Here is a 57137-nt window from a genome sequence, read left to right on the forward strand (position 1 = left end):
CCGGCCACGACGACGCACAGCCGGATCACGCCCGAGGCGCGTGCGGCAGCCGGGATTACCGAGGCGCTGCTTCGCGTGGCCGTAGGGCTCGAGGATGCGCGCGATATCTGCGCGGATTTGGGGCGGGGGTTGGAGGGGTAGACTTCGCCCTATTCGCTGCCGGGGTGGCTCCGGCAGCGAGCGCATCTGATTACTTCGAATCCTCTCGAATCGCCCGATTGAAAGTACCGAAAGATCCAGTAGGCAACGATATCTGCCATTTGGATCAGCCTCGACGCTTTCGAGTCGAGAAACAGTGGCACTTCCGCTAAATTCCTCAGCTTGCCGGTTTGATGCCCGCCTCGTTCAAGTGGACTTGCGCCGTTCTGCGCGTCTCAATGCACCCGTGCCGCGCGCCACTGGCCCGGCGCGATGCCGAAGCGGCGCGTGAAGGCATGCGTGAACGCGCTCTGATCGGCGAAGCCGACCGTCAACGCCACGTCGATCAGCGTGTGGCGTGCATCGCACAGCATCATCAGCGCCGTGTCGAGACGCAGCCGCTGCAGATAGCGGTAGGGTGCCGTGCCGAATGCTTCGTTGAACAACTGGTGGAAGCGTCGCTCGCCGAAGCCGCAGTGTGCCGCAAGATCGCCCACGCGCAGCGGCTCGGAAAGGTGCGCGCGCAACCATTTGTCGATGCGTGCGTAGTCGAGCCCCGCGGCCGGCGCTTGAACGCCGATGCTGTCGCCGAGCATCACGGCCAAGCGCGCCGCCGTTTCCCATGCCAAGCGGCGCGCCGGCAGCAACGAGCGGGCCGTGTGCTCCGTATCGTCGCCGGCGTCCGTGCGGTTGCCCGCATCGCCGCGATGCGCGCGCGATGCCCGATCGATGTGCGCCGCATGCGATGCGGCTTCACGTACCGCGCCGGCCAGCGCGCCGTTCATCGTCAACGGCATTGCCCGAGCGAAGAAGCGCTCGGGCAATGCCAGCGAAGCGCACGGCACGTCGAGCACGAGCTGACGGTTTTCGCCGATGCCCGCATACTCGTGACGCGCACCGGCTGGAATCAGCCAAGCACGGTGTGCGTCGATACGATGGCCGATGCCGTCCACAGCCATCTCCATCTCGCCGGCCACGCCGAGCACGATCTGATGGAACGGATGAACGTCGCATGCGCTGACGGCGCCGTAGCGCCGAAGCGATAGCGCCGGCGAGTCGATCGCGTGCTCGTGTGCGTGCATCGTCGCGCTCGATGAGGTCAGTTCCGTGCCGGCTTCGCTCAGGTTTCGAGCAGTTCGACCTCGAAGACGAGCGTCGCGTTCGGGGGGATCACGCCGCCCGCACCCCGCACGCCGTAGCCGAGTTGCGGCGGAATCGTCAGGCGCCGCACGCCGCCGACCTTCATGCCCTGCACGCCTTCGTCCCAACCCTTGATGACCATGCCGCCGCCGAGCACGAACGCAAACGGATCGTTTCGGTCCTTGCTCGAATCGAACTTCTGGCCGTCGGTGAGCCAGCCCGTATAGTGAACGGTGACCGTACGCCCCGCCGCAGCTTCCGCGCCCGTGCCTTCGGTCAAATCCTCGTACTTCAGCCCCGATTCGGTGGTCACGATCGTCATGATTCTTAAGCTCCAGTTTCAGAAGAAACCATCATTGTAGGCGCTGCGGTCCTCGAGGTGCCTATAATGTCCGTCTACTCTACGCACCTACGGCGTCACCCGGTCGTCGCGCGTGCGCGAGCGGCACTTGCATGGGCCCCGCTCGCCGCCGCGCCGTGGCCGGGACATCCAATTACCTTTCGAGAGGCCGATCGTGTCGACGTTTCTCAACGCCGCTGCCGCATCCGACGAACGTCTCGCTCATTTGCGGGCCGAAGTCGCGCTCTTCATGCGCGATCATGTCCTGTCCCTCGTATCCCACGATTTACGCAGTCCGCTCAACGCCATTCATAGCTGGGCGTACGTGCTCGAGCGCAAGCTCGATGCCGCCGATGCATCGGCCCAGCGCGCGCTGGCCGGCATTCGCTCGGGCGTCGAACAGCAAGTGAAGCTGCTGGAGGATGCCGTCGACAAAACGCGCGCCGAAACCAAATCGTTGCCCCTCGCGCGTGAATCGTTTGTCGCGCGCTCGGCCATCGAGCGCGCGCTCGAGGATGCGCGCCGAGCGCTCATCGAGGCGCGCGGCACGACCGTCGCACTCGAATCGTCGCTCGATGCCGAGCGTTGCGACGGTGACGGCGAGCGCCTTGCGCAAGCGCTCTGGACGATGCTCGTCTTTGCCGCGGAAGCGAGCCCGCCCGGCGCGGCAGTCACGCTGAAGTCGGCGTTGGAGGCCCCGTTCTGGCGTATCGAGATCGCCTTCACGACGAGCTTCGCCGCGTTGGCCGATGCCGAATTGCCGCATGCATTGGAGCCGTTCGCAAGGACGCAGGCGATGCAGCCGCGCGAGGCGGGGCGCATCGCCTGGGTGCTGGCGCTCGTGCAGCGCGTCGCGTCCGCTCACGGGGGCACGTTCGAGCAAGGTGCGACGAACGACGGCGAACCCACGATGCTCGTGCTGCGCATCCCCCTTGCCGCCATGTAGTCGAGTGTGGACTTCCCACGCCGCCGCGGTCGCCGCTAGCGTGTCTACGGCGATCGGTGGCGGCAAGCCCAATGCCATCGCCAACGCCGCCGCAGCGATGCCCCTGCTACTCGCGCGGCACGCCTTCCTCGACGAGCAGTGCCACCGGTAGCGCGCTCAGAGCGTCGCGCAAATAGAGCCTGCCCGTACCGTCGGCTTTGGGTGCGGCGGGGCTCATGCAGTCGAACAGCGCCCGCCCGGCCAGTGCGGGCGGCAATGCGATCGCCGTGTCTTCCCACACGGCCGGATCGGCGAGCGGCACGTCATTGGTCTCCCCCATCAACGACGATGCGAGCCGCGTGGCGATGACGATCGCATAGGCGTCGCCGTGCTGCCGGGCGAACGCGATCGCATGATGCGCGCGCGAGCCGGTCACCGTCAGCGGGACGTACGAGCCTTCGAGAAAGAGCGCGGGTGAGACGGCTCGCAACGTCAGTGCACGGTGCACGATGCCGAGCTTGACGCGGCCGTCGCGCCAATGGGTCAACTGCTCGCTTGGAGGCGTGCCGGCGAGCCACGCCTTTCGCTGATCGAAATCCACGGGCCGGCGATTGTCCGGGTCGACGAGGCTGAAATCCCAAAGCTCGGTGCCTTGATAGAGGTCCGGCACGCCCGGGCAAGTCGTCCGCAGCAGCGTCTGCGACAAACTATTGACGGCTCCGGCGCGCTCGATGCGTGCGACGAACGAAGAGAGCTCACGCAGAAAGCCGTCGCGCCGCTGCGGCGCAAGAATGTCGAAAAGAAACGCGCGCGCGGCGGTTTCGTACGCTTCGTCGGGCGCATGCCAACTCGTCTGCAGTTTGGCTTCGCGCGACGCTTTCAATTGCCACTGTGCAACGCGCTCCGCGAATGCATGCACGCCCTGCTCATCGGTAGGGTCGAGCCCATAAGGCCAAGCCCCCACCAACGTTTGATAAAGCATGGCCTCGGCGGCTGGTCCCGGTGCCCAGTTCGGTGCCGGGCCCAGGAGCGGGGTGCAGGCCATGGCCAGCCCGGCCTTTTCGTCGGGCGCGTCCTCCGATGCGAAGGCGCGGCGGTGCGGCGCGTTCAGTGTCGACCACGCGCGCAGCGTGGCCGTCCACTCGTCGGCGATTTCGCTCAAGACGGCGAGCCTCGCGCGGACGTCTTCGCCGCGCTTGTGATCGTGCGTGGCAGTCGCGATAAGCGCATAGGGGTAGCGCTGCGCACGTTCGAGATTGGCTGCATGAAAAGCATCGACGTCGAGCGCGAATTCGGCGGGATCCGCGCCGACTTCGTTGCGCGACAGTAATCGGCCATAGCGGTAGAAGGCCGTGTCTTCGAGCGCTTTTGCCGCCAGCGGCGCGGTGACCTGCGCGAAAAGCGTTGCCGCGGTGCGCCGCTCCCGGCTCGGCACCGCGCTCGTCGGCGAATGGGCCTCGCCGTCGCGGCCGTCGCCGCCGAGCGACGCCGCGACGTAGGCGAGCACCGTGTGATCGCCTCGGGCCATCGAGCGGCGTGCGCGTTCGAGTGCTTGATTGAAATACGCCTCATCGGCAGCGGTGCGCGCGCCGTTTTGCGGATACATCCGATAGACCGGAAAGTGCACGGCCACTTCGGCGAGCGCCCGGCGTATCGCCATGAACGTGAAATCGCGCGTCGTGGGCTGTTCGCGCGCGATTCGATGGATGCCGCGAGCGGCGCGGTCGAGCTCGGCCGACAGGTTTTCAGCCAGAATCTTGCGCCGTGCTTCGCAGGCGATGTCCGCGTACGGTTGCGGCGAGCCCGACAGCTCGCTCCAGGTCGCGGTCAGCGTCGCTTCGCCTCGTGGATCGTGCAGCAGGGCGCCTACGTCGTTCATGAAGTCGTAGCCCGTCGTGCCGTCGACCTTCCAGTCCTCGGGCAGCGCCTCGCCGCGGGCCAAGATCTTTTCGACGACGACATAGGCGCGAGGCCCGTCGAGCTGCGCCGGCCGCTCCGATTCCCTTTCGGCGAGTTTTTCCCGCAACCGCTGGCAATATTCGCGCGGGTCGACGAGCCCGTCGACGTGATCGATGCGCACGCCATCGATGACGCCTTGCGCGAACAGTCGCAAGACGAGCGCATGCACGGCATCGAACACTTCGATGCGCTCGGTGCGCACGGCCGCGAGTGTGCCGATGTCGAAGAACCGGCGCCAGTTGACTTCGTCCGCGGCCGTGCGCCACCAGGCGAGACGAAAGAACTGCCGCTCCAGCAGGCGGTGCAAACGCTCGCGCGATGCAGCGCTCGTCGGCGCATAGTCCGCCACCGCCGCGTCGAACGGCTTCGCGCCCCGCGTCTGCGCGAATTCACGCAGCGCTTCTTGCGCGGCCTGCGCACGCTGCCGCTGCTCGGGCTGCACCGTCACGCCCTCGAAGTGGTCGGCAAGCGCCGCGAGCTCCGGATGTTCGCCATGCGCCCCGCCGCGCAATATCGCCGGATAGTCGACGGGGCAAATGGGAAACCGATGTTCGCCGTAGCAAACGAAGAAGCGGCCTTGGCTTGCGTCGAACGAGAGGGCGATGCGGCCCGCGGCGAGTTCGTCGCCGTAAGGTGCCCCCAGGCACGGCGCAAGCACTTTGCCGCGCAGCGCGGGATCGGGCGAATGCCAGTCGATGTCGAAGTAGCGCGCATGCGTGCCGTGCCGGCCCCATTCGAGGATGTCGAGCCACCACGGGTTATGGCCGCCCGCAATCCCCATGTGATTGGGCACGATGTCGGCGATGAGCCCCATTTGCCGCGCATGCACGGCTTCGGCCAGGCGCAGGAGTCCTGCTTCGCCGCCGAGCTCGGGGTTCACGCAGGTGTAGTCGATCGTGTCGTAGCCGTGCAGCGAGCCCGGCATCGCCCTCGTGATCGGCGATAAATAAAGATGGCTCACGCCGAGCGCGGCGAAGTAGTCGACGTGAGCGAGCGCATCGTCGAACGTGAAGCCGTGATGGAGCTGCAGGCGCAGCGTGGAGCGCGGGACGGTCATGGTGTGCGGGAGGAATCAGGAAGCGGCCCAAGGCGTCTATGCAAGGCCGAGGCGCGTCTGCCCGATACGGCAAGCAGGCGGTCGCGCAACGGACCGCTTCCGAAAAGAACGTCGATCGGCGCCGTGAGACGCCGACGCCAGTTCGGATGCTCGTCGATGGAGCCCGGCAGGTTCGGTTGATCGGCCAGGCCCAACAGGTCCTCGAGCGGATACAGCGCGAGCGGGGCCGGTGTCGAAGCGACGAAGGCCAGTGCTTCGTCGATCGGCGCTTCCGTTTTCGGCGGCGCCCCGACCCCGTGCGCCGCGACGCCCGCGTGCTGGAACGCGCGCCATAGTGCGTGGCGGTCGGCCGCTCGTTCGGCGTTGGCTAGCGCGACGGGGTCGCGCCCGTCCGGGCGGGGGGCGGTTTGACCGATCCGATCGCGCCAGGCGATGTCGTGTCCGCTCCACCAGCCGGCAACGGTCGGCAGATCGTGCGTGGTCGTGGTGGCGAGCGAGGTGCGGCTGTATTGCGCAGGCGCCTTGAAGCTGCCGCCGTTTTCGCTGCGCTCGAACCAGAGCACGCTGATGCCGAGCAGGCCGTGGCGCGCGAGGCGTTCTCGGAATCCCTCCGGTACGGTACCGAGATCTTCGCCAACGACGATCGCGCGATGGCGCATCGATTCGAGCGCGATCAGCCGCAGCAGATCGGACATCGGGTAGCGCAGGTAGGCGCCATCGGCGGCGCTCGCACCTTCCGGCACGAGCCATAGCCGCTGTAGGCCGAGTACGTGGTCGATGCGCAAGCCCCCGCAGTGGGCGAACGTCGCGCGCAGCATGTCGATGAACGCACTGAAGCCTTGCATGCGCATGGCGCGCGGCGAGAACGTCGTGAGCCCCCAAGCCTGGCCAGCCTGATTGAACAGATCGGGCGGTGCGCCGACGGAGACCGCACGGAGCATATCGTCGGGATAGGACCAGGCGTGGCTGCCGGCACCGTCGCAGCCGACGGCGAGATCGGCGACGAGCCCGACGGCCATCCCCGCCTCGCGTGCCGCGCGCTGGGCCTGGCTCACGCCCTTTGCTGCTAGCCACTGCAGAAACAGATGGAAATCGACCTCGTGACGATGCTCGCGCGCGAATGCGTCGACGTCGGGGCTGCGCGGGTCCTGCAACGCGGCGGGCCAGTCGCGCCAATGGCCTCGTCCGTGCATCGCGCGCTCGAGCGCATCGATCGCTTCGAACCGGGCGTGGTCTTCGAGCGCCCGTCCCCCTGCCCGGCTGAACGCGTCGAATTCATGCGCGAGGGCCGTGGCGGCGGAGCGCTCGTGCGCGCAAAACCGTTCATAGAGCGCTCGCAGGACCGCGAGCCGCAGCGTGAGCGCAGCCGGCCAATCGATGAGCGGCGACGCTTCGAGCATGGCCCATCGCTCCCGCGACGTCGGCGGCCCGTCCGCCCGCACGGCATCGAGCGCCGCCTCGAACGCCTGCACGCCGAGCACGGCCGACGGATCGATATGGGCAGCGTTCAGAAACAGCCGCGACGACGGCGCGTAAGGGCTGAACTTGCGCGGCTCGGCGCTGAACATCGCATGCGTCGGGCTGATCGCCAGTGCATCGGCACCCGCCTGTGCGCTCTGGCTCGCGAGCATGGCGAGCGCCGTGAAATCGCCGATGCCGCCGTCGCCGGCACGGCGCAGTCCATAGAGCTGTGCGCCGATGCCCCAGATCGACGCGGCGCGCGGTGCGTCGGCGTTGCTGCGCCGCACGGCCTTGACGTCGGCAGCGGCCAATTGGCTGCGGCATGCATCCTCGATGGTGTAGCAGCGGGCCGGCGCGACCGCCAAGCACACGCGCTGATCCCCGACCTCGAGCGTGTGATATCCCGGCTCGGCGATGGGGGCGAGCAGCGTCGATTCCCCTTTCGGCACGCCCAGGCGTCCTTCCACGGTGCCGCCGCCTTCCAGCTCGATCCGGTAAGCGGTGCCCGTCGGGCTCGATGTCGCAGGCAGCGCCGTGGCACGATGGCATTCGGCCGTCACGAGCGGGGGCAGCGTCCGCGCGGTGCGTTCGGCATCGAGGCGTGCCAGCGTTTGCCGCGCCTCTTCGGATGTGCCGCATGGTAAGCCCAACGCCGCGAGCAGCGTGGCGAGCGTGTCGGACTTGACGCGGTGCATGCGCTTGTTCGCATCTTCCCAGTGCACTTCGAAGCCGGCGCGCGTGGCGATTCGCTCGATCGTCTCTCGACCGAGCGAGGGCGAGATCGATCCTGCTCCGCTCATTCGGCGCTCCCTCCCGGCATCGGCACGCGGGCGTCGTGATGCAGGGCGAACGCGTTCACGTCGCCCGTCAGCCAAGCGACGCAGGCGTAGCCGGGCAATTGGCCGGCATCGACGCTGTCGCGCGCGCGAGCCGGTGTTTCGAAGACGACCATGCCATCGGGCCGCGTGTCGAACGGGAGCGTGTCGGACGTCAAATTGAGCGCGATCGCCAGCGTTTCGTCATCGGCCAATCGCCAGGATGCGACGAGTGCATTGGCGTCGTGGCCCGATCGGGTGCGCAACGGCGTGACGCCGAGCGCGCGCGCGCCGCGAAGCCGCGGCGCAATCAGCTTCGCGCGCACGGCGAGGGCCGACCGGTAAAAGTGCAGCCACGCCTCGCGCTCGCCGCGCGCCGCGGGTTGCGCGGTGCCGGCGCCTTTGTCGCTGGTGCTGGTGCTGGTGCCGTCGCCGTTGTCATTGTCATTGGCATTGCCGTTCGGTTCTTCTTCGGTCGGCGGCGACGACAACGCGAACGTTTGGACTGCGTTCGGATCGGGGATGCGTGCGCGGCGTTCCGGGTCGGTGAACGCCGAGAACTTCGCGAACTCGCGGCGCCGGCCTTCGCGGACCGCTTCGGCAAGGTCGCCCGCATAGTCGGTGAAGTAGAGGAACGGCTGCGTGGAGCCGAATTCTTCCTCCATGAACAGCAGCGGAATTTGCGGCGAGAGCAGCAGCAGCGCCGTCGCCGCGAGTAAGGCTTGCGGGTCGCACAGCGTGCGCAGCCGTTCGCCGAACGCGCGATTGCCGATCTGATCGTGGTTCTGCAAGAACATGACGAAGGCCGTCGGCGGCAGTTGTGCGCTCGGCTCGCCGCGCGGGGCACCGTCGTGGATGGGAGACGGCTCGCCCTGATAAACGAATCCTTCCGACAGCACGCGCGCGAGCTTCGCGATGGGCCGCTCGGCATAGGCGCGGTAGTAGCCCTCGTGTTCGCCCGTGAGAAGCACGTGCAGCGTGTTGTGCGCATCGTCGTTCCATTGCGCGTCGAAGTGCGTTCGCAACAGGCTGGCCGTGTTGTGTTCGTTCTCGAGCACGAGATGGACATGTCGCCGCGGCTCGATCGAAGCGCGCACGCAGTCGGACAGTTCGCGTAGCCAGTCGTCGTCGCCGATCGCATGGACCGCGTCGAGGCGCAGACCGTCGAAGCGGTATTCGTTGAGCCAGTACAGCGCGTTTTGGCAGAAGAATTCACGCACTTGCTCGCGGCGGAAATCGATGGCGGGACCCCACGGCGTCGTGACGTCGTCGCGGAAGAACGCTCGCGCATACTGAGGCAGATAGTTGCCGTCAGCGCCGAAGTGGTTGTAGACGACGTCGAGCAGCACGGCGAGCCCCAGTTCGTGCGCGCGATCGATCAACGCCTTCAGTTCTTCGGGGCGGCCGTAGGCCGAATCGGGTGCGAACGGCAGCACGCCGTCATAGCCCCAATTGCGGCGTCCGGAAAAATCGTTGACCGGCATCAATTCGATCGCTGTTGCACCGAGTTGCGCGATGTGCGGCAAACGCCGCGCGACGTTCGCATAACCGCCGAGCGCGCCGACGTGCAATTCATAGATGACCATCTCCTCCCAAGGGCGGCCGAGCCACTCGGGGTGCTGCCAACGGTACGCGAGCGGATCGACGACTTCGGAAGGCCCGTGCACGTCCTCGGGCTGAAAGCGCGAGGCGAGGTCCGGCACGGCCAAGTCGCCATCGAGCCGGTAGCGATAGCGCGTGCCGGCACCGCATTCCGCGTGGGCTTCGAACCAGCCGTCGCCCGTCGGCGTCATCTCGGCGATGCCAGGCTTGCCTGCATACTCGAACTCCACGCGCGCCGCCGCGCGCGAGGGCGCCCACAACCGAAACCGCGTGTGCGGCGCGCCGGCGCCCGGCGTGCCGATCAGCTCGGCGCCGAACGCTAAGGGGTGCGCGCTGCGATCGTGCGGGGCGGATCGGTTTTCGGACATGTCGTCGGCTCCTTCGTCGAGAACGCGGGATGATCAATCAATCGGATCGCCGTCGCGCGGCGCCGGCTTCGCGGCGAGCAGAACGAAACCGTGCGCGCCGACTCGCAGCGTGTTGTCGTCGACTCGGTGCACGGGGGCGTCCGGGTTCGTGCTGTCGGCGAGCACGTTCCATTCCAGAGGCGGGGCGGGCGGGACGAACGAGAGCTCGACGTGGGAGCCGTTGTGCATCAGCAGCAGCACTTCCAACTGTCCGTCCGAGTCGGGCCCGGCTCGGCGCAGCGTGAGTGCGCGCGCCTGCGGGTCGTGCCACGCATCGCTCGTCAGCGGTTCGCCGCGCTCGTCGAACCAGCCGACGTCTTTGACGTCTGGCAAGACATCCTGCTCTCCGCGCAGAAAACGCGCGTCGCGCAGCAACGGGTGTTGCCGGCGCAATGCGATGAGCCGCGCGGTGAACGAGGCCAGCGCGCGCCCTTCTTTCGAATCGGCTGCCTGCCAGTCGAGCCACGACAGCTCATTGTCCTGACAATAGGCGTTGTTGTTGCCGTGCTGGCTGCGCCCGAATTCGTCGCCGGCGGCCAGCATCGGCGTCCCGAGCGAGGTGAACAAGGTCGCGAGCATAGAGCGCGCAACGAGCCCTCGCGTCGCTCGGATCGACTCGTCGTCGGTCGGCCCCTCGATGCCCCAGTTCGCACTGCAATTCTCGTTGTGACCGTCGGCATTGTTTTCGCCGTTCGCTTCGTTGTGCTTGTGCTCGTATGACACGACGTCGGCGAGCGTGAAGCCGTCGTGCGACGCGAGATAGTTCACAGAGGCCCAGGGGCGCCGGAAGCGATGATTGAACATTTCGGCGGAGCCCGCGATGCGCGCGGCCAGTTCGGCGCGCACGCCGGCGTCGCCGCGCCAGAAACGGCGCGCGCAGTCGCGAAATTTGTCGTTCCATTCGGCGAACCCGGGTGGATGGCGGCCGACTTGATAGCCGCCGGGGCCGACGTCCCACGGTTCGGAGATGAGCTTGCGCTTCGATAGCACCGGGTCTTGGCGGATGACGTCGAAAAAGCCCGAGCCCGGATCGAAGCCGTTGCCCTCGCGTCCCAGCGTCACGCCGAGATCGAAGCGGAATCCGTCGACGTGAAATGCTTCGACCCAATAGCGCAGCGAATCCATGACCATCTGAAGCACGCGCGGGTGCGACAGGTTGAGCGTGTTGCCGCAGCCCGTATCGTTGATGTAGTGCCGCTCGTCGCCGGGAATGAGCCGGTAGTAGCTTGCATTGTCGAGCCCGCGCCACGAGACGGTCGGGCCCAGTTCGTTGCCTTCGCACGTGTGGTTGTAGACGACGTCGAGGATGACTTCGATGCCGGCTGCATGTAATTGCCGCACGGCGATGCGTAGCTCGTTCAGCCGTCGCGTCGATAGATACGGCGCATGCGGCGCGAAGAAGGCGGCGGTGTTGTAGCCCCAGTAGTTCGTGAGACTGCGCTCGAGCAGGAAACGCTCGTCGAGAAATGCGTGAATCGGCAGCAATTCGAGCGCGGTGACGCCAAGGTCGCGTAGATGATCGATGAAGCGCGGCGAGGCGAGCGCCGCGAAGGTCCCGCGCTCGTGTTGGCGCACGTCGGGGTTCAGCATCGAGATTCCGCGCAGATGGGCTTCGTAGATGACGGTTTCGGGCCACGGCACGTCGGGCCGCACGTCGCGCGACCAATCGAAGGCTTCGTCGATCACGACGCATTTCGGCACGGCCGGCCCCGAGTCGCGTCTGTCATACGACAAGTCTTGCCTATTCGAGTGCACGCGGTAGCCGAACAGCGCATCGGTCCAGCGGAAAGGACCGGTCAGCTTCTTCGCGTAGGGATCGATCAGCAGCTTCGCCGAGTTGAAGCGGTGGCCGTACTGCGGCTGATAAGGGCCGTGTGCGCGAAAGCCGTAGACCGTGCCTGGATGCGCGCCGGGCAGATAGCCATGCCAGACCTCGTCGGTGCATTCGGGTAGCGGCAGGCGGGCGAGTTCCTTATGACCGGCCGGATCGAACAAGCACAGATCGATCCGGTGCGCGTTCGCCGAAAACACGGCGAAATTCACGCCCAGTCCGTCCCACGTCGCACCGAGCGGATACGATGTCCCAGGCTCGAGTCGATCGGGTAACGAATTCGCCATGCCGCGTCCTTGCCCTTGTGTCGATGGAGTGCGTCGTGATGCGCTTCGGCCCGAAGGGCGGCGCGTGCCCGCTTACTCGGCGCGCAGGACGATGGTGGCGAGCGGCGGCAGCGTCAACACCGCCGATTGCGGCTTGCCATGGCTCGGCACCTCCTCGGTGACGACGCCGCCGTTGTTACCGACGTTCGACCCGCCATATACGGCGGCATCCGTGTTCAACACCTCGGCCCACCAGCCCGCGCGCTGCATGCCGATGCGATAGCCGTGACGCGGGACCGGCGTGAAATTGCAGACAATCGTGACTTCACGGCCCGCGCCGTCGCAGCGCCGATAAGCGAACACGCTGTTGCCGCTGTCGTCGCCGACGAGCCATTCGAAGCCGCCCGGCTCCGAATCGAGCGCGTGCAGTGCGGGCTCCGCGGCATAGAAGCGATTCAAGTCGCGCACGAGCGTTTGCACGCCGTGGTGCATCGGGTCGTCGAGCAGATGCCAGTGCGGTGACGCATCGTGATCGAACTCGGCGTATTGCGCGAGCTCTCCGCCCATGAAGAGCAGTTTCTTGCCGGGGTGCGTCCACATGAAGCCGAAGTACGCGCGCAGATTCGCGAATTGCTGCCAGCGGTCGCCGGGCATCTTGCCGAGCAGCGAGCCTTTGCCGTGCACGACTTCGTCGTGCGAGAGCGGCAGCACGAAGCGCTCCGAGTACGCGTAGACCATCCCGAACGTCATGTTGTGATGGTGGTAGCGGCGGTAGACCGGGTCTTCGTGCATGTAATGCAACGTGTCGTGCATCCAGCCCATGTTCCACTTGAATTGAAAGCCGAGGCCCCCGTCCTCGGGGCGCGCCGTTACGCCGGGCCACGCCGTCGATTCCTCGGCGATCGTAATGGCGCCGGGCACGCCGGGCGCGTAGCCGACTTCATGATTGACGCGCTTGAGGAACGCGATGGCTTCGAGATTTTCGCGGCCGCCGTAGATGTTCGGCACCCACTGGCCTTCCGCGCGCGAGTAGTCGCGATAGAGCATGGAGGCGACCGCATCGACGCGCAGCCCGTCGACGTGATAGCGGAGCAGCCATGCGAGGGCGGAGGCCACCAGGAACGCGCTGACCTCGTTGCGGCCGAGGTTGTAGATCATCGTGTTCCAGTCTTGGTGGTATCCCTCGCGCGGATCGGCGTGTTCGTAGAGCGGGGTGCCGTCGAATTGAATGAGGCCGTGCGCGTCGTTCGGAAAATGCGCGCTGACCCAATCGAGGATCACGCCGAGCCCAGCCTCGTGCGCGCGATTGACGAAGTGCGCGAAGCCCTGCGGCGGGCCGAAGCGGGCCGACGGCGCGAACGGCGACAGCGGCTGGTACCCCCACGAGCCGCCGAACGGATGCTCGGCGATCGGCAAGAACTCGACGTGCGTGAAGCCCATGCCGAGCGCATACGGAATCAGCCGATCGGCCAACTCGTACCAATCGAGCCCGCGGCGGCCGTCCTCTTCGATGCGCAGCCACGATTCGGCATGCACCTCGTAGATGGCGATCGGCGATTGCGCGTTTTGCAGCGCGGCGCGATTGGCGATCCAAGCGCCGTCGGTCCAGGGGAATTGCTCGATCGAGGCCCAATCGGCGACGACCGATGCCGTGGCCGGCGTCCGTTCGGTTCGTAAGGCGCAAGGGTCGGCCTTCAGCTGCAGCGTGTGGCCTTCGCGCGTGACGATTTCATACTTGTAGGACGCGCCCGCTGCGAGCCGAGGCACGAACAGCTCCCAGACGCCGGCGATGTGCCGCAGCCGCATCGGATGCCGGCGGCCGTCCCATGTGTTGAAGTCGCCGACTACGGAAACGCGGCGCGCATTCGGCGCCCAGATGGCAAAGCGCACGCCGGCAATGCCTTCGAACGTGCAGGGGCGCGCGCCGAGGCAGTCGAGCACGGCATAGGGATCGGCGCGTGCGAGACGGGAGAGCGCTTCCTCCGAGAGCACGGGGCCGAACGAATACGTGTCCTCGATGTCCTGCTCGACGCTGTGCCAGTCGATGCGCAGGCGATAGGGCTCTTCGTGCTGCACGAGGCCCGCAAAGAGCCCGCTTGCATGGATCTGGCTCAGCTTGCCGATGCATTCGCCGCTCGCGCGCGAGATGACCGAGACTCCCGATGCGCCCGGCAGCAGCGTGCGAACGGCGTATCCGTCGGCCGTGCGGTGCGGGCCCAACTGCGAAAACGGATCGGGATGGCGGCCGTCGACGAGTGCCTCGATATCGACGGGATGCATGCCGGTAGTCGGATCGCGGTCGGCGATCTCGCGGATGCGTGAAGACCGTTCGTTCATGGAACCCATCTGGCAATCCTCACGTTTGGTCGGGTGCGGCCGCGCCGTCGCCATCGCCATCGCCATTGCGCGCTTCGCCGAGCAGACGCGATGCGAGCGCCGCAAGCCCGCGCAGGGGAAGTCCGAGCCAAGTGGGCCGGTTCGCGGCTTCGTAGCGTACTTCGTAGGCGGCCTTTTCGACGAGGAACAAGTCGAGCAGCACATCCTCTGCCTCGGGCGAAACGAGCGGATGCACGGCATGGCCGATGGCTTCGCGATAGCCGTCGAGGAAGCTTTGCTGCCCCTCCTCGCGGAATCGTTCGAACAGGGCGCGCTTGCGATCGGCGGTCAGCATCGGCGCGTTTTCGGAAATCGGCTGAGCGGCCGCGCTCGCATACGAGAGCGAGCGCAGCATGCCCGCGACGTCGACTAGCGGGCTGCGCTTCATGCGGCGTTCGTCGATGGGGCGGGCCGGCTCGCCCTCGAAGTCGATCAGATACACGTCGTTTTGCGCGATCAGGACCTGGCCCAAGTGGAAATCGCCGTGCACGCGGATGCGCAGCGCATCCACTTGATGCGGTACGTGATGCTCGAGCGCGTCGATGAGCGCGCGCCGGCGATCGACGAGCGCCTGCGCTAGCGCGCGCGTTTCATCGTCGATCGACGTGCCTTCCTTCGCCGCTTCCGCTGCCAGCACGTCGAGCGCATGTTCGAGCATGGAACGCGCGCCGTCCACCCATGCGCGGACGTCGGCGCGCGTGGCTTTTTCGGGCGCGAAGGCGGGATCGTCGCAGGGCGTGGCCAATGCGGCGTGCAATTCGCCGAGGCGCCGCCCGATCGTCCCCGTGAGCGCGCGATAGCCCTCGAATTTCTCGGCATCGGGCTCTTCGGTTTCGGGCGCGAGCGCGAGTTCGTCGATCACGCGGCGCAAGTAGTCGAGCGCCCAATTCCAGGCATCGCCCTGGTTTTCGATGAAGCCCTGCAAAAGGGCCAGCGTATGCGGCACGCCCTGAGGGTCGACGCGCACGACTTCGCCGTAAAGCGGCGCCGTGTTCGCATAGCCGATCTCGGTCAAATGGCGGCTCATCTCGGCTTCGGGGTGGATGCCGCCGATCAGGCGCCGCACGAGTTTGAGGACGGCTCGCTCGCCGATGACGAGCGAGCTGTTGCTCTGCTCGGCCGCGATCCAGCGGATTTCGGGCGTGTCGCCGAGCGCGTCGAGCTCGGCGAGCCGTGCCGTCGGGACGAAGCGGATTTCGCTCTTTTGCACGGTCGGCACGACGGCCTGCGCGCGCAGGTTGTGCAGCACCGCGTGCGCGAACAGCGGCAGCGAGAACGCATCGGTCAGATGCCCGATGTTGCGCCCGCGGCGCACGCGAGCAAGCGCGAGCTGCATGAACAGCGGCACCGTCGTGTCGGTGCCCCATGTGATGGCGAGCGGCAGTACGTAGCGTTCGGTGTGGCGTCCGACGTCGGCTTCGATCTCCGTGAAGGCGAAGCCTGCGTCGGGAATCGTGGTCAGGGCCGCGAGCCGCACGCCGTGAAGCTTTTGATCCTTGGACGCAAACCAGCGACGCCGGCTCAGATACGAGGGGAGCACCTCGGACTCGAGCAGCCGCACGTTCTCGGGCGTCGGCCCCGTTTGGCCCGCACGCAGCACCAGCGTGACGAATTCAGGCAACTGCTGGGAGCCGGGCTGCGCCCACGACGGACGATCCTCGCGATTGCACAGCAGGAACCAAAGGAAGCCGTAGGGCGGAAACGTCAGCAGATAAGTGAGCTGGCCGATCGCCGGAAACACGGAATCGGCCGTCATTTCCACGGGCACGCGGCCCGCGAATTCGGACAGATCCAGTTCGACCGCTTGCGGCGCGCGCGAAAGATTCGCGACGCAGAGAATCGGCGCCTCGCCTTCCATTTCGCGCAGATAGGCGAGGATTTTTCGGTTCGACGGACGCAGGAAGCGGATCGTGCCGCGGCCGAACGCGAGCTTGGAGCGGCGCGTGGCGAGCATGCGTCGCGTCCAATTGAGCAGCGAGTGCGGATCGCGCGTCTGTGCTTCGACGTTGACGGCATCGAAGCCGTACAGCGTGCCCATGACGGGCGGCAGGACGAGTTGCTCGGGGTCGGCTCGCGAAAAGCCGCCGTTTCGGTCTGACGACCATTGCATCGGCGTGCGCACGCCGTCGCGATCGCCGAGGTGAATGTTGTCGCCCATGCCGAGCTCGTCGCCGTAATAGATGACGGGCGTGCCCGGCATCGACAGCAGCAGCGAATTGATGAGCTCGATGCGGCGCCGGTCCCGCTCCATCAGCGGCGCGAGCCGGCGGCGAATGCCGAGATTGAGCCGCGCGCGGCGGTCGCTCGCGTAGGTATTCCACAGATAGTCGCGCTCGGAGTCGGTCACCATCTCGAGCGTCAACTCATCGTGATTGCGCAGGAAGATGGCCCACTGGCAAGTGGGCGGAAGCTCCGGCGTTTGCCGCATGATGTCGGTGATCGGGAAGCGGTCTTCGCTTGCGATCGCCATGTAAATGCGAGGCATCAGCGGGAAGTGAAACGCCATGTGGCATTCGTCTTCCTGGCCGAAGTATTCCTGTACGTCCTCCGGCCATTGATTCGCTTCGGCAAGCAGCATCCGGTTCGGATACTCGGCATCGATCGTCGCGCGAATGCGCTTGAGGATCGCGTGCGTTTCCGGCAGATTCTCGTTGCTCGTGCCCTCGCGCTCGACGAGATAGGGTACGGCGTCGAGCCGCAGGCCGTCGATTCCCATGTCGAGCCAGAAGCGCATGACCTGCAGCACCTCGCGCAGGACGGACGGATTATCGAAGTTCAGATCGGGCTGATGCGAATAGAACCGATGCCAGTAATAGGCCCCGGCCACGGGATCGTGCGTCCAGTTCGAAGGCTCGGTGTCGATGAAGATGATGCGCGTGCCTTCGTATCTCTTGTCCGTGTCGGACCATACGTAGTAGTTCCGATGATTGGACCCGGGCTTCGCGCGGCGTGCGCGCTGAAACCACGGGTGCTGATCCGACGTGTGATTGATGACGAGTTCGGTCACGATGCGCATGCCGCGCGCGTGCGCCCCTTGAATGAAGCGGCGCAGATCGACGAGCGTGCCGTAGTCGGGATGCACGTTGCGGTAGTCGGCGATGTCGTACCCGTCGTCGCGGCGCGGCGACGGATAGAACGGCAGGAGCCAGATCGTGTTGACGCCGAGCTCCGCGATGTAGTCGAGCTTGGCGATGAGGCCGGGGAAATCGCCCACGCCGTCGTTGTTCGCATCGAAGAACGACTTTACGTGCACTTGATAGATGATCGCGTCCTTGTACCAGAGCGGATCGTCGGACAGCGGCGATTTGGCCGCGCGCCGCGACGTGCGCGAGCGCTGACCCGCCTCGCTCTGCACGGGGGCCGATTCCAGAGGATGGTCTTCACGCTTCATGGTGAATCTCCGAGGGGCCGTGACCGCTGCCACCGGGTGGGCTGAGTTGGCCGACGCGCTCGAGCGAAGCGAGCGTCAGATCGTCGTGCGGGAAGCCCGCGGCGGGCGCGATGCGCCAGATGGCGAAGGGCCGTGTATCGGGTTCGATCCGAACGTGCTGGCGGCGGCCGCGCCATTCGGAGCGATTCCCCATGACGAGATCGGTAACGGTCAGCGCATCCCATTCCTGCATGTGCCAGTGCTCGTACAGATGCCAAGGCAGTTCGAGATCGGCTTCCTGCGGGGCGAACGGATCGAGGCTGATCGCGACGAGGATCACGTTCTCGCGTGAGCGCGTCGCCTTTTCGAAAAAAAGAATGCGATCGTTGTGGGCGGTCAGGAACGTCAGGCCGAGATGCGAATGCAGCGCCGGATTGGCGCGGCGGATGCGGTTGAGCATCGTGACGACGTCGACGATATTGCCCGGCCGATTCCAATCCCACGCGCGAATCTGATACTTCTCCGAATCGAGGTATTCCTCGCTGCCCGGCAAGGCCGCCGATTCGCAGAGCTCGAAGCCGCTGTATACGCCCCACAGGCCCGAGAGCGTCGCGGCGAGGGCCGCGCGAATCATGAAGCCGGCCCGACCCTGCGCTTGCAGATGGCGAGGATTGATGTCGGGCGTGTTCACGAAAAAGTTCGGCCGGAAGCATTCGCGCACGTTCGTTTGCGTGAGCTCGGTCAAGTACTCGGTGAAGTCGCGCTTCGATTCGCGCCAGGTGAAGTAGGTGTAGGACTGCGAAAAGCCGAGCTTCGCCAGCCGATACATGAGGCGCGGGCGCGTGAACGCCTCCGACAGAAAAATGACGTCGGGGTCGCGCGACCGGATGTCCGCGATCATCCACTCCCAGAACGGCAGCGGCTTCGTGTGCGGATTGTCGACGCGGAAGATTCGCACGCCGGCATCGATCCAGAACGCGATGACGTCGCGCAGCGCGAGCCAGAGCGCTGGCTTCGCATCGTGCGCGTAGAACTCGGGATTGACGATGTCCTGGTACTTCTTCGGCGGATTTTCCGCGTAGCGCAGCGTGCCGTCCGGCCGCCACGCGAACCACGTCGCGTGCTCGGTCAGCCAGGGGTGATCGGGCGCGCACTGGATCGCGAAATCGAGCGCGATTTCGAGCCCATGCTCGTGCGCGGCGGCCAGCATGCGCTTGAAGTCGTCGAGCGTGCCGAGCTCGGGATGCACGGCCGTGTGGCCGCCTGCATCGCTGCCGATCGCATATGGGCTGCCGACGTCGCCAGGCTGTGCTTTGAGCGTGTTGTTGCGCCCTTTGCGATTGATCTTGCCGATCGGGTGGATCGGCGGAAAGTACAGCACGTCGAACCCCATGTCGCGGATGCGCGGCAACTGGCCGATGACGTCGTCGAACGTGCCGTGGCGGGTGGGGTCGCCGCTCATCGAGCGGGGGAAGATCTCGTACCAGCTTGCGAAGCGCGCGGCCGAGCGTTCGGCATCGATGCGATAGATCGTTGCGTCTCGGGCGAGGAACGGGCGGTGTCGGGATTTCGCGACTGCATCGGCCGTCTCGGGCGCGAGGACGGCCTTGAGCCTGGCGGCATGATCTGCGCTCGAGAAGCGCATGGCGATGCGCTTCAATGCAGAGATCGCGGCGCGTTGCGTGTCGTGCTCGCGGTGCTCGTGATGGATTTGTTGCTGCGCGCCGGTTTCGTCGGCCGTCTCGGCTTCGGCCAAGACGCGCGCGAGCAGATGGCGAGCCTCTTCGAGTTCGAGCTCGACCGATTGATTGGCGTCGAGTTTCTTGCGGATGTGGTCGACGAGCGACGCGAAGTCGTCGCGCCATGCGACGACGGTGAATTCATAGCGTCCGACGCGGGGCAGCGCAATCGTCGCATGCCACAGATCGAGGCCGGCCGGCTGAGCCGGCCGCATCGGCGTTTCGCGCCAAGCCGTTTCGTCCGTGGCGCGCCAGATCACGGCGGCGGCGATCTTGTCGTGGCCCTCGCCGAAGATGGCGGCACCGATATCGACTTCCTCCCCCACGACGCGCTTGACGACGAAGCGGCCGCCGTCGATGGCCGGCGTCACGCTCTCGATCGCGATGCGCGGCGCGGCGAGCGCCTCTTGAGCCGACGCCACCGCGCTGCGCTTCGTCGCGCGGCGCACGGCGATGGTGGGGCACGGCTGCGCCCGATAGACGCGTGCTTCGCCCGGAGCGAGCGCAAAGGCCGGCAGCGGCTCGGCCGGTTCGGTGCACGGGCTCGTCAGCGGCTTGAACGCCATGAAGTTGCCGGGGACGCCGTCGAGAAAACGCGTCGGTTCGACGAGGGCTGCTCTCGTCAGATCGGGGTTCGCGATGAGCAGCGCAGCTTCGCGCGAATCGCGCAGATCGCGGCACTCCCCGCGCAAGACGGCGGCGACGTTCGCGCCCGCGGCCGACAACTGACGCAATTCGCCCACGGTGGAGAGCAACGAGGCCTGTTGCCGCATCGCGTTGGCTTGCCCAACGGCCTCGCCTAGATCGAAGCGCGCGGCGGCGCATGCGTTGCGGTAGCGCTCGGCGCTGCCGGTCGTGTACGACATCGGCTCGGCAATCCCGTATTCGAAGCCCATCGGCACGAGCCACCCGGTGCCGAGCGAGGCGCTCGTCGCAATCGCGCGGCGGTAGGCGCGCTCGATCACGGCTGCGTCGAAGGCAAGGGCAGAATCGCTTGCGAGACGCGGCCCATACGGCGCCTCGGGGAACGCGATCGGCGAACCGACGCGCGCGAGCGCCGCATGTTCCTCGGCCAGCCAGTCTTCGCGGAAATCCCACCAGCGCACCGATGAAAAGACGCCGTCGAACTGCGCTTGCTCCAAGCTAGCGAGGTCGTCGCGCGCGAGCCCCGGCGTCGCGGCGAGCATGCGCACGCTCTCGCGCTTCGCACGCACGGCCGCGCCCAACTCGCGCCATATGCCGATGGGGACGTGATGCGGCGAATCGAACCTGAAGCCATCGACGCCTGCTGCAACGAGTGCGGTAAGCCGCTCGCTCCACCAGGCCCCGAGCTGTGCGCAGGCGTGCGGATCGCCGAAGTTGGCGTAGGCCGCGTTGTCCTCGTATCGCGCATGCCGGGGATCGAGCCGAACGCGTGCCGGCTCGTAGGGGTGAAACCATTGCGGATGCGCGCGCAGCAATTCGCCGTCGGCGGCGACGCGATCGAGCACGAGATCGACGAGCAGTGCGAGCCCGACGGCGTGCGCTTGCTCGGCGAGACGGTGCAAGCCGTCATCGGCAGCGCCGGGCGCATCGAAGATGGGATGGAGCCGCGCGGAATCGGCTACGAGTTGCAAGTGCCCTGCTTCTCCCGTCGCGAACGGCGAGCCGATCAGGACATGATCGAAGCCGAGCGCCGCTGCATGCTCGAACTGAGCGGGCCAAGCGCCGAGCGGCCCGACGAGAAGCGGGTGAAGAAAATAAATCCGCGGCGCGTACGCGTGACGAGGTTCCATCGGTCCGTTCCAGTTCGTCGGCGATGTGGATGCACGTTGGCCGTGCGATCGCATCGCGTTGTCAGGCGGCGCTCGATGATCCGCGCGCCGGCGCGGGATTGCCCGGCAGCCGGCAGCATGAGCGCGCGAGAGAGCCGAAAGCACGATGCATGCCGCTGTACCCGGAGCAGGGCCCGCGTTCGACGAACGGAAGGCGTCGATCGCATCAAGTATGCGCGTGTTGCCCGATGCCGGTATGTGCGTCGCGTTGCGGCCGCCATCGAATTCGTGGAATTCGTGCGGAAAGGTGCAGCCGTCGGCTCGTTCCGCGCGGTGTTTCATCGGTGCAGCGCGGTGTAAATGTGACAGCCGGAGGTGCGTTTTTACATCGGCGCCGCGCGGCATAGGCGTCGCCCGGCGCGATGAGTGCGATTCGCAAACTGTGGCGTTCGACCGAAGGCCGCCGCGACGGAAACGAGCGTGCGTCGTTTCCGGTCGAAGCGTGCGATGAGGCGTTCGGCCATGCTGATTGTGTAAATGCTGCGACGCGGCTATAGTCGCTGCCAATGACAGAGTCCAAGGGTTATCACGGATAAGGGACAGACCGCCACGACGAGGGCGGCATTCAAGACCGGAATCGGGGAACGAAGAGCGTCGGCTGATGCCGATGGCGTCTTGGACAACGATGCTGGAGCCCACATGACAGATGCCCGAACGAGCCGGCCGCGCGAGGCAGCGCCGGCTGCGGCCCGCAGACGATTTGTGCTCGGTGCCGGCGCTTCGGCCGCGGCCCTGGGGTTTTCCGCTGCGATCGGCTTGCCGTTGGCCGCGTCGCCCGCATGGGCGTTCGCTCCGCCGGCCGGCGGCGGACTCGATGCGTTCACTGCGCTTTCTCGGCAATTGACGGGCCGCCCCGCCCTCGACGCGACGCTCTCATCGCGTATCTACGACGCATTGTCGAAGTCCGACAGCGCATTCGTGGCCAACGTGGCGGCGCTGAACGCGTGGTTGAAGACGCACGCGGGCGTACCGAGCGACACCGTGACGGCCGCCCTGACGGCCGACGATCCGCGGTTGGCGAAAACGGTTGGCCATATCATGCGCGCCTGGTACCTCGGGCTCGTCGGCGACATGCCGACGACTCGGGTGGTCGCCTATGAGCACGCCCTGATGTTCGACCCGGTGAACGACGTCCTCACGATCCCCTCGTATTGCCGGGACGTGCCGTTCTACTGGGCGCCGAAACCGTCCAACGCGTGATGCCGGTGCCGCGGCGAGAAGCGAACGGCGCGCCGGCGTCTTGCTCCGTGCACCCGGCATGTGGACTGTAAAAAAGTACGAAACAAGGCGAAGCGCTTATGGCAAACAACCCTTCCGCGGATGTCGTCGTCGTCGGTTCGGGCGTGGCGGGCGGTCTCGTCGCGCATCAACTCGCCTTGGCGGGCGCATCGGTCATCATTCTCGAGGCGGGGCCGCGCTTGGCGCGTTGGCAGATCGTCGAGAACTTCCGCAATTCGCCGGCCAAAGCCGATTTCGCGACGCCGTATCCGTCGATGCCGTACGCCCCGCATCCGGAATATGCGCCGCCCAACGGCTATCTGATTCAGAAGGGCGACTATCCGTACGATTCGCAATATCTGCGGCTCGTCGGCGGCACGACGTGGCACTGGGCCGCGGCCGCTTGGCGCTTGCTGCCGGCCGATTTCAAGCTTAAGACGACCTACGGCGTCGGCCGCGATTGGCCGTTTCCCTACGAAACCCTCGAGCCTTGGTATTACGCGGCCGAGGTGGAGCTTGGCGTGTCGGGCCCCGATGTCTCCATCGACCTCGGCTCGCCGCGCTCGAAGCCGTATCCGATGCCGCAATTGCCGCTGTCTTATATGGACGCGCGCTTTTCCGACGTGCTCAACGCCAACGGCTTCACGGTGGTGCCCGAGCCCGTTGCGCGCAACAGTCGCCCCTACGATGCGCGTCCCACCTGCTGCGGCAACAACAACTGCATGCCGATCTGCCCGATCGCGGCCATGTACAACGGGATCGTTCATGCCGAGAAAGCCGAGAAGGCCGGTGCGAAACTGATCGATCAGGCCGTCGTCTACCGGATAGAGGCCGACGACAAAGGCCTCGTCTCGGCCGTTCATTACAAGGACCCGTCGGGCCGCACGACACGCGTGAGCGGCAAGCTGTTCGTGCTCGCCGCGAACGGCATCGAGACACCGAAGCTGATGCTGATGTCGACGTCGGACAAGTTCCCGCATGGCATCGGCAACCGTTCCGATCAAGTCGGCCGCAACTTGATGGATCATCCCGGCACGGGCGTGAGCTTTCTCGCCAACGAAGCGCTGTGGCCCGGGCGTGGCCCGATGGAAATGACGTCGGTCGTTAATTTTCGAGATGGATCCTTCCGGTCCGATTACGCGTCGAAGAAACTGCATCTCTCGAACGGCGTGCCGACGATGGCGGTGACGTCGTCCTTGATCGACAAGGGCGTGACCGGTGCCGAGCTGGATCGTCAAATTCGCGATCGCGCCGCGCGCACGCTGACGATCAACAGTTTTCACGAGCATCTGCCCGAGCCGCGGAATCGGATTTTGCCGTCGCAAGATCGCAAGGATGCGCTGGGCATTCCCCAGCCGGAGATCTACTACTCGATCAACGACTACGTCAAAAAGAGCGCGGCCAACACGCACGAACTGTATGCGCAGATTGCCAGTTTGTTCGGCGGCACGGAGGTGACGTTCGACGATCATTTCGCTCCGAACAACCACATCATGGGCACGACGATCATGGGTGCCGATCCGCAGGATTCCGTCGTCGATGCCGATTGCCGAACGCACGATTCACCGAACCTCTTTCTCGCGACGAGCGGTGTGATGCCCTCCGCCGCCTCGGTCAACTGCACGCTGACGATTGCGGCGCTGGCGCTGCGGCTTGCCGATAAGCTCAAGCGCGAACTCTGATTGCGCGACGACTCCATGAGATTTTCCATGACGAATCTGCGACTGGGCTCCGACGCAACCGATTTGCCCGCGAGTGCGAAGCATCATGGCCTGCGGCGCCGTCCGATGTTCATGCGAGGCTTCGCGGCCGCGTTTTCGGTGTTTGCCCTGTACCTTGCCTGGCATGCGTCGGACGAGCGGGAGACGTTGCCCGCGGACGAAGTGCCCGTCGCCGCAGCGCAGGCGCAGGGCGCGAGCGAAGCGGCGGCTGCCCGGGCATCGGCCCCGAGCATGTCACTGCCCGCGAGCGCGCCGATGCCGAGGAACATGGGGTCCCTCCCGAGCGGCGTTTCGCCGGCTGCCGCGACGAGCGGATTGCCGGCCGGCAAAGTCGCGGGCTCGGCGGGACCTTCCGGCGGTTCGGAGGCGAAAGCGGTGCCCGCCGCCGCATCGACGGACGGCAACGATGCCGACCTCGTCAAGCGCGGCGAGTATCTGGCGCGCGCCGGCGATTGCATAGCGTGCCATACGGCAGACAAGGCTCGGCCGTTTGCGGGCGGGCTGGCGATCGGCACGCCGTTCGGCACGCTCTACACGCCGAACATCACGCCCGATCCCGAGACGGGCATCGGCCGCTGGAGCGATACCGATTTTCTGCGCGCCATGCAACAGGGCATCGGCAAAAGCGGAGAGCATCTGTACCCGGCGTTTCCGTATGCCGAATACACGCGCGTCACCGAGCGCGACTTGCTGGCGATTCGCGCCTATTTGAACACGCTGACGCCGATCCGTTATACGCCCCCGCCCAACGAACTGAGCTTTCCGTTCAATCAGCGCTGGCTGATGTTCTTCTGGAAGCTGTTCAATTTCCGCGAAGGCCGCTTCGTGCCCGATCCGAAACAAAGCCCGCAATGGAATCGCGGCGCTTATCTCGTGGAGGGCCTGGCGCACTGCGAGGAGTGCCATACGCCGCGCAATTTCACGCAGGGCCTGGCATCGAGCGATCGCTTCGCGGGTGCCGTGCAGGCCGGCTGGCGTGCATTCAACATCACGCCCGACAAGGCCGGCGGCATCGGCAACTGGAGCGACGACGACGTCGTCCGGTACCTCGGCACCGGCGCGGTGCCGGGCCGCGCGAATGCCGCCGGGCCGATGGCCGACGTCGTGGCCGACAGCACGCAGTACCTCACGCGCGAGGACTTGCGTTCGATTGCCGTCTACCTACGCTCGGTGCCGCCGGTCTCGGGCGGTCAAACCCGTCCGCGCGATCAGTGGGGCAAGCCGGCTGACGACGTCAAGCGCTTGCGCGGCACGCGCGTTGCCGGTGTCGATGGCGCGCAGCTGTTCGTGGCCAACTGTGCGAGCTGCCACAATTGGACGGGGCAGGGCATCGGCGGTGCCTCGCCGCTCGCGTACCCTTCGTTGATCCACAACAGCGCGGTGGGCTCGCCCGATGCGGGCAATTTGGCAATGGTCATCCTGCATGGCGTGGATCGCCATACCAAAGAGGCCGACGTCATGATGCCGGGCTTTGGCGATGAACTCGACGACGATCAGATCGCTGCCATCGCGAATTACGTGACGAAGCACTTCGGCGATCCGAAGGCGAGCGTGACGGCGGACGACGTCGCGAAGCTGCGCCGGCGTCGACAATAAAGGCCGCGCTCGAAGCCGAAGCGCCAACGAGGGGCGTATTTCCATGCGCAAGCTCATGCAGGTACACCGGCCACCGTGCCGGATTATGATGGCCGTATGAACTCAACGAGCGAGGCCTATCCCATCGTCAGCCGGCATGCGGCCAATGCCGCCGGCCGGGATTTCGTCGTCGGCGACCTGCACGGTTGCGTCGACGCGCTGCGCTACTTGCTGCGCGAGATCGTATTCGATCCGGCATGCGACCGGCTGTTTTCGGTCGGCGATCTGATCGATCGCGGCAGCCAGTCGGAAGAGGCGCTCGCGCTGCTGGACAAGCCGTGGTTCTTCGCCGTGCTCGGCAATCACGAAGAAGCCCTCTGTCTGGTGGCCGAGGGCATCATGCGGCGCAGCGTTTGGGACGGCCTCGGCGGCGACTGGGCGCAAGCGGTGCCCGAGCGCGTGCTACGCGACTATGCAAAACGCCTGCGGACGCTGCCGCTCGTGCGCGTCGTGGGCAGCGGGCCGAAACGTTTCAATGTCCTGCATGCGGAATTCTTCGGAGACGACGATGCGCTCGACGTCGGCGTCTTCACCGAACGCGTGCGCCAGCAATTGCTCTGGGGGCGTGAGCTCGCGCTCGGCAGTGGCATCGCGGAGCGGCAGGCCGGGCTGTCGCCGACCTACTGCGGCCATACGCCGATGCGGGAGATGGGTCGTATCGGTGCGCAGATTTTCATCGATACGGGCGCGTTCGCCGCGACGGGCAAGCTGACCATCACCGAAGCATTGACGCCGCGTGCATGGTCCGTCTCGGTCGAGCAGGCCGTTGCCGAAGGCGCTCGTCAAATGTCGCTGCCGTAGGCCTTTTCGGCGTGCTCCACCAGCTACGCCTGCACCCGCACTTCCGTGACGCTACCCGATCTGATTCAACTCGAACACGCTGTCGATCGCATGGCCGTTCCAGTTGTACTCGAGGTATGCCGCATGGCGGCAGTCGCGCAGCAGTGTCGTTTTGAAGGCGGCGAGGCATTCGCCCGACGAATCGCGCACCGACGGATAGACGATGCCTGCCGCTCCGGCTTCGCGAAGACGCCGGCCCAGGGCCTGGCCGGCCGAATAGTCGATCGGCGAAAGCACGGCCGGCTCGAGCGTAGGATCGTCGCGCAGATCGATCGCATCGCCGCGTGCTAGCACGGTATAGAGCCGCATCTGCTGGCGCAGCGGTGGTTCGTTCGTCGCGGCGAGAAACAGGGCCGAGTGATAGCGCGTTTCGGCCACGGCGGTTTTTGCGTCGCGCGCACAATAAAAGACGCCGTAGCGGCCGTCGGAGAACCGGCTGCCGAGCGGATTCAGATGCGTGAAGGCGGCCATGATCGGCCCGCAGCCCGGGCCGAAGCAGCGCTCTTCGGGCGGTACGAGGTCGAGTTCGCCCACTTCGGTGCGCAAGCGGTCGTTCGTCATCGCTTCGAGCGCGTAAAGCGCCTCGAAATCCTCCGGCGACGCCACGCGATCGAACAGATTGACTGCCGGAAAGCGCGTGGGGATGACGCGATAAGCCGGCGACCAATCAATGTGGGCGACGCGCTGCGGGGAAAAGCGGCCTTGCGCGGTCGTCACGCCCATCCGCCCCGCATCGCATCGAGATATTGCCGAACGGCGATCAAGTCGCTGACGTTGCCGGCCAGCATCCGGTCGAGCGCACTGGCGCCTCCGAACGGCGGAGCGCTGTTCGGACGTTTGACCCATCCGTCGGCAGTGGCCGGCTCCGGCAGGAGAATTTGCAGTGCCTTATAGATGCCGAGCAGCAGCGAAAGCCGCTCGAGCGTGTCGCGTGAAAGCCGCGCCGAGTGGGGCGCCGCTTTCCATTTGAAGAACGTGGAGCGGCCGGGCGAGCCCAGCAGAACGATTTGCTCGTCGATGGCGAGCCCCCAGTCGCGAGCGATATTGAAAAACGCACGCAAGCCCGCCGCGGACATTTCCGTGAGCGACGGGGCGGCTACGGGCGCGTGCTTGCGCGCGTGCGTACCGGCAGACGATAAGCGATGGACGGCAGCGGGCGACATAATCGATCTCTATTTGAACCACAGTTCAATATTAGTCTATTTATGGATCTATGCAAGTCCGATCGCCGTGAAGCCCACTACGAATTTCCGTGCCGCGGCAGCGCGCTACCTGCGGTAAATTGACGACACCCGCCGCTTCGGCGGTGGGCATGGATTCCATCGACGGGGGAGTGGGATGCAATGACGGACGCAACGACGGCGATACGAAGAATCGAAGCGCGCGACGAAGTGCGCTGGCGCGAATTGTGGGACGGCTACACGCGCTTTTACGAGCGGGAGCCCTCCGAGCCCCTCACGCGCCATGCATGGTCGCGCATCCTCGATGAGCATTCGCCCGTTCACGCGATCGTCGCTGAGCGAGACGGTAAAGTCATCGGCATCGCGAACTACGTCATTCATGAGAGCACGTCGCTGCTCGCGCCCGTCTGCTACTTGCAGGATTTGTTCGTCGATCCTCGTGTGCGTGCCGGCGGCGTAGGCCGTCAATTGATCGACTGGCTGCTCGAGGAAGCGCGAAGGCAGGGCTGGTCGCGCGTGTACTGGACGACGAAAGAAAACAATTACCGGGCGCGGGCCTTGTACGACAGCTACACGCCGCGCAGCGAGTTCGTGCAATACCGCATCGACATGCCTCGTTAGGCGCTTGGTCCCTAGTTCCTAGTTCCTAGTCCCGCAAGGGCCGGCGCATCGCGCCGCCCAGCGGACGACGAATGCAAACCTGCAACCAGCCGTTCTGCTTGTTCGTTATCCGCGAGCAAGGGACTTTGCAAGCGTGCGCAGCGCGTCGGCGGAGCGCGGCTCGCGCACGCGCGAGTACATGACGACGTGCGATTCGGGCAGCGGGGGCAGGCCGAACGTGTCGCCGACATCGACGACGCCCGGCGGTGCGACACGGCGGGCGAGCGCCGATACCGCGAGCCCGGCCGAAAGCGCCGCCCCGATCGCGGCGATGCCGCCGCCGACGAACGTCTCCTCCCATTCGATCGATGCGCGCTCCAGCGCGCGCAGCGCTGCCGTGCGCACGCCACAGGGCGCCGAGAGGACGGCAAGCGGCAGCGGTGCATCGGCCGGCGGCGCCCAATCCGACGCTGCGAGCCAGACGAGCGGCTCGACGAACAACGGTTCGCCGTCCGTCCCGCCGCCCGCCTGCGCGGTGCGTGCGGCGACCTCCTCGGGCTCGTGCCGGACGATTGCGGCATCGAGCCGCCTCTCGTCGTACTGTGCGACGAGCGCGGCCGACGAGCCCAAATGCATTTCGATCACGAGGCTCGGATCGTGCCGATGCAAGCTCGCCACGAGCGGTGCGAGGTGAGGCCCGGCGACATGCTCGCTGAGCCCCACTTTGAGCCGCCGGCGTTCGGTACCGAGCGAGCCCAACGCGCGATCATGGGCAAGCAGCAGTTCGCGCGCCGCATCGAGAAACGCGCCGCCGGCCGGCGAGAGGCGCACCGAGCGCGGTGTGCGTTCGAACAGCGGCTTGCCGAGGTGAGCTTCGAGCCGTTTCACCTTTAGGCTGACGGCCGATTGCGTGGTGGCGAGCAGATCGGCTGCGCGCGTGAAGCTGCGCAAGTCGGCAACGTGGACGAACGCACGCACGGCATCGAGATCGAGCACTTTCATTTCTGATGTAAATGATAGAAATCGCCTTTGATTTCTGTTCATTATGGGTGGCGCGCCGTATTCTGCCTACACCTAATCGATCATTCATGGAGGAATGCCATGCCGCTCGCCCGTATCTCGCTTCCCGCCGGCCGTTCGGCCGAATACAAGAACGCGTTGGCCGACGGCGTGCTGCGCGCGCTCGTCGACACGTTCAACGTGCCGAAGGACGATCAGTTCATGGTCTTGACCGAGCATGCGCCCGAGGACTTGATCTATGACCGCGGCTATCTCGGCATCGAGCGCAGCGACGGTTTCGTGATGATTCAGCTGACGGTCAGCAATACGCGGCCGCTCGACAAAAAGCGCGCGCTCTATCGCCGGATCGTCGAATTGCTGGCGGACAAGCCCGGCGTCCGCAAGGAGGACGTCTTCATCAGTCTCGTCGAGGTATTGCCCGAGAACTGGTCGTTCGGCAACGGCGAGGCGCAGTACGTTCCAGGCTGAACGAGCGAGCGTGCTCCCTGAAGCGAATGCGCGCTGCCCGACGTCCGGCCGAGATGGCGGGGCGCGGTGTGTATATCATGGAAGGCGCGCATCAGCTTAGGGGGAGCGCCGATGTCGGGCACCGTAGAACTCGTGCTTGCGATCGAGGCTGCGGCCGCAAGCGAATGGATGGCCGGCCCTGCCGCGGAGCAGGGCAACGGCCGCACCGCGGCTGCGGGCGTGAAGGCCGCCGGGGTGCGGAAGCAGAAAGCGGGCACTCGTCGTACGGCGGCGCGCGCGTTGGCGCCGGCGGACGCGGGTGCGGCCGTTGCCGACGCGTTGAGTCGAATGCCGGGGATCGTCGAAGTTGGCGCCGTCTACCGTTCGACCGTCCGCGCATTCGTCGAGCCGGAGGGCACGTGGCGCATCATGCTCGCCGATGCGGGGGACGAGGCGCGTCGCATCACGGTTGTGCGTGCCGACGAACTCACCCCGGGTATATGGCGATGCCAAACCCTATGCGACGAGGCAGGTAGCGAATCGCTCTCGGCGCAGGCACTGCTCGCATTCGGCGAGACCGCGCCCGAGGCGCTCAAAGCAGTGCTAGGAAAGCCGGAGAAGTTCGCATCGATACCTGCGTTGACCGTTTCACGCGGCAAGTGGCGCTGGGAGGGTCCCGACGGCGCCGTCGTCGATATCGAATTGCACGACGCGCGTGCGGGCTTCGATCGCTTCCACGACCCGGCCATCGCGTCTGCCACTCCGCCGAGGCCTGAAGCGGCTGCGCCCGTTACAGCGGCAGACCAACGAGCGCGCAGTGCGGTGCCGATGGGATTCTGCGAATTGCGCCTCGTGTCCCGGATCGATCGAGCGCAAGCCACGATCCACGCCGGGGCCGGGTCGCCGCATGCAGCGGCTGAACCGGAGCCGCCGCAGGAAGGAAAGCACGCCGAATCGAACGCTGAAGCAAGGGAGCAAAGCGCGGCCGAGCATTCGGCGGTGCATGCTCTGTTCGTCGCGGCGGGCGCTTTGATCGATACGCTGCCGGTCTTTCCGTCGTTGATCGACGGCTACGCGAGGGCATGCCTACCCAGCGGAAGCCGGGCGCCGGTTCGCGCGGCCCGCGTCGATTTGCGCCATGCGAAGACGCCTCACGATGCACTGATCGCGGTGGCGGCGAACATCGCACGGCAATGGTTCGGCAACGAAGGCGGAGTACGGGACGGCGCGCGCGACGGCACAGAGTTCTTGCATCAGATGCGAGTGGCCCTGCGACGGTTGAAAACATGGAGCAAGACGTTTTCGCGCTGGGCCGACGACACCTGGGAGCGCACGATCGCCACCGATCTCGATTGGCTCGGCACGCAGCTCGGCCAAGCGCGAGATCTCGATGTTTTTGTCGACACCACACTGCCGATGCTTGTGGCGGCCGACGTCGATCCGGCCGCCTGGGCGCCGCTGCAGGCGCGCGCCGGGGCGCGACGCGGCGAAGCGCGAGCGCAAGTCCAAGCGGCGTTGCGCACGCGGCGCTATGCCGTTCTGTCGTTGGCGTGGCTGCGCTGGCTGACGATGCAACGCTTCTCGGAGGGGCCGTCGTCGATGGCGGGCAAGCCGCTGGCCGACTACGCCGCAAAGCGGGTACGCAAGCATTACCGCCGGTTGGTCGCCAAGCCGGGGCTGCCCGAGCTTACCCCTGCCGAACGCCATCGTCGCCGGATCGAGGCCAAGCGCTTGCGCTACACGCTCGAATTCTTTCAACCGCTCGCATCGCGCAAGACCCGCCGCAAGATAGCGAAGCAGCTCGGCGCCATCCAGAGCGTGCTCGGAGACGGCAGCGACGCGACGGCGGCATTGCGCTTTCTCGAGGCGCTCGATGCGCCGCCTTACGTGCACGGTTTCGCGCGCGGATGGTGCGAGGCAGTCAATCGCTGGTCGGCCATCGAGGGCGAACGCCTGCTGCGGGAGTTGGGCAAGCCGAAAATCATCCGCGCCTGGTAAAGGCAGAAAGGCAGGAGCGAAGAAGCGAGCAGTAGGGACGCTCGGGCGCCGCGATACCGCGGCCTATAATTCCGACTTTCCGTTTCCTCTTCTTCTTGCCTCCAGGTGTCCCCCATGAGCGAACAGCGTGCGGCATCGGCGTGCCTGGCCTCCGGCGAGCGCCTGGCCACGCCGCTGGAACTCGGCGGATCGGTTTGGCTGCGTGCCGGCGAGGAAACGCTCGGCGGCGCGGCGCGCATCGCGTTGTTGGCTGCGATTCGCGATACGGGATCGATCACGTCCGCGGCGAAGGCGGTGGGCATCAGCTACAAGTCAGCGTGGGATGCCGTCGACGCGATGAACAATCTCGCGGGCGAGCCGCTCGTCATGCGCGCGGCGGGCGGCAAAGGCGGCGGCGGCACGACCCTCACGCCGCGCGCTCACCGCCTCATCGAGACCTTCCATGCGGTAGAGCGCGAGCACCGCAAATTCATCGAGCGCGCGAGTGCTGCGATCGAGCATTTCGCCGGCGATTGGCCTTTGATCGGGAGAATCGGCATGAAAACGAGTGCCCGTAATCAGTTCTACGGGACGGTGTCGGCCGTCATGCGCGGCAGTGTCAACGATGAAGTTTCGCTCGGGTTGCCCGGCGGGCAGACGATCGTCGCCGTGCTCACCCATGAGAGTACGGAGACGCTCGGCCTCGTAGTCGGCGCACCGGCTTTCGCCCTCGTGAAGGCATCGTGGGTGATGCTGATGGCCGACGACGCCGCTGCGGGGCGAGCACTGCGCCTATCCGCGCGCAATCAACTGAGCGGCTCGGTTACGCGCGTGACGCGCGGTGCCGTGAACACCGAGGTTTCGCTTGCGCTCGATGGTGCCACGGGCGTGCCGCCCGACGTCAATTCGACGGTGATTACCGCCATCGTCACGAACGAAAGCGCCGACACGTTGGAATTGGCCGAGGGAAAGCGTGCGACGGCCGTATTCAAGGCGTCGAGCGTGATTCTCGGTACGGCGGACTGACGCAGGCGGGGCCGGGGCTCAAGCGAAAGGGGGCGTCAGCGCCGCACTGCGGCCCGCGGGCGGCGCGAGCGCCGGTCGCGGCGCATAATGCCCCGCCTTCCAGCGGGCGCGGATGAAAGGCCGGTCGCGGCCCGACAAATGCAGCGCGATGTGCGTGATCCAGTACTGCGTCGGGACTCGCACGTCGTGAAGTGCCGCCGTCAACATCAACAGACTGACGGCGATGGGCACCGCCGACAATTTGCTGGGCTTGGCGTCCCAGGCCCACCAGATGAACAACATGGCCGCCAGCGCGCCGACGATGCAGCCGGCCACGGCTTCCGAAGGCGAGTGCGCGCTCAGCACGACGCGCGACAGCCCGACGGCGACGCCCGCGGCGAGTCCGCATGCCACGCCGGCCAGCCGAATGCCGGCTCGGGCTCGCAGCAGCGTCAGGAAGAATGCAACCGGATAGACGGCAGTGGACAGCATCGCGTGACCGCTGACGCCCGTGAAATCCCATTCCCGAATTCCCACTCCCCAGCCGAGGAACGCGATCTTGGTGAGCGTGACGAGCCCTGCTGCCGCACCGACGATCACGAGCCATCCGAGCGCCAGGCGTTGCGAATAGCCAATGGCGAGCCATAGTGCAATCGCGATGGCGAGCGGCAGCGTGAGTCCCGCACCGCCCAGGCGCGTGATCGAAAACCAGAGGTGAAGAGGCAAATCGTGCATATGGTGCATAGCCGGGCGGGGACGACCGCGCGGCTCCTATCTGCTTAACGCGCATGCCATTGGAAACGACGACAGGCGCGACGCGAACGGACAGTATAACGACGCCTCGCCGGCCATGGGGACCCAGCGCGTGCGATGGCGCACGGCGCCGAATCCTCGGCCAGGGCGCGCCGTGCCGGGCGCCGTCGCTCGAAGAGGGTATATTGTGCATTGCGTCATAAAGCTGAGTCGCACGGCCGAACCGTCCCTTTTTAGCGAGCCACGTCCAATGACCAAAAGCCTGACGAAGCTCTGGTTACAGGGTTTCAAACGCATCATGTCCAGCGTGCCCGCGGCACAAGCGGAGTACTTGCGCCAAGCGACGAAGGCCAAGCGCCGCAAACGCGCCGATGCCGCCCCGCGGCGCGCCCCGGAGCGGACCGCGCAGGCGGTGCGCGAAGCGCGCGAGCCCCGCGAATCCCGGGTGCGCCCGCGTGCCGGTGCTTGGACAAAGGGCGAGTGGACGCGTTCCTATCACTCGGCGCCGCCGTTGCCGGGCCGCCTAGTCAATCATTTGTCCTACGGCTTGTACATTCCGCCAAAGGCGGGGAAGGGTCCGATGCCGCTCATCGTCATGCTGCATGGCTGCAAGCAGACGATCGACGAATTCGCGATGGGCACGCGCATGAACGTCGTGGCCGATCAGCATGGCTTCGCGGTCGTCTACCCGGAGCAATCGAAGCATGCGCACGCGCATCGGTGTTGGCACTGGTACGACGACCGCGACACGGCGGGGCTCGGCGAGGCGCGCGCGGTCGTGTCGCTCGTCGACTCGCTGATCGCCCATCACGGGATCGATCCTGAGCGGGTCTATCTTGCGGGATTGTCCGCCGGTGCGGGCCTCGCGTCGTTGCTCGCGCTCAATTATCCCGAGCGGTTCGCGGCCGTCGCGCTGCACTCGGGGCCAGCGCTGGGGGAAGCCCATTCGGGCATGACGGCGATGGACGTTATGCGGCGTGGGGTGCGGCGCGACCCGGTGGTCCTCATCGACGCGATCGTCGACGTCGCGCGTTATCCCGGGATGCCGGCGCTCATCGTGCACGGCGAGGCCGATCGGGTCGTTGCCCCGAAAAACGCTGAACAGCTCGGCCGCGCGTTCTTACGCCTGAACGGCTTCATCGATCGGGACGGCAACTGGGTTTCCGGTGCGTTGCGCGAGACGCGCGAAGGCGCCGCGCAGATCCAGGACTATGTGATCGGCCAGCGACGCGTGGTGCGCGTGTGCCGCGTTCCTGATCTTGGCCACGCCTGGGCGGGGGGTGACGAGGCCGTTCCATTCCATTCCGAGATCGGGCCCAATGCGAGCGCGTTGATCTGGGCCTTCCTGCGCGACCAGCGCCGACGTTCCGTTTCGGCCGCGCGCCGGGCCGCAGTCCGATAACGCCGCCGGCAGCCGCGCGAGCGGCCTTTGATGCGGAAAAACCACACCTCGGCAAGAGCCCTCTAGCGGTTCCCTAGGGTTTTCCCTATAATTCGGGTTATCGCTTAGGTGTTAACACCTATCACCGCACGAGGCCACCATCATGTTTCTGCTTAGCCGCCTGTTCCTGTTCCTGACCCAAACGGCCGAAGAGCGCCAAAAGGCGCACAACGATGCCTACCTGGCCGAAGCCACCGATCTGTACGATCTCGAATTCCGCATGCGCAAGCTCGACCGCGAAGCGGCGGTCGTGCAACCGGCTTGGCAAACGGCAAACTAAAGCCCCTGCTTTGCAGCTAAACGCGGAACGGATTGGCGTCAATCAGACGCCGGGCGTTCCCGGGGTGCTCGGTCCATTGGGCTCCTGCACGCCATAGCAGCCGCGATACGTGGCGTAAAACGAGCAGTAAAGCATCGTCGTCAGCGTGATCGACGCTGGAAAGAGCACCGTGAACGCGTACTCGCGTGCGCCGATGGCGCTCATCAGCAGCGATAGCCCGAGCGAAACCACGATCGCCGTGGCGAACCAGAGCACGCCGTACACGATGAACGCGCCGCGGTTGCGCCAGCAGGTGACGAGGCTGAAGAACATCGCCTTGACGGGCGGCACGCCGTGCCAAGCCGTCAGCACCGGTGCGAACCAAAATAGCATCGCCACGGGCACATAGCACGCGATCGCTACGAGCCCGGCCTTGAGCAAGGGGCTTGCCGCGAGCGTCTCGGGAGCGACGTCCTGCGTGCCCATCATGAGCTTGAAAAGCACGCCGCCATCCGACAGCGCCGAGCCGGCGAACACGAGCGCGAGCGCCGCCACATAGATCCCGCCCAGTTCGAGCAGGCGCACGGCGCTGGACGCGCCGTAGGACCTGAATCCATCGACGAGCACCGTCGGAAACACCATTTTGCCGGCCACGGTATCGCGGCACGCCGTCATGAAACCGACTGCGATGCCGGGAATCAACACGAGCGGGACCACCGCGCCGACGAGCGGGATCAACGATATGGCCCACATCGCGATCAGATAGGTGAAGAAAATCGTCAGAAATCCAAGCGGATTGCGACGGAACAGCCAAATGCCCTGCCGGTACCAGACGTAGCCGGTCTTTGCGGAAACTTCTGTCAGTTGCATGGATGTGACGCAGCCAAAGGCGCGACGCCGGCTAGCCGGTCGCGCAAGATGCGTTCGAAATGGGTGGGATCGTGCGGCTTGAGCATCTCGGCCGCTCGGGGTAGATAAAAATCGTATAGGCGCGACACCCAGAAGCGGTAGGCTCCCGCCCGCAGCATGTCGCCCCAATGGCCGCGTTCTTCGGACGTGAACGGCCGCACGGTTTGATAGGCGCGCAGCATCGCACTCGCGCGCGTGTCGTCGAGCCGGCCGGTTGCGAGATCGACGCACCAATCGTTCACCGTCACCGCCACGTCGAAGAGCCACTTGTCGAAGCCCGCGAAATAGAAATCGAAAAAGCCGCCGAGGCGCACCGTGTGATCCGTGGCGGGGGGGGCCGGCGCGAACAGCACGTTGTCGCGAAACAGATCGCAGTGGCACGGGCCCCCCGGCAACGCCGCGTAGTCGGCCGATGCGGAGAAAGCCGACTGGTGAGCCAGTTCGGACGTCAGGAGCTCACGTTGCGCGTCCGTCAAGAAGGGCAAGACGTGCGGCACCGTTTCTTGCCACCACGGCAGACTGCGCAGATTCGGCAGATAGGGTTTGAACGCGCGCCCGGCCAGATGCATGCGAGCCAGCATTTGGCCGACTTCGGCGCAGTGCTCGGCGGCGGGCGCCAATTCGGCCCGGCCGGGCAGCTTCGTGACGATGGCGGCGGGCTTGCCGTGGAGCATCCCGAACAGCGCTCCGTCGTGGCGCGGCATCGGGTCCGGCACCGGAACGCCATGGTGAGCGAGGTGCCGCATGAGCTCGAGATAGAACGGCAGTTGTTCGGCCGTCAGTTTCTCGAAGATCGTGAGGACATAGGCGCCGCGCGTCGTCGTCAGAAAGAAGTTGCTGTTTTCGATGCCGGACGGGATACCGCGGAAATCGACGACATCGCCGAGATCGTAGTGGCGCATCCAATGCGCGAGATCGGTTTCATTGAGGACAGTAAAGACGGCCATGCGAGGAGCTTCGAGTGCGATTGAACGGGGAGCGCGACAGCGGCAGTGGCCGCACGCTGCCAGCGCGCGGGCGGCCGATCCGGATCGCGCGCGACGCGCCGGGCGATGCGGCGGGAATCAGTAGCGCAGATTGATCGACGGCAGGCGCGTGCTCGGTTGCGCACTGCTATGGACTTGCGGCGAGGTATCCGGAGATGCGCTCATTTGGTAGCGGGTGCCGAAGTTCGAGTGGACGTCGATTTCGACGGGCTTGCCGCGATCGCGATACTCGATGATCTCGGTGCCGTTGCGGCTCTTCTCGTAGAAGCTCGGCGTGCGGGGGACGTCGTTGATGTCGACCTTCGACGTCACCTCCGCCGCGGGGCGGTTGATCTTGGTCAGGTCGGGCAGCCCGGCCGCCTCGTTGGCAGCGCGCTGCGCTTCGCGCGCTTGAGCGTCGCCGGCCGGGGCCGCGAGCGCGAGGCGCGGGATGGCGGCAAGACTCGCGACGGCTAACGCTGCGCAAACGGCGGCGGAAAAGTACGGCTTCATGATGGATCTCCGGAAGATCCTTCGATTCTAGCAAATGCGCCTTGCTTGGCGGCTGCGATCCTGCGCTGCAAGGCGCGGCCGCGCGTGCGGACCGCAACGGCGGGCAGGCGGGTCGGAGCGCGGCGCTTCGTGGTAATGTCGTTTCAACGAACGAGGCGAACACAAATGAAAAACGATATGACACAACATGCGCGCGCCATGCACCCGACCGATTTCCCGACCGAGGCCTTCACGGACGCCGCCGACGCCGTCATGCGCCTGTCCGAGATCTACGAAGCGAACGCGGCGTTCCTGCGCGACGCGTTCGCGCGCTATCGGCGCAACGAGCCGTTCCACGAGCGCGTGCGCGCCTGCTATCCGTTCGTGCGCGTGCGCACGGAAGTGAACACCCATGTCGATTCGCGCCGCTCGTACGGATTCGTGGCAGGGCCGGGCGTGTTCGAGACGACGGTGACGCGCCCGGACCTTTTCGGCAATTACTATCGCGAGCAATTGCGCCTGCTGGCGAAGAATCACCACGTCGAGATCGAAGTCGGCGTCTCGCAGCAGCCGATTCCGATTCATTTCGCGTTTGCGGAAGGGATTCACCTCGAAGGGGATCTCGGCCGCGAGCGCTTGATGGCCATGCGCGACGTCTTCGATACGCCCGATCTGGCCGCGCTCGACGACCGCATCGTCAACGGCACCTATGAACCGTTGCCGGGCGAACCGCTCCCGCTCGCATTGTTCACGGCCCCGCGCGTCGATTTTTCGCTGCATCGCCTCAAGCACTATACGGCGACCTCGCCGACGCATTTCCAGAATTACGTTCTCTATACGAACTATCAGTTCTATATCGACGAGTTCACGAAGCTCGGCCGTCAATTGATGGCGCACACGGACGACGAAGAATTGCGCGCTTATCGAAGCGAGTACACCTCGTTCGTCGAGCCGGGCGACGTGATCACGTACAACGCGAACCTCGGCGAGCAGCCCGACGATGGCGCCGCGCCGGCGCGGCTGCCGCAGATGCCGGCCTATCACTTGAAGCGAGCCGACGGCAGCGGCATCACGATGATCAACATCGGCGTGGGGCCCTCCAATGCGAAAACGATCACCGATCACATCGCGGTGCTGCGTCCGCATGCATGGGTGATGCTCGGCCATTGCGCGGGGCTGCGCAATACGCAGCGGCTCGGCGATTACGTGCTCGCACACGGCTATGTGCGTGAGGATCACGTGCTCGATGCCGATCTGCCGCTATGGGTGCCGATTCCTGCGCTCGCCGAAGTGCAGGTGGCGCTCGAGCGCGCCGTCGCGCACGTGACGAAGCTGGAGGGCGCCGAGCTCAAGCGCGTGATGCGCACGGGCACCGTGGCGAGCGTCGACAACCGCAACTGGGAATTGCGCGATCACCGCGAGCCGGTGCAGCGCCTCTCCCAGAGCCGTGCCATCGCGCTCGATATGGAGAGCGCGACGATCGCCGCGAACGGCTTTCGTTTTCGGGTCCCGTACGGGACGCTGCTGTGCGTCTCCGATAAGCCGCTGCACGGCGAACTCAAATTGCCGGGAATGGCCGATCAGTTCTATCGCGCGCAGGTGGACCAGCACTTGCAGATCGGCGTGAAGGCGATGGAACTGTTGCGCATGAACGGGCTCGATCGATTGCACAGCCGCAAGCTGCGCAGCTTCGCCGAAGTCGCGTTCCAATAAGCGGGCCGCGGTCGGGGCGGCGAGGCGGCCGCTCACGACCGACTTCGATTGCGCCCCTTCCCGGTGCAGAGGCAGGCGGGAATACGTCAGAGGATTATTTTTCGATTTTTTTTGGAACCTCTTGTCCGTAAGCTTTTCGTAATGAACGCGCGGATCGTTCGCGACGACGCCGCGCACGCTCATACGGATCTTCAGCAGGAGGACATCGATGAATCACGCGAAGCGGCTACTACTAGCCAATCGCGCATGGTCGCAAGAGGTCACGGCGCGCGACCCGGGCTTTTTCGAGCGCCTTGCGCGCGGCCAACAACCTAGCGTTCTTTGGATCGGCTGCTCGGATAGCCGAGTGCCCGCCGAGCGCATCACGAATGCGCAGCCCGGCGAACTGTTCGTTCACCGCAACATCGCCAATCTCTACACGTCCGACGACGGCAACGTCTCGAGCGTCGTCGAATACGCCGTGCATGCGCTCGGCGTCGAGCACATCGTCATCTGCGGGCATCATCATTGCGGCGGCGTGCGCGCGGCCCTCTCGCCGCCTTCCGATGCATTGCCTGTCGTCAATCGCCGCATCGCCGGGCTGCGGCACCTCGCGCAACGCCACTGCGATGCATTGAATGCCATTGCCGACTTCGAGGCGCGCGTCGATCGACTCGTCGAACTGAACGTCATCGAACAGGTGAAGCTGCTGCGCGAATCGCCGATCGTGCGCAGCGCATCGCGGCCGCCGACGGTACACGGGTGGGTGTTCGGGTTGCGCGAAGGGCTGCTGACGCCGTTGACCGACGCCGATGTGCAAGAGGCACCGGCCGCCCTCGCAGCGGCGAATGCGGCGGCTTGACGCCACGCTGTCTCAGCCGTTCTCCAACCGCAGCTTCTTTTCGTTCGCCGCCGCGATTCACCGCCGCCGTTCGCGGTGCGGCTCAATTCGTCATCAAAAGATCATGCACCCCTCTTCCGATTCAAGCTTGCCCACCCCGTTCTCGACGTTGCGCAGCGATGTCTTGGCGGGCATCGTCGTGTTCTTGGTCGCATTGCCGCTGTGCCTCGGCATCGCGACCGCCTCGGGCGTCGAGCCGTTCGCCGGCCTCGTGTCGGGGATCGTCGGCGGTCTCGTCGTCGCGCTGCTCAGCGGGTCGCACGTGAGCGTCAGCGGCCCCGCCGCGGGCCTGGTCGTCATCGTCGTCTCCGCCATCGCGTCGCTCGGCAGCTTCTCCGCATTTCTCGCGGCCGTCCTGATCGCGGGCGCGTTGCAGCTCGGCTTCGGGTTGCTGCGTGCCGGCCGCATGGCGAGCTATGTGCCCGCCGCCGTCGTCAAAGGGATGCTCGCATCGATCGGCATCATATTGATCATGAAGCAAATACCGGTCGGGGCCGGCCTCGTCGCCGGAGCCGATGCGAAGATGGCGCACGCGATGACGGTCTCGACGCCGTTCGGCACCGTGCTACCGATTTCGCTCGCGCTTTGCGCCGCCTCCGTGGCGATGCTGTTCGCCTGGGAAACGCCGAGTGCGAAGCGCTACGGCCTCGTGCGCGCGGTGCCGGGGCCTTTGGCCGTCGTCGTTCTCGGCATCGGCGTGACGCTGTTGCTCGACCGCATCGCGCCATCGCTCGCGACACCCGTCGAGCATCGCGTATCGCTTGCCGCACTCGATTCGCCACGCGCATTGCTCGATGCCATTTCGATGCCCGATTTTTCGCAGCTGGCGAGCCCCGAGGTCTGGCGCGTCGCCATGACGCTGGCCGTGGTGGCCAGCCTCGAAACGCTGTTGAGCCTCGAGGCGCTCGAGCGGATCGATCCGAAGCGCCGCCGTGCCTCGCCCGATCGCGAGCTGAAGGCGCAGGGCGCGGGCAATGTCGTGGCCGCGCTGCTCGGCGGGCTGCCGTTGACGGCCGTGATCGTCCGCAGTTCGGCCAACCTGCATGCGGGAGCGCAGACGCGCATGTCGGCCGTCATTCACGGCATGTTGCTGCTCGCCAGCGTGTTCGTGCTGACTGCCGTGCTGAGCCTGATTCCGCTTGCGAGCCTGGCGGCGATCCTGATTCAAACGGGCTACAAACTTGCCAAGCCACGGCTGTTCGTCGATATCGCTCGCGAAGGCATCGGCCGATGGGCGCCGTTTGTCGCGACGATCGCCGGTGTGTTGGCGACGGATCTGCTGATCGGCATTGCCATCGGCATCGGAACGAGCGCACTCATTGCCGTGCAAGCGAGCTTTTCTCGGACGTTCGTGCTTACGCGTCACGACGATTACTTCTTGCTCTCGGTGCGAAAGGACGCGACGTTCTTCGCGAAGCCGGCGCTCGCTCGTTGCCTCTCGCAGATTCCCGAGCGCGCAACCGTGCTCATCGATGCCGAGCGCGCCGATTTCCTCGACGCGGACATTCGCGATGCAATCGAGGCCTTCGTACGCGATGCCCCGCATCGGCAGGTGACGGTGGAGCGATTGCGTTGGCCCGAGGCAGCGCCGGCCCGAAGCGCACGGCACGCCCCCCGTCTCCTCGCGGGAATCGGCATCGACAGGGCCTAGCCTGCGAACCAGCTATCATGTGCGCAATTTCGAGAATTTGCGAATCATTGCGCCCAAGCGGCTGGAGAACTGCATGGCTTCCCCTCAAGACAGCGTCAACATGGCGGTGTTCTGCGACTTCGAGAACGTCGCGCTCGGCGTTCGCGATGCGAAGTTCGAAAAATTCGACATCAAGCCCGTGCTCGAGCGGCTGCTGCTGAAAGGAAGCATCGTCGTCAAGAAGGCCTATTGCGATTGGGATCGCTACAAGGGCTTCAAGGCCTCGATGCACGAGGCCAGCTTCGAGCTGATCGAAATTCCGCACGTTCGGCAATCGGGCAAGAACTCGGCCGACATCCGGCTCGTCGTCGATGCACTCGATCTTTGCTATACGAAGTCGCACGTCGATACGTTCGTCATCATCAGCGGCGATTCGGACTTCTCGCCGCTCGTTTCGAAGCTGCGCGAAAACGCGAAGAAGGTGATCGGCGTGGGCGTGAAGAATTCCACGTCCGATCTTTTGGTCGCCAATTGCGACGAGTTCATTTTCTACGACGATCTCGTCCGCGAGCAGCAACGCGCAACGGCCAAGCGCGAGGCGCGCGAAGCGAGCGTCGCCGTCAAGCGAGCCGTCGACGAAGATAAGCAGCCGAAGGCGGAGATGGAGGCGCGCAAGGCGAAGGCGATCGCGATCGCCGTCGAAACTTTTGATGCGCTCGCGTCGGAGCGCGGCGAAAGCGGCAAGATTTGGGCCTCGGTGCTCAAGAGCGCGATCAAGCGCCGCAAGCCCGACTTCAGCGAGTCGTACTACGGTTTCCGCGCGTTCGGCAATCTGCTCGACGAAGCGCAAGCGCGCGGCTTGCTCGAAGTGGGGCGCGACGACAAATCGGGCGCATTCGTTTATCGGCCGAGCCAGCCGGCGCCGGTACCTGCCTTGGCTCCCATGTCCGCATCGGTTTCCTCCGAGCCCACGAAGCCAGCCGCCCCCGATCTGCCCGTCCAGGACACCAACGGCTCATCGATCGAAGCCGGCGGTCACAAAGGGCGAAAGAAAGGCAAGGGTGCACGCAAGCCGGGTCGCGAGCACGGGCCTGCCGCAGAGCAAATGTCCGCGGCGGCGGCAGTCGAAGCGGCGCGGCAGGACTTGCGCGAAACGCCGGCAGAGCCTGTCGTGTCCATCGAGGAACCGGCGCTGTCGCCCACCGGGCCGGCCGAGGCTGCGCAGGAAGCCGCACCGAAGCCGCGCCGCGCGGCTCGCAAAGCGCCGGCAAAAAAGGCCGGCACGACACGCGGCGGCGGTATGACGACCGCCGAGGCCCAACGTCGCGCCGCCGAACCGGCCATGACGACGGAAGCGCCGGCTGCGGCCAAGCCCGCGAAAGCGCCGCGCAAGTCGGCATCGCGGGCTCATCGTCCACGCAAGAGCGCGACGGAAAACAACGACGGCCAATGACATTAGCCGGTGATTCGGCAGGAGAAGAAACGTGTTCACTTGTAGAAATCAGAGCTGCCAAGCGCAATGGGCGCTCGCGGACGTCGTCATCAAGAATGAGGGCCAGGGACTGCTGTTCCGCTGCCCCATGTGCGGCGCCCGCAACTACGTCGAGAAATTCGAAGGCGATGACGGCGCCGTCCTCTACGAGCAGATCGAGGGCAAGCCATTCGTCTGACGGCAGATTTCCGTCCGTCAGCTTCTCGCCCGCCCGCCGCTGCCACGGCGGCGGCCCCCCGGGGTCCCCAATTACCCTAATCGTGTATACGCGCAGCCCCGCGCCGGGCCTTGGTTTGCGCGGCGGCGCGCTTTTTCTTGCTCGTCGCCAAGTCAACCGAAGCCGTCCCTCCCGCGTTTAGACAGATCACAAGTTGCTATATCGATCGGTTGGCGGGGTTCCTCAGATGACTGGCTCGACGAACGGTACGCAGATGCCGTCGCCGAGGGCGTGCCCGTCCCACCTTGCGTGACCGATCCACACGAAGATGCCCGACGGAAGTAACGGAGATCGTAGTTCGAGAGTCGTCGCCGCGTTCTATGCGAAGGCGCGGCACGCCAACTACAAACGTCTCATCTCGCCCGCCCTCGCCCTGATCATCTGCCTCTTGCTGCTGCTCGCGCTGCAGAAGATGTCGCAGAGCATCGACTATCGTTCCGTCAGCCGGCAACTATGTCACATCGGCGCCGGCCGCTGGGCCGCCGCGCTCGCGGCCACGCTGGTGAGCTTCGTCGCGCTCGTGGCGCGCGATGAGATCGGCCTGCGCTACGTCGGGGCGAAGGTGCCGCGGCCGCTCCTGTGGCTCGGCGCCACGGCGGCTTCCGCGCTCGGCAACATCGCCGGGTTCGGTGCGCTCACGGGCGGGGCGGTGCGGTGCCGCGTCTACGGCGCGGCCGGCGTGACCCCGTCGCAGGTCGGACGCCTCACGCTGCTGACGAGCGGCTCGCTCGTCTTGGCGACGCTGTTGATCAGCGCATTGGGTGCGCTCGGATCGACCGGCTCGCTCGCGGCAATGACGCATCTCGCGCCTGATGCGTTGCGCGCCGGTGGCGCCATCGTTCTCGTCGTATTGGCATTGGCGGTCGTTTGCTGCGGCAAGACGACCCGGCGGATCGAAATGGGGTGGCGCGGCATTGCGCTCGAGGTCCCGACGCGTGCCAGCCTGCTCGCGCAGATCGTCTTCGGGGTCGTCGACGTCGCCGGCGCCGGCGCTGCGCTATGGGTTTTCTTGCCGGGCGCCCATGAGGGATTCGTCAGCTTTCTCGCCATCTATTCGGCTTCGTTGCTGCTCGGTATCGTCGGCCATACGCCGGGCGGCGTCGGCGTGTTCGAGTCCGTGATGGTCTTCGCGCTGCGCGGCGAGGTCTCGACGCCCGCGCTCCTCGCGGGCTTGGTTGCCTACCGCGCCGTTTACTTCGGTTTGCCGCTCGTGCTGTCCACGGCCGTGCTCGCCTGCTACGAAGGCAGAGCATTGCGTGCGCGCTTTCCGCTCGGTCGCGTGGCGCGCATCGGGCGCATCGTGCCGCTCTTTCTCTGCCTGATTACGTTCGTCGTCGGCTCGATGCTGATCGTGTCGAGCGCGACGCCGGCATTCGCGCATCGCCTTGCCATCCTCCGGCAACTCGTGCCGCTCTGGGCGCTCGAAAGCTCGCAATTGGTGAGCGGCGTGCTCGGCGTGCTGCTGCTCTTCGTCGCACGAGGTCTGCTGCGCAGGCTCGACGCCGCGTGGTGGCTCACGGTTGCGTTGACCGCTGTCGCGCTGATCCTCTCGGTCATCAAGGGCCTGGCTTTCGTGGAAGCCGGCGTGCTCGGCACGCTGCTCGTTCTGCTGTTCGTGACTCGCCGCGACTTCAGCCGCCGCGCCGCATTGTTCGCGGAGCCGTTTACGTCGGGATGGCTGATCTCCGTTGCCATCGTGCTGATCTGCGCGGCATGGGTCATGTTCTTTGCCTATCGCAACATACCGTACGAGAGCGACTTGTGGTGGCGGTTCTCGTTCCATGAGCCGGTTTCCCGATCGCTGCGGGCGATGCTCGCATCGAGCCTGTTCGCCGCCGCATTCGCCGGCTGGCAATTGCTCCGTCCCGCGGCCGGGCGTTTCGTGCATCCGAGCACGGAAGATCTCAACGACGCCGTCAAAATCATTCGCGCGCAGGAGCGCAGCGATGCGGGACTCGCGATGATGGGCGACAAGAGCTTCCTGTTCTCCGATTCGCGCGAAGCCTTCCTGATGTATGCGAAGCACGGCCGGACGTGGGCCGCGCTGCACGATCCCGTCGGGCCGCGCGACGAATGGCCCGAGCTGATTCGCAAGTTCGTGTTGCTCGCGCAGAGGCATGGCGGGCGTGCCGCGTTTTATCAGGTGCGTGCCGATTCGCTGCCGCTTTATTTGGATTCGGGCTTGACGCTCATGAAGCTCGGCGAAGAGGCGCGGCTCGCACTGGAGCAGTTCGACCTCAGCGGGCCGAAGCGCGCCGCCTTGCGCTATTCGCTGCGCCGGGCCGAGCGTGACGGCTGCACGGCCGAAGTCATCGATGCGAGTGCAATGGCGCAGCATCTCGACCTTTTGCGCCACATCTCCGACGACTGGCTCCAGAGCCGTGCGGGGCGCGAAAAGAGCTTCTCCGTTGCGGCTTTCAGCGAGGCTTATCTCGCGGCGCAATCGGTGATGCTCGTGCGGCAGGCCGGTGTCCCGGTCGCATTCACGACGTTCATGACGACGGATTTGAACGTCGACGCGACGGTGGGCGTGATGCGTCATCTATCCGATGCGTCGCCGTTCGTCATGGACTATCTGTTCGTGCAGCTCGCGCTGCATTTGAAGGCTCAGGGCTATCGTCAGTTGAGCCTCGGCATCGCCCCGTTCTCGGGCGTGCGGCCGATGCCGCTCGGCTCGCCGCTGCATCAACTCGGATCGCTGGTCTGGCGATTCGGCGGACGTTTCTACAACTTTCAAGGCCTGCGCGCGTTCAAGGGGAAGTTCCAGCCGCGCTGGGAACCACGTTATCTCGCGGTATCGGGTTGGGCGAGCGCCGTCCTGACGCTGCTCGACCTTTCAATTCTCGCGGGGGGCCGCCGTTCATGACACTTCGAGCAGTATTCAAAAAAATCAAATGGCTGGCCCTGCTGGCCGGCGCGTCGTCGCTGTGCATCGCGGCGCAAGCGGCCGAATCCCACGTCCCGGGCGGCACCTACGGCGACGTGACCGTCGACTGGCCGCAAGGCGAAATGCGCGGGTTCGTCGTATTGTTCTCCGCGGGCAAGGGCTGGAGCGCTGCCGACGCGCAAGCGGCGCGCGCGTTGGCGCAGCGAGGTGCGTTGACGGTCGGCGTCGACACGGGACGATACGCGGCCAATCTCGCCGCAACGGGACACGCGTGCCGCCATTTGGACGGCGATGCGGAGGCGGTCAGCCATCAGCTCGAGCGTCAGTTGAAGTCGAGCCGATATTTCGCGCCGATCATGGCCGGCACGGGGCAGGGCGCGACGCTCGCGCTGCATGTGCTTGCGCAGGCGCCGGCCAATACGATTGCAGGGGCCGTAGCCGTCGATGCCGATGCGAAGCTCGGCCATGACTTTCTGCAGTGCCCGCCTGACCCGACGATCAGCCGCGGCAGCGCGCTGCCCGGCTTCGTCGAAACGGGCGTGACGAAGCAGAGCGCGATCGCCGCGATGCGGCAGGCGGAGCGTTCGGCCGTGAAAGAAGGCGCCGATTCGCCGGGCTTTCATTTCGATAAGGACGCCGATCGCTTGACGGCCCCTTTGTTGGCGAAATCGCCGCGGATGTTCGCCGCAACGTCAACGCGCACCGATCAATTGACCGCCTTGATCGAACCGCATCTGCAGACGGAAACGAGCGGTGATCAAGACGTCTCCGATTTGCCGCTCGTCGAATTGCCGGCTGCGCATCCGAGCGGAAAGCTGGCGATCGTCATTTCGGGCGACGGCGGCTGGCGCGATCTCGACAAGACGATCGGCGAGCAGTTGCAGAAGGACGGCGTATCGGTCGTCGGCTGGGACGCTTTGCGCTATTTCTGGAGCGAGAAGACACCCGAGCAGGTGAGCCGCGATCTGAGCCGCGTTCTGCGCGTCTATGGCGCGCGCTGGCATGCGAATTCCTTCGCGCTGATCGGCTATTCGTTCGGTGCCGACGTGATGCCGTTCGCGTACGACCGGCTGCCTGCCCCCGTGCGCGACAAGGTTTCGATCGTCGCACTGCTCGGTTTCGCGAAGGCGGCGGACTTTCAGGTGCGCGTGACGGGCTGGCTCGGCCTGCCGCCCAGCGATCGGGCGCTGCCGGCCAAACCCGCGGTGGATCGGCTGCCCGCGGGGCTCGTGCAATGCTTTTACGGCGCGGACGAAGAAGACACCCTGTGCCCTGCGTTGTCCGGCACGCAAGAAGTGATTCGGACACCCGGCGGCCATCATTTCGGCCACGACTACGACGCGTTGGAAAAACGGATCTTGTCGGGTTGGGAAAAGCGCGAGGGCAAGGGCAAGGGGCAGGCGGCGCGGTGAGACGCGCCGGCTGGCAAACTGACCGGCTGAATGCTCAGCGCGCTCGCGCTACGGTGAGATGTCGAGGGCGGACTCGATGGGCCGCCCTTCCTCCTGTCGCAACTGAAGGCTCATGTCGTCGCAGCTTTGCGACCATGCCGTCAACCACTGCGGCATCTCGGGCGACTGCTCGGAAATTCCCATCTCACGCATGAGCTCTCGAGGCGGTACGGTGCCCTTCGGCGATCGGAACAGCCCGCGCATGACGACGACACCGACGACGCGCCCGTCTCGCACGAAGCGGTGTTCGACAAAGCTCCACTTGTCGTCCCATCCCAGCATGCGCGTATGAATCTCGAACGATTCGAATAGCTTCAGCTCGCGGCGAAACTTTCCCCACGCATCGCCGACGATCGGCACTGCCCGATGCCGGAGCGCGACGCGAAATGCGCCCGTGCGCAGGACGTAGTCCATGCGGCCGATATCGGCAAGCGTGAAATACCGGCCATTGGTGACGTGCCGATTCGGATCGAGATCGAACGGCCATACGCGCATGCGAATGCGCGTCGTTTCGAATGGATGAGCGTGCTTGCGCCAAGGACGGCGCAGCATCATGAGCAAAAGGCGAAACCAGAGATTCATGAGTGGGCAAGGTGAATCGCATCGAACCGCTATTGATCCTCACGTTTCGCATAAGCGCAAGCGATTCCATGAAGAATTAGAGTGCGGCACCCAGGACCGATTTTGACGATCCGCGGGTTTCGACCTAGAACGTAGTCCAATTCCACGACGGCATCGAGGATGCGGTGTGAAAACGACGAAAGCGCTTGGCTGGTCGGTATGGCTCGTGGCGGGTGCGATCATCATCATCGCCATCGTCTCCGCGATATGGCGGCATGAACGGCGTTTCGAGCCCGCGAACGCGTTGACCGCCAAGCGCAGTGACAGGGTGGCGTTCGTGCAGCCGCTCACATCCCCGAATACGTCGATGACGCGGATGGCGTCGATGCCCGTCGCGGCGCCCGGCCCGCAGGAACGCGCCCTCGATCTGCCCGCATTGCGCGAAGCACTCGCGGGGCGATCGGATGCGCGAGCGGAGGAGCATCGCATCGTCGCATTCGCCCGGTTTCGCGATCTCGTCGCGGCGTACAGCGGTGACCGAGCCCGGATGTCCGCTCTGGACAGGGCCAGGGTAGCGCGTCGAATCCTTGCCGAACTGCCCGAGCACGTTGCCCGCAACGAGATCGTGCCGGTTCAGGCGGAGGCGTTGACGGCCGTGCTGTTGAACGATGCCGAGCCCGACCCGCTCGCGCGCAGCGCGGCCTTCTCCGCGTCGCATGAACAGTGGGACGCCTATGCGAAGCAGACGGTAGGGCCATCTCCGGAACAGGACCCGCGCTATCGAGCCTACGTGCAGCGAAGCCGAATCATCTTTCAAGAAGTGCAAGCGACGATACCCGACCCTGTGCAACAGCAGACCGTCATTGCACAGCGCCTTCAAGCTTTGCGTGCCGAGTTGTTCGATGAGCGCGCGGCGACCGGCATGCATTGACCGCAGCGCTCGCGCATTTCGTTCGAGCCTGCATGCCTTCGAATAATCGACAAAGGGAGGAACGACGATGTCTGCACCGAAATGGCTGGCGACGCTGTGTCTCGGCGTCATCCTGACTTGCGCGGCGCTGAATGCCCGAGCGTCGAACGGCGTGCCGCCCGACCCGGAGATTCCGTTCTATTCATGGCATGAAGTCGTATTGCCGGAAAGCAGCGGCGCTTCGTGCGGCAACGGCACGCCGATGCGCTTTTACATCAATCGCGCACAGTCGAGCAACCTGCTCTACGTCATGCAGCCCGGCGGCGCGTGCTGGAACTACGCGACTTGCGCCGGCGGCGCCACGACGGGACCTGCGGCCGGGCTCGGCGCTTTCAATCCGGATGGCATTCCGCACAACTATATGAACGGCACGGCGAGCCAAACGCTGATGTCGTCTTTCCTGTCGCCGTTGATGATACGAATGGATCTCGCGCATGCGCTCGTGCGCGAGCCGCGAGTCGAGACGCAGGACTGGACACACGTGTTCGTGCCGTATTGCACGGGCGACATCCATATGGGTAGTGCGGTGCGCAGCTACACGGCATCCACGGGAGAGTGGCGCATTCAGCATTACAACGGATTGAAGAACGTGCAAGCCGTATCGCAATGGCTCGTCGATCACGGCTTCGGCCAGCCGGAGCGGTTGCTCGTCTATGGAACGAGCGCGGGGGGCTACGGGGCGCTCGCCAACTATGCGACGTTGCGCAACACGCTTCGGCCGCTGGCGCACAGCTCGATGCTCGACGATGCGGGTACCGTCTTCGATACGCCGTTCGATGCGGACCCCTCGGTGCACCCGTCGGTTGGCCTATACAGCAAGGTCCGCGATGAGTGGGGCATGACGGGGCCCGACGGCATGATCGCGATCAACAGCAAGCTCTCTGCGCATTTCGATCCGAACAACATGGGCAGTGCCTATGCAGCGTTGTCGAAGACGTTTCCGCATGATCGCTTCGGTTATACGACCTATCAGCGCGACGAGATCATGGCGGCCTATCACTACCGCCCGTTCGTTCCGGCGGTGATCGCGGCGCCCGACGATGCGACCAAGACCGCGCTTTCGATGGACATGTACGCGCGCGAATTGGACATGCTGAAGCGGACGATCAATCCGTTGCCGAACTTCGGCTATTTCATGCCATGGGCACGCGACGGATTCATGCACAACCACCAAGTCACCGCGGTCAGTTTCAAGGGGTCGGGCATCCATGAAAATGGCGTCGATGCCGACGTGGGCACGTTCATCGCCGATTTGCTCAATCAGCAGGACCCGTTGGACAAGCCGGTGATGAAGGCGTTTCGGACGGAGCAATCATCCGATTTCACGTTTTCGACGTTTTTGTCGTGGATCGATGGCGTCCTGAATTTGACGGGGGAGGCGGGGCCGATCTCGCAGCACGGCGGATAGGGGCACGGCTAGCCGGCGGGGCGACTGAAGCGCCGGTGATGCCATGCCGGCTCAGCGCTGCGGCGACGAATTCGCGAATGTTTCGTTACGATGCTTCTTCGAGCCGGATCGGCGGCGGCGTCTCGTGTGGCTGCGCCGCCGCGCGTTCGCGTGCGCGGATGCGTTTTTGCATCCACACGGTCCACCCCATCATCGCGCCGTAGATCGCGTAGCTGATGATCGGGAGCGCGACGAGCGACCGTTCGATCGGCCAGTGCCAGGCGAGCCAGCAGCGCAGCAACGTCTCGGCCGTCAATGCCGAGCCCCACGCGGCGGTCATCATGCGCAGATTGGCGCGAAGCGGAGGCCGCTCGCGCCAGGCCGTCTCGAAGCGAGCGACGCCGTCCGCCTGCTGACGTGCCATGGTGGCCCTCGCAAGGTAATAGACGAGCGGGCGTTCGCGCAGCAGCGAAAGCAGGAACACGACGCCGATCAAACCGGAAACGAGCGATTCGCGCACGAGCAGAATGCGCTGGCTGCCGCCGATCGCCATCACCGAGACAGACAGCACGATGCCGAGCAAGACGAGGACGCTGAGCGCGTCGACACGGCGTACCTTCGCGAATTCGGCGAGGCTCCACAGCAGCGGCGGTGCCGCGGAAGCGTAGAGTGCGCCGAGGTCGCCGAGGGCGGGGTGGGCCAATCGATAGACGAGCCAAGGCAGCAACAGATTGACGACCAGCTCGAGCGCCGTGCCGATTTTGATTTTCATTTCGAACGATTCCGTACGTGAGTGGCAGCCTGACGCGCTTGCCATGCGGCCAGCGCGGCTTCGTAGCGTTCCAGCGCTTCGTCATAAAGATCGAACACGCAAGGCGAACAGCCGCTGTGACAGCATTCGTCTTGGGTGGGGCGCGGCGGCGGCGTGGGGCGAGGATCGTCGTGCGAACGATCCTCGCGCGAGCGTTTGGATGCGGCGCTGTTCATCGAGCCTTCGGCAACGCCGCTTTACGGCTGCGCTTCGGTTTCGGCTCGACGCCCACGCGCGGATCGCGCGCGCGCACGAGCGAAACGACGCGCTCCACGGCCGGTTCGAATGCCGCGTCGTTCTGCGAGACATAGAGCCACTTGCCCAACACCGGATGCGGCCGCAACGCCGGAATCTCGTCGATGAGCGACGCGTGATGGTCTTGCGACGTGCAAACGAGCATCCCGTTCCACGGCTCGTCGCGATCGCCGACGGTCACGCACAGGCGCCCGTCGATATAGGCCGCGTCGGCGCTGAACATGCGCTTTCGAACGTAGGTCGGCTCGCGTTCGAAAGCGTCCAATATCCACGCGAGCGAATTGCGGATGGTCGAAGGCATAAATGGATCGATGGATGTATCGTCGTTCCGCTAGGCGAGCAGATCGCCGGCGCGCACGTACGGTTGCCCGAGCGCGGTCGAAACGGCCTCGTGCGTGACGTGCCCCTCGCACACGTTCAGGCCGGCTCGCAGATGCGGGTCGTCGCTCATGGCGCGTTTCCACCCCTTGCCGGCCAGGGCGATCGCATGTCCGAGCGTAGCATTGGTCAATGCGAACGTCGACGTGCGGGCAACGGCGCCCGGCATGTTCGCCACGCAGTAGTGAACGACCCCGTCGACGACGTAGGTAGGCTCGGCGTGTGTCGTGGCGTGCGACGTCTCGAAGCATCCCCCTTGATCGATGGCGACGTCGACGACGACGGCGCCTTTCTTCATGGTCGAGATCATGCCGCGCGTGACGAGCCTCGGTGCCGTCGCGCCGGGAATCAGCACTGCGCCGATGACGGCATCGGCCCGCTCGACGCATCGCTCGACGGCGTCCGCGCTGGAGAACATCGTCGTGATGCGATTGCCGAAAATCAGATCCAACTGACGCAGGCGATCGACGTTCGTATCGAGAATCGTGACGCGTGCGCCCATGCCGACGGCCATTTGCAGCGCGTTCGTACCGACCGTCCCGCCCCCGATGATCACGACATGCCCCGGTGCGACACCGGGCACACCGGCCAGCAGCAAGCCCATTCCGCCGTGCGGTTTCTCGAGATGCGCGGCGGCGACTTGAATCGACATCCGGCCCGCTACCTCGCTCATCGGCGCGAGCAGGGGAAGGCCGCCGCCGGGGCCGGTAATCGTCTCGTAGGCGATGCACACGGCACCCGAGGCGATGAGCTCTTTCGCCTGCTCGCGATCGGGCGCCAAGTGCAGGTAGGTGTAAAGAATCTGGCCGGGCCGCAGCATCGCGCGTTCCGCAGGCTGCGGCTCTTTGACTTTGACGATCATGTCCGCACGCGCGAAGAGCTCTTGTGCATCGCCGCATATCGTTGCGCCTGCGGCGGCATACGCGTCGTCCGGTAGGCCCACGGCGGCGCCGGCGTCCTTTTGCACGAGGACCTGATGACCGCGGCTGACGAGTTCGCGCGTGCCCGCGGGCGTTAGGCCTACGCGGTATTCCTGGTTCTTGATCTCTTTGGGAACGCCGACCAGCATGATGCACCTCCTCCGTGTACGGAATCGATTGACCGAATGCCCCGCCGAGGCTCGTGGCCCCGGGGATGTCTCCTGCTACGACATACTACGCCGCTGCCGGAGCCTCGCGGAGAACGCGCAGGGGGCCACGATGGAGTCGGATCGGCGGATGGCGTCGGCGTCATCGCCCATACAGGCGCATTGCGCGTCTGTCGCAACGTGACGAAGTGATGGGCAAAACGTCAGTTCGTCACTTCGCTTCGGAGACGATTTGCCGAATCGCCTGCTCGAAAACTTCGGCCGGTTGGCCGCCGCTCACCAGGTACCGCCGGTTGAAGATGATGGCCGGCACCGACTGAATGCCCATGGCTTGATATTCGTGCTCTTCCGCGCGCACCTCGTCGGCGAATCGCTGGCTTGCGAGGATTTCGCGGGCCTGCGCGGCATCGAGCCCGACGCACTGGGCAGCATCGATCAGGACGCCGTGATCGCTCGGGTCCTTCCCGTCGGTATGGTAGGCCTGCAGCAGAGCCCGCTTGAGCTGCACCTGCTTGCCCTCGATCCCTGCCCAGTACAGGAGCCGGTGAGCGTCGAAGGTGTTGTACACGCGTGTGCGCGAGCCGAACTCGAAGCCGGCCGCCGCGCCGCGCTCGCGAATCGTCGCTTGCGTTTCGGCGATCTGCTCGGGCGTGCGGCCATATTTCTTCCCGAGATATTCGATGACGTCTTCGCCTTCAGGCACCATGTCCGGGTTGAGCTCGAACGGATGCATGACGATGCGCGCATCGACTTCCCCGCCAAGGCGCGTGAGCGCTTGCTGAAGCGAGGAAAGTCCAATTGCGCACCATGGGCATGCGACATCGGAGACGAAATCGATTTGAAGCGGCTGTGCTGTCATTGCTACCTTCCGAAGATGGCCGATCGGGCCGATCAGGCCGTTCGGCTGGCCCATCGCCAGCCCGCTTGCAGCGTAACGCGAATTTCCGATGCTTGCAGGCGCGGCAACTCAGTCTTGAGCGGGGCGATCGACAGCGATCCCTAGCTCGGCCGCCATGCGCTCGACGAGTGCGCGCAGTGCGGACACTTCGCCGGCCAAGCGGGTTTGTTCGGCCTTCAACGTTTCGAGCTCGCCGGGTGAAACCGATTCGCCCACCGGCTCGCGCGCGGCAGCGACTTGCTCCATGTTCACTTCGCCGCACATCAAGTGCATCCAGCGGTTTTCCCGCTCGCCGGGCGCGCACGGTAGCTTCACGGTGAGCGCGGGTGTGCGTGCGGCAAGCTCGTCGAGAAATGCCTCGACGGACGAGTTGTCCGCGAAGCCATGCAGCCGTGCCGCGTTCAACCGCAACTCGGCTGCCGTCTGCGGGCCCCGCAGCAGCAAGATCGTCAGCAGCGCGGCGGCCTGGCTCGGGATGCCGAGCACGCGATTCATGTTGTGCTCGTAGCGCGTGACACGGCTGCTGCTCGCTTCCATGACGAGGCTCAGACGCTTGAGGCCATCGATCGCGGTTTGGACTTCGGGCTCGGTGACGCTCATCACCGGAGCACGAGCGGTCTTCTGGTTGCAGCCGGCCGTCAACGCATTGAGGGAAAGCGGGTACGTATCGGGAACCGTGTGCTGCTTTTCGACCAGCACACCGAGGACGCGGGCTTCGAGCAGGGTGAGTTCGCGAAGAGGTTGAGTCATGGCGCGGCAACGGAGGGATGAAGTCGGGCCACTATGATACCGGGCGAGACGCGCGGCGTTGCGCCTCGCCGTATCGGTTTCACAGATAGCTGCAGACGTAGTCGAGCGTTTCGGTTACTTCGATGTCGAAACGGCTCTTGCCGGGCACCGAGAACGACTCGCCCGCGCCGTACGTCGTCCACTGATCGCTGCCCTCGAGCCGGATGCGGCATTGGCCGGATTGAACTTCCATGAGTTCCGGCGCATCGGTGCCGAAGTTGAGCGTGCCGGGCAGGATGACGCCGAGCGTCTTGCGCGAACCGTCGGCAAACGGAACGGTGTGCGAAACGCACTTGCCGTCGAAATAGACGTTGGCGCGCTTGATCACGGAGACCTGGTCGAATTGCGTTGCTGCCGTCATGGCGGGGTTCCTCTGTGTCGTCGTGGATGAGTGTTCGTGCGCCGCGTGGGCCCCGGGGCGGCCTGCGCGGACCGTGGCCGGGGGTGCGGAAGACCGCCATGATACCGGCTGCCGACGCGAAGGGGGCGCTCGGCCGGCCTGGCGCGCATCGCCACGCGAGCCGCCGTGGTGGTTGCCGTGGTCCGAAGGCAGCGATCGTGCAGAGGTTCGTCGCGAGCTTCGACCGGCTCAAATGAGCTACAATATCGTCTCAAATGAGACGAGAGGAACGCATGGGCCTAGCGATGAAGCAACCGAGGCGGGCGCAGGCCAAGCCTCGCGCGCCGAGCAAGCCGCGCGAATCCGCCGGGCGCAAGCCCGTGGAGCTGAAGCTGTTCGACTTCACCGGCATATATAGCGCTGCGCCGATCGAGCGCATCGAGTGGATCCGGCATGGTCTCGATGCCGTTCAGGTGATCAAGCTGGCTGCTCGTCTGCACACTAGCCAAGACCAACTGATGAAGCTGCTTGGCTTGCCGCGCGCGACCATCGTGCGCAAGTCGAAGGCGCGTCAAAAGTTGTCGACGGAACAGTCCGAACGGGTGATTGGTCTATCGAAGCTGATCGGCCAGGTGCAGACGATGGTGGAGCAATCCGGCAATCCGGAAGGGTTCGATGCCGCGCCTTGGGTCGCGCAATGGCTGGAGTTGCCGAACGCGGCGCTCGGCGGTCGGAAACCCGCCGAGTTGATGGATACCGTTGCGGGGCAGGATCTAGTGAGTTCCATTCTTGCGAAGTTGCAAAGCGGGGCTTACGCATGACGGTGGCCCTGTGGCGCATCGCGACGGACACACCCGATTACACGGCAGACGACCTATCGGGCGAAGGCGCGAAGCGCTCGGGCGGACGCTGGAATCGTCCCGGTAGGCCGGTGCTCTACACCGCTTCGAACATCGCGCTCGCGTGCCTCGAGACGATCGTCCATTTGGGCGGTGCCGGTTTGCCGCTGAATCGTTATCTCGTGCGTATCGACGTCCCGGATGACGTTTGGCAGAGCGCCCGTGTATTGAGTGCCGAGACGACCCCTATCGGGTGGGATGCGATCCCCGCCGGGAAGGTCAGCCTCGAGGCGGGCGACCGCTGGCTTGCAAGTCCCGCCGAGTCCGCCTTGCTTTGCATCCCGTCGGTTGTCGTGCCCGAGGAAGCCAACGTACTCGTCAACCCGGCCCATCGTGACGCGAAACGTATAACGGCCACGAAGGTGCGCCGGTGGAACTACGACGTGCGGGTTTGGGCATGACGGCTACGGCGTGTTCCGATGATCATCGCAATGGCCGCCTGCGCCACCGAAACGGCCGCGAAGACGATGTTCGCCCGCAACTGCCCGACGGCACGCGATAGGCTCGGAGGCAGCAGCGATAGCCCGGCGGGCATCGCCGTGCGTGCGGCAAGCATCGGCGTGGCCACGACCGTTGGGGGCGCTCACGGTGCTTGTCGCTCGGGTCTTGATAAACTGGCGCCTCGCGAAAGAGAAATGGGGGAAGCGCGTGAGCCTCGACGAATACTACCGGCGGCTCGAATTGCCGGACACGGCGTCGCCGGCGGATGTCAAGCGCGCATATCGGCGGCTCCGGGCAAAGTACCATCCGGACCGGAACAAGGGGCGCGAGGCCACGGTCGAGCCGGTG

The 57137-nt window shown here is 65.4% G+C and carries 49 protein-coding genes (1 of these 49 running past the window's edge); 24 read left to right on the forward strand and 25 right to left on the reverse strand.

The features are described 5' to 3' along the window. Positions 1 to 141: PLP-dependent transferase (locus tag ACTHNZ_RS08370; protein ID WP_440542119.1), on the forward strand; the 141-nt coding region annotated here is incomplete at its 5' end. Between the two features lie 8 nt (positions 142 to 149). Here the strand turns inward: ACTHNZ_RS08370 and ACTHNZ_RS08375 are convergent. The 3 genes from ACTHNZ_RS08375 to ACTHNZ_RS08385 are packed head-to-tail and all read right to left on the reverse strand — an operon-like array spanning position 150 to position 1600. Next, on the reverse strand, positions 150 to 320 hold the full coding sequence (locus tag ACTHNZ_RS08375) for a DUF3800 domain-containing protein (RefSeq protein WP_440542120.1): 171 nt from the start codon (positions 318 to 320) through the stop codon (positions 150 to 152). A 54-nt stretch (positions 321 to 374) separates the two neighbouring features. Then, positions 375 to 1220, reverse strand: coding sequence for an AraC family transcriptional regulator (locus ACTHNZ_RS08380; protein WP_440542037.1), 846 nt, complete (start codon positions 1218 to 1220; stop codon positions 375 to 377). Between the two features lie 38 nt (positions 1221 to 1258). Further along, complete coding sequence (locus tag ACTHNZ_RS08385; RefSeq protein WP_440542038.1) at positions 1259 to 1600, reverse strand: FKBP-type peptidyl-prolyl cis-trans isomerase; 342 nt, start codon at positions 1598 to 1600, stop codon at positions 1259 to 1261. 193 nt (positions 1601 to 1793) lie between these two features. Here ACTHNZ_RS08385 and ACTHNZ_RS08390 point away from each other — a divergent pair, with 193 nt between their 5' ends. After that, on the forward strand, positions 1794 to 2564 hold the full coding sequence (locus ACTHNZ_RS08390; RefSeq protein WP_440542039.1) for a sensor histidine kinase: 771 nt from the start codon (positions 1794 to 1796) through the stop codon (positions 2562 to 2564). Between the two features lie 106 nt (positions 2565 to 2670). On the opposite strand, the gene treY is transcribed toward ACTHNZ_RS08390, so the two are convergent. The 7 genes from treY to ACTHNZ_RS08425 all read right to left on the reverse strand — a co-directional run bounded on the left by treY (position 2671) and on the right by ACTHNZ_RS08425 (position 21201). Beyond that, positions 2671 to 5559: a malto-oligosyltrehalose synthase gene (treY, locus tag ACTHNZ_RS08395; protein WP_440542040.1), complete on the reverse strand. Its 2889-nt coding sequence runs from the start codon at positions 5557 to 5559 to the stop codon at positions 2671 to 2673. After that, the gene (gene malQ, locus ACTHNZ_RS08400) at positions 5556 to 7820 is read right to left on the reverse strand and encodes a 4-alpha-glucanotransferase (RefSeq protein ID WP_440542041.1); all 2265 of its coding nucleotides are present in this window, start codon (positions 7818 to 7820) and stop codon (positions 5556 to 5558) included. Before malQ ends, treY begins: the two co-directional genes overlap by 4 nt. Continuing rightward, the gene (gene treZ / locus ACTHNZ_RS08405; protein WP_440542042.1) at positions 7817 to 9805 is read right to left on the reverse strand and encodes a malto-oligosyltrehalose trehalohydrolase; all 1989 of its coding nucleotides are present in this window, start codon (positions 9803 to 9805) and stop codon (positions 7817 to 7819) included. The genes malQ and treZ overlap by 4 nt, the downstream gene beginning before the upstream one ends. 33 nt (positions 9806 to 9838) lie before the next feature. After that, positions 9839 to 11962: a glycogen debranching protein GlgX gene (glgX, locus tag ACTHNZ_RS08410; RefSeq protein ID WP_440542043.1), complete on the reverse strand. Its 2124-nt coding sequence runs from the start codon at positions 11960 to 11962 to the stop codon at positions 9839 to 9841. 72 nt (positions 11963 to 12034) lie between these two features. After that, on the reverse strand, positions 12035 to 14221 hold the full coding sequence (gene glgB, locus ACTHNZ_RS08415) for a 1,4-alpha-glucan branching protein GlgB (protein ID WP_440542121.1): 2187 nt from the start codon (positions 14219 to 14221) through the stop codon (positions 12035 to 12037). Positions 14222 to 14297: 76 nt separating this feature from the next. Continuing rightward, positions 14298 to 17708, reverse strand: a complete 3411-nt coding sequence (gene treS, locus ACTHNZ_RS08420) for a maltose alpha-D-glucosyltransferase (RefSeq protein WP_440542044.1) — start codon at positions 17706 to 17708, stop codon at positions 14298 to 14300. After that, positions 17698 to 21201, reverse strand: coding sequence for a maltotransferase domain-containing protein (locus tag ACTHNZ_RS08425; RefSeq protein WP_440542045.1), 3504 nt, complete (start codon positions 21199 to 21201; stop codon positions 17698 to 17700). Before ACTHNZ_RS08425 ends, treS begins: the two co-directional genes overlap by 11 nt. 678 nt (positions 21202 to 21879) lie before the next feature. Here ACTHNZ_RS08425 and ACTHNZ_RS08430 point away from each other — a divergent pair. From ACTHNZ_RS08430 to ACTHNZ_RS08445, 4 genes are all read left to right on the forward strand, one after another. Next, complete coding sequence (locus tag ACTHNZ_RS08430) at positions 21880 to 22440, forward strand: sugar dehydrogenase complex small subunit (protein WP_440542046.1); 561 nt, start codon at positions 21880 to 21882, stop codon at positions 22438 to 22440. 98 nt (positions 22441 to 22538) lie between these two features. Beyond that, positions 22539 to 24140: a GMC family oxidoreductase gene (locus ACTHNZ_RS08435; RefSeq protein ID WP_440542047.1), complete on the forward strand. Its 1602-nt coding sequence runs from the start codon at positions 22539 to 22541 to the stop codon at positions 24138 to 24140. Positions 24141 to 24434: 294 nt separating this feature from the next. Next, positions 24435 to 25775 (forward strand): c-type cytochrome, encoded by a 1341-nt coding sequence (locus tag ACTHNZ_RS08440; protein WP_440542122.1) that lies wholly within the window; start codon positions 24435 to 24437, stop codon positions 25773 to 25775. 96 nt (positions 25776 to 25871) lie between these two features. Continuing rightward, complete coding sequence (locus tag ACTHNZ_RS08445; RefSeq protein WP_440542048.1) at positions 25872 to 26615, forward strand: metallophosphoesterase; 744 nt, start codon at positions 25872 to 25874, stop codon at positions 26613 to 26615. Positions 26616 to 26666: 51 nt separating this feature from the next. Here ACTHNZ_RS08445 and ACTHNZ_RS08450 read toward each other — a convergent pair whose 3' ends face one another. Then, positions 26667 to 27377 (reverse strand): RES family NAD+ phosphorylase, encoded by a 711-nt coding sequence (locus ACTHNZ_RS08450; RefSeq protein WP_440542049.1) that lies wholly within the window; start codon positions 27375 to 27377, stop codon positions 26667 to 26669. Continuing rightward, complete coding sequence (locus ACTHNZ_RS08455; RefSeq protein WP_440542123.1) at positions 27368 to 27730, reverse strand: MbcA/ParS/Xre antitoxin family protein; 363 nt, start codon at positions 27728 to 27730, stop codon at positions 27368 to 27370. Before ACTHNZ_RS08455 ends, ACTHNZ_RS08450 begins: the two co-directional genes overlap by 10 nt. 267 nt (positions 27731 to 27997) lie before the next feature. Between ACTHNZ_RS08455 and ACTHNZ_RS08460 the strand changes: the two genes are divergently transcribed. After that, positions 27998 to 28456, forward strand: coding sequence for an N-acetyltransferase family protein (locus ACTHNZ_RS08460; protein ID WP_440542050.1), 459 nt, complete (start codon positions 27998 to 28000; stop codon positions 28454 to 28456). A gap of 105 nt (positions 28457 to 28561) precedes the next feature. Here the strand turns inward: ACTHNZ_RS08460 and ACTHNZ_RS08465 are convergent, their stop codons facing one another. Further along, the gene (locus tag ACTHNZ_RS08465) at positions 28562 to 29437 is read right to left on the reverse strand and encodes a LysR family transcriptional regulator (RefSeq protein WP_440542051.1); all 876 of its coding nucleotides are present in this window, start codon (positions 29435 to 29437) and stop codon (positions 28562 to 28564) included. A gap of 99 nt (positions 29438 to 29536) precedes the next feature. Here ACTHNZ_RS08465 and ACTHNZ_RS08470 point away from each other — a divergent pair, with 99 nt between their 5' ends. The 3 genes from ACTHNZ_RS08470 (at position 29537) to ACTHNZ_RS08480 (ending at position 32905) form a co-directional block, all read left to right on the forward strand. Then, a complete protein-coding gene (locus ACTHNZ_RS08470) occupies positions 29537 to 29923 on the forward strand; it encodes a tautomerase family protein (protein ID WP_440542052.1) in 387 nt (128 codons plus the stop codon). 111 nt (positions 29924 to 30034) lie between these two features. Beyond that, positions 30035 to 31900: a CHAD domain-containing protein gene (locus ACTHNZ_RS08475; protein ID WP_440542053.1), complete on the forward strand. Its 1866-nt coding sequence runs from the start codon at positions 30035 to 30037 to the stop codon at positions 31898 to 31900. Positions 31901 to 32014: 114 nt separating this feature from the next. Beyond that, positions 32015 to 32905, forward strand: coding sequence for a TOBE domain-containing protein (locus ACTHNZ_RS08480; protein WP_440542054.1), 891 nt, complete (start codon positions 32015 to 32017; stop codon positions 32903 to 32905). Between the two features lie 18 nt (positions 32906 to 32923). Here the strand turns inward: ACTHNZ_RS08480 and ACTHNZ_RS08485 are convergent, their stop codons facing one another. Next, positions 32924 to 33619, reverse strand: a complete 696-nt coding sequence (locus ACTHNZ_RS08485; protein ID WP_440542055.1) for a phosphatase PAP2 family protein — start codon at positions 33617 to 33619, stop codon at positions 32924 to 32926. Between the two features lie 268 nt (positions 33620 to 33887). Here ACTHNZ_RS08485 and ACTHNZ_RS08490 point away from each other — a divergent pair, with 268 nt between their 5' ends. Together ACTHNZ_RS08490 and ACTHNZ_RS08495 are read left to right on the forward strand one after the other, a co-directional pair. Continuing rightward, on the forward strand, positions 33888 to 35039 hold the full coding sequence (locus ACTHNZ_RS08490; RefSeq protein WP_440542056.1) for an extracellular catalytic domain type 1 short-chain-length polyhydroxyalkanoate depolymerase: 1152 nt from the start codon (positions 33888 to 33890) through the stop codon (positions 35037 to 35039). Positions 35040 to 35181: 142 nt separating this feature from the next. Beyond that, positions 35182 to 35358 (forward strand): DUF3563 family protein, encoded by a 177-nt coding sequence (locus ACTHNZ_RS08495; protein WP_440542057.1) that lies wholly within the window; start codon positions 35182 to 35184, stop codon positions 35356 to 35358. Between the two features lie 42 nt (positions 35359 to 35400). On the opposite strand, the gene ACTHNZ_RS08500 is transcribed toward ACTHNZ_RS08495, so the two are convergent. The 3 genes from ACTHNZ_RS08500 to ACTHNZ_RS08510 form a co-directional block, all read right to left on the reverse strand. Continuing rightward, positions 35401 to 36207: a BPSS1780 family membrane protein gene (locus ACTHNZ_RS08500; RefSeq protein WP_440542058.1), complete on the reverse strand. Its 807-nt coding sequence runs from the start codon at positions 36205 to 36207 to the stop codon at positions 35401 to 35403. Beyond that, a complete protein-coding gene (locus ACTHNZ_RS08505; RefSeq protein ID WP_440542059.1) occupies positions 36198 to 37193 on the reverse strand; it encodes a homoserine kinase in 996 nt (331 codons plus the stop codon). The genes ACTHNZ_RS08500 and ACTHNZ_RS08505 overlap by 10 nt, the downstream gene beginning before the upstream one ends. A gap of 117 nt (positions 37194 to 37310) precedes the next feature. Beyond that, positions 37311 to 37724 (reverse strand): hypothetical protein, encoded by a 414-nt coding sequence (locus ACTHNZ_RS08510; protein WP_440542060.1) that lies wholly within the window; start codon positions 37722 to 37724, stop codon positions 37311 to 37313. A gap of 165 nt (positions 37725 to 37889) precedes the next feature. On the opposite strand from ACTHNZ_RS08510, the gene ACTHNZ_RS08515 reads away from it, so the two are divergent. The 7 genes from ACTHNZ_RS08515 to ACTHNZ_RS08545 all read left to right on the forward strand — a co-directional run bounded on the left by ACTHNZ_RS08515 (position 37890) and on the right by ACTHNZ_RS08545 (position 47934). Further along, positions 37890 to 39416: an AMP nucleosidase gene (locus ACTHNZ_RS08515; protein ID WP_440542061.1), complete on the forward strand. Its 1527-nt coding sequence runs from the start codon at positions 37890 to 37892 to the stop codon at positions 39414 to 39416. A gap of 208 nt (positions 39417 to 39624) precedes the next feature. Beyond that, on the forward strand, positions 39625 to 40257 hold the full coding sequence (locus ACTHNZ_RS08520; protein WP_440542062.1) for a carbonic anhydrase: 633 nt from the start codon (positions 39625 to 39627) through the stop codon (positions 40255 to 40257). Between the two features lie 127 nt (positions 40258 to 40384). Beyond that, positions 40385 to 41947: a SulP family inorganic anion transporter gene (locus tag ACTHNZ_RS08525; protein WP_440542063.1), complete on the forward strand. Its 1563-nt coding sequence runs from the start codon at positions 40385 to 40387 to the stop codon at positions 41945 to 41947. A gap of 73 nt (positions 41948 to 42020) precedes the next feature. Beyond that, on the forward strand, positions 42021 to 43379 hold the full coding sequence (locus ACTHNZ_RS08530) for an NYN domain-containing protein (RefSeq protein ID WP_440542064.1): 1359 nt from the start codon (positions 42021 to 42023) through the stop codon (positions 43377 to 43379). A gap of 31 nt (positions 43380 to 43410) precedes the next feature. After that, positions 43411 to 43596 (forward strand): hypothetical protein, encoded by a 186-nt coding sequence (locus tag ACTHNZ_RS08535; protein ID WP_440542065.1) that lies wholly within the window; start codon positions 43411 to 43413, stop codon positions 43594 to 43596. Between the two features lie 307 nt (positions 43597 to 43903). Beyond that, complete coding sequence (mprF, locus tag ACTHNZ_RS08540; RefSeq protein WP_440542066.1) at positions 43904 to 46501, forward strand: bifunctional lysylphosphatidylglycerol flippase/synthetase MprF; 2598 nt, start codon at positions 43904 to 43906, stop codon at positions 46499 to 46501. Beyond that, on the forward strand, positions 46498 to 47934 hold the full coding sequence (locus ACTHNZ_RS08545) for a virulence factor family protein (RefSeq protein ID WP_440542067.1): 1437 nt from the start codon (positions 46498 to 46500) through the stop codon (positions 47932 to 47934). The genes mprF and ACTHNZ_RS08545 overlap by 4 nt, the downstream gene beginning before the upstream one ends. 48 nt (positions 47935 to 47982) lie before the next feature. On the opposite strand, the gene ACTHNZ_RS08550 is transcribed toward ACTHNZ_RS08545, so the two are convergent. Beyond that, the gene (locus ACTHNZ_RS08550) at positions 47983 to 48555 is read right to left on the reverse strand and encodes an acyl-CoA thioesterase (RefSeq protein ID WP_440542068.1); all 573 of its coding nucleotides are present in this window, start codon (positions 48553 to 48555) and stop codon (positions 47983 to 47985) included. Between the two features lie 166 nt (positions 48556 to 48721). Between ACTHNZ_RS08550 and plcR the strand changes: the two genes are divergently transcribed. Beyond that, positions 48722 to 49465, forward strand: coding sequence for a phospholipase C accessory protein PlcR (gene plcR, locus ACTHNZ_RS08555; RefSeq protein ID WP_440542069.1), 744 nt, complete (start codon positions 48722 to 48724; stop codon positions 49463 to 49465). Between the two features lie 67 nt (positions 49466 to 49532). Beyond that, entirely contained in the window at positions 49533 to 50912 is a 1380-nt protein-coding gene (locus ACTHNZ_RS08560; protein WP_440542070.1) for a pectin acetylesterase-family hydrolase, read from the forward strand. A gap of 85 nt (positions 50913 to 50997) precedes the next feature. Here the strand turns inward: ACTHNZ_RS08560 and ACTHNZ_RS08565 are convergent, their stop codons facing one another. From ACTHNZ_RS08565 to ACTHNZ_RS08595, 7 genes are all read right to left on the reverse strand, one after another. Next, complete coding sequence (locus tag ACTHNZ_RS08565; protein ID WP_440542071.1) at positions 50998 to 51663, reverse strand: VC0807 family protein; 666 nt, start codon at positions 51661 to 51663, stop codon at positions 50998 to 51000. Beyond that, positions 51660 to 51878, reverse strand: a complete 219-nt coding sequence (locus ACTHNZ_RS08570; protein WP_440542072.1) for an oxidoreductase-like domain-containing protein — start codon at positions 51876 to 51878, stop codon at positions 51660 to 51662. Before ACTHNZ_RS08570 ends, ACTHNZ_RS08565 begins: the two co-directional genes overlap by 4 nt. Next, positions 51875 to 52258 (reverse strand): hypothetical protein, encoded by a 384-nt coding sequence (locus ACTHNZ_RS08575; RefSeq protein WP_440542073.1) that lies wholly within the window; start codon positions 52256 to 52258, stop codon positions 51875 to 51877. Before ACTHNZ_RS08575 ends, ACTHNZ_RS08570 begins: the two co-directional genes overlap by 4 nt. Before the next feature lie 30 nt (positions 52259 to 52288). Continuing rightward, entirely contained in the window at positions 52289 to 53404 is a 1116-nt protein-coding gene (ald, locus tag ACTHNZ_RS08580; protein ID WP_440542074.1) for an alanine dehydrogenase, read from the reverse strand. A gap of 229 nt (positions 53405 to 53633) precedes the next feature. Next, complete coding sequence (locus ACTHNZ_RS08585; protein WP_440542075.1) at positions 53634 to 54281, reverse strand: DsbA family oxidoreductase; 648 nt, start codon at positions 54279 to 54281, stop codon at positions 53634 to 53636. Between the two features lie 108 nt (positions 54282 to 54389). Beyond that, on the reverse strand, positions 54390 to 55070 hold the full coding sequence (locus ACTHNZ_RS08590; RefSeq protein WP_440542076.1) for a YceH family protein: 681 nt from the start codon (positions 55068 to 55070) through the stop codon (positions 54390 to 54392). A gap of 79 nt (positions 55071 to 55149) precedes the next feature. Further along, the gene (locus ACTHNZ_RS08595; protein WP_440542077.1) at positions 55150 to 55470 is read right to left on the reverse strand and encodes a pyrimidine/purine nucleoside phosphorylase; all 321 of its coding nucleotides are present in this window, start codon (positions 55468 to 55470) and stop codon (positions 55150 to 55152) included. A 272-nt stretch (positions 55471 to 55742) separates the two neighbouring features. Here ACTHNZ_RS08595 and parS point away from each other — a divergent pair, with 272 nt between their 5' ends. The 3 genes from parS to ACTHNZ_RS08610 all read left to right on the forward strand — a co-directional run. Next, positions 55743 to 56270: a type II RES/Xre toxin-antitoxin system antitoxin gene (gene parS / locus ACTHNZ_RS08600; RefSeq protein WP_440542078.1), complete on the forward strand. Its 528-nt coding sequence runs from the start codon at positions 55743 to 55745 to the stop codon at positions 56268 to 56270. Beyond that, complete coding sequence (locus tag ACTHNZ_RS08605) at positions 56267 to 56749, forward strand: RES family NAD+ phosphorylase (protein ID WP_440542079.1); 483 nt, start codon at positions 56267 to 56269, stop codon at positions 56747 to 56749. Before parS ends, ACTHNZ_RS08605 begins: the two co-directional genes overlap by 4 nt. Before the next feature lie 247 nt (positions 56750 to 56996). Then, on the forward strand, positions 56997 to 57137 hold the 5' portion of the coding sequence (locus ACTHNZ_RS08610; protein WP_440542080.1) for a DnaJ C-terminal domain-containing protein. 828 nt of this gene lie beyond the right edge of the window; 141 of the gene's 969 nt are visible here — the first part of the coding sequence; it begins with the start codon at positions 56997 to 56999; the stop codon falls past the right edge of the window.

The sequence above is a fragment of the Trinickia sp. genome, assembly GCF_051953955.1.
Lineage (GTDB): Bacteria > Pseudomonadota > Gammaproteobacteria > Burkholderiales > Burkholderiaceae > Trinickia.

Excerpts from the sequence above, each read along its gene's own strand:
- glgB (WP_440542121.1), bottom strand. The coding sequence starts at position 14,221 with ATGCATCCCGTCGATATCGAGGCACTCGTCGACGGCCGCCATCCCGAT.
- ACTHNZ_RS08505 (WP_440542059.1), bottom strand. The coding sequence starts at position 37,193 with ATGGCCGTCTTTACTGTCCTCAATGAAACCGATCTCGCGCATTGGATG.
- ACTHNZ_RS08550 (WP_440542068.1), bottom strand. The coding sequence starts at position 48,555 with ATGAATCTCTGGTTTCGCCTTTTGCTCATGATGCTGCGCCGTCCTTGG.
- ACTHNZ_RS08565 (WP_440542071.1), bottom strand. The coding sequence starts at position 51,663 with ATGAAAATCAAAATCGGCACGGCGCTCGAGCTGGTCGTCAATCTGTTG.
- ACTHNZ_RS08465 (WP_440542051.1), bottom strand. The coding sequence starts at position 29,437 with ATGAAAGTGCTCGATCTCGATGCCGTGCGTGCGTTCGTCCACGTTGCC.
- treY (WP_440542040.1), bottom strand. The coding sequence starts at position 5,559 with ATGACCGTCCCGCGCTCCACGCTGCGCCTGCAGCTCCATCACGGCTTC.
- ACTHNZ_RS08510 (WP_440542060.1), bottom strand. The coding sequence starts at position 37,724 with ATGAAGCCGTACTTTTCCGCCGCCGTTTGCGCAGCGTTAGCCGTCGCG.
- ACTHNZ_RS08490 (WP_440542056.1), top strand. The coding sequence starts at position 33,888 with ATGACCAAAAGCCTGACGAAGCTCTGGTTACAGGGTTTCAAACGCATC.
- ACTHNZ_RS08460 (WP_440542050.1), top strand. The coding sequence starts at position 27,998 with ATGACGGACGCAACGACGGCGATACGAAGAATCGAAGCGCGCGACGAA.
- ACTHNZ_RS08450 (WP_440542049.1), bottom strand. The coding sequence starts at position 27,377 with ATGGGCGTGACGACCGCGCAAGGCCGCTTTTCCCCGCAGCGCGTCGCC.
- ACTHNZ_RS08495 (WP_440542057.1), top strand. The coding sequence starts at position 35,182 with ATGTTTCTGCTTAGCCGCCTGTTCCTGTTCCTGACCCAAACGGCCGAA.
- ACTHNZ_RS08435 (WP_440542047.1), top strand. The coding sequence starts at position 22,539 with ATGGCAAACAACCCTTCCGCGGATGTCGTCGTCGTCGGTTCGGGCGTG.
- ACTHNZ_RS08445 (WP_440542048.1), top strand. The coding sequence starts at position 25,872 with ATGAACTCAACGAGCGAGGCCTATCCCATCGTCAGCCGGCATGCGGCC.
- parS (WP_440542078.1), top strand. The coding sequence starts at position 55,743 with ATGGGCCTAGCGATGAAGCAACCGAGGCGGGCGCAGGCCAAGCCTCGC.
- mprF (WP_440542066.1), top strand. The coding sequence starts at position 43,904 with ATGCCCGACGGAAGTAACGGAGATCGTAGTTCGAGAGTCGTCGCCGCG.
- ACTHNZ_RS08595 (WP_440542077.1), bottom strand. The coding sequence starts at position 55,470 with ATGACGGCAGCAACGCAATTCGACCAGGTCTCCGTGATCAAGCGCGCC.
- ACTHNZ_RS08440 (WP_440542122.1), top strand. The coding sequence starts at position 24,435 with ATGCCGAGGAACATGGGGTCCCTCCCGAGCGGCGTTTCGCCGGCTGCC.
- ACTHNZ_RS08380 (WP_440542037.1), bottom strand. The coding sequence starts at position 1,220 with ATGCACGCACACGAGCACGCGATCGACTCGCCGGCGCTATCGCTTCGG.
- ACTHNZ_RS08570 (WP_440542072.1), bottom strand. The coding sequence starts at position 51,878 with ATGAACAGCGCCGCATCCAAACGCTCGCGCGAGGATCGTTCGCACGAC.
- ACTHNZ_RS08545 (WP_440542067.1), top strand. The coding sequence starts at position 46,498 with ATGACACTTCGAGCAGTATTCAAAAAAATCAAATGGCTGGCCCTGCTG.
- malQ (WP_440542041.1), bottom strand. The coding sequence starts at position 7,820 with ATGAGCGGAGCAGGATCGATCTCGCCCTCGCTCGGTCGAGAGACGATC.
- ald (WP_440542074.1), bottom strand. The coding sequence starts at position 53,404 with ATGCTGGTCGGCGTTCCCAAAGAGATCAAGAACCAGGAATACCGCGTA.
- treS (WP_440542044.1), bottom strand. The coding sequence starts at position 17,708 with ATGAAGCGTGAAGACCATCCTCTGGAATCGGCCCCCGTGCAGAGCGAG.
- ACTHNZ_RS08485 (WP_440542055.1), bottom strand. The coding sequence starts at position 33,619 with ATGCACGATTTGCCTCTTCACCTCTGGTTTTCGATCACGCGCCTGGGC.
- ACTHNZ_RS08520 (WP_440542062.1), top strand. The coding sequence starts at position 39,625 with ATGAATCACGCGAAGCGGCTACTACTAGCCAATCGCGCATGGTCGCAA.
- treZ (WP_440542042.1), bottom strand. The coding sequence starts at position 9,805 with ATGTCCGAAAACCGATCCGCCCCGCACGATCGCAGCGCGCACCCCTTA.
- ACTHNZ_RS08590 (WP_440542076.1), bottom strand. The coding sequence starts at position 55,070 with ATGACTCAACCTCTTCGCGAACTCACCCTGCTCGAAGCCCGCGTCCTC.
- ACTHNZ_RS08475 (WP_440542053.1), top strand. The coding sequence starts at position 30,035 with ATGTCGGGCACCGTAGAACTCGTGCTTGCGATCGAGGCTGCGGCCGCA.
- ACTHNZ_RS08500 (WP_440542058.1), bottom strand. The coding sequence starts at position 36,207 with ATGCAACTGACAGAAGTTTCCGCAAAGACCGGCTACGTCTGGTACCGG.
- ACTHNZ_RS08480 (WP_440542054.1), top strand. The coding sequence starts at position 32,015 with ATGAGCGAACAGCGTGCGGCATCGGCGTGCCTGGCCTCCGGCGAGCGC.
- glgX (WP_440542043.1), bottom strand. The coding sequence starts at position 11,962 with ATGGCGAATTCGTTACCCGATCGACTCGAGCCTGGGACATCGTATCCG.
- ACTHNZ_RS08385 (WP_440542038.1), bottom strand. The coding sequence starts at position 1,600 with ATGACGATCGTGACCACCGAATCGGGGCTGAAGTACGAGGATTTGACC.
- ACTHNZ_RS08430 (WP_440542046.1), top strand. The coding sequence starts at position 21,880 with ATGACAGATGCCCGAACGAGCCGGCCGCGCGAGGCAGCGCCGGCTGCG.
- ACTHNZ_RS08455 (WP_440542123.1), bottom strand. The coding sequence starts at position 27,730 with ATGTCCGCGGCGGGCTTGCGTGCGTTTTTCAATATCGCTCGCGACTGG.
- ACTHNZ_RS08560 (WP_440542070.1), top strand. The coding sequence starts at position 49,533 with ATGTCTGCACCGAAATGGCTGGCGACGCTGTGTCTCGGCGTCATCCTG.
- ACTHNZ_RS08530 (WP_440542064.1), top strand. The coding sequence starts at position 42,021 with ATGGCTTCCCCTCAAGACAGCGTCAACATGGCGGTGTTCTGCGACTTC.
- ACTHNZ_RS08515 (WP_440542061.1), top strand. The coding sequence starts at position 37,890 with ATGAAAAACGATATGACACAACATGCGCGCGCCATGCACCCGACCGAT.
- ACTHNZ_RS08585 (WP_440542075.1), bottom strand. The coding sequence starts at position 54,281 with ATGACAGCACAGCCGCTTCAAATCGATTTCGTCTCCGATGTCGCATGC.
- ACTHNZ_RS08470 (WP_440542052.1), top strand. The coding sequence starts at position 29,537 with ATGCCGCTCGCCCGTATCTCGCTTCCCGCCGGCCGTTCGGCCGAATAC.
- ACTHNZ_RS08605 (WP_440542079.1), top strand. The coding sequence starts at position 56,267 with ATGACGGTGGCCCTGTGGCGCATCGCGACGGACACACCCGATTACACG.
- ACTHNZ_RS08575 (WP_440542073.1), bottom strand. The coding sequence starts at position 52,258 with ATGCCTTCGACCATCCGCAATTCGCTCGCGTGGATATTGGACGCTTTC.
- ACTHNZ_RS08425 (WP_440542045.1), bottom strand. The coding sequence starts at position 21,201 with ATGGAACCTCGTCACGCGTACGCGCCGCGGATTTATTTTCTTCACCCG.